At 71.3% G+C, this 56,493-nt stretch carries 45 protein-coding genes and 6 pseudogenes (1 of these 51 running past the window's edge); 26 read left to right on the forward strand and 25 right to left on the reverse strand.

Annotated elements, in window-relative coordinates; all coding sequences use genetic code 11:
* Positions 1–111: 111 nt before the first annotated feature.
* Positions 112–1,249: pseudogene (locus tag ACFW6P_RS10050) on the forward strand (SGNH/GDSL hydrolase family protein); the annotation flags it as partial.
* A gap of 34 nt (positions 1,250–1,283) precedes the next feature.
* Here the strand turns inward: ACFW6P_RS10050 and ACFW6P_RS10055 are convergent.
* The 5 genes from ACFW6P_RS10055 to ACFW6P_RS10075 form a co-directional block, all read right to left on the reverse strand.
* A complete protein-coding gene (locus ACFW6P_RS10055) occupies positions 1,284–2,063 on the reverse strand; it encodes an exodeoxyribonuclease III (protein ID WP_386354704.1) in 780 nt (259 codons plus the stop codon).
* 45 nt (positions 2,064–2,108) lie between these two features.
* On the reverse strand, positions 2,109–2,744 hold the full coding sequence (locus ACFW6P_RS10060; RefSeq protein WP_386354701.1) for an MBL fold metallo-hydrolase: 636 nt from the start codon (positions 2,742–2,744) through the stop codon (positions 2,109–2,111).
* Positions 2,745–2,778: 34 nt separating this feature from the next.
* Complete coding sequence (pcaC, locus tag ACFW6P_RS10065) at positions 2,779–4,089, reverse strand: 4-carboxymuconolactone decarboxylase (RefSeq protein WP_386354698.1); 1,311 nt, start codon at positions 4,087–4,089, stop codon at positions 2,779–2,781.
* Between the two features lie 32 nt (positions 4,090–4,121).
* Positions 4,122–5,413, reverse strand: a protein-coding gene (locus tag ACFW6P_RS10070) for an IS3 family transposase (RefSeq protein WP_386423366.1) whose coding sequence is annotated in 2 segments (ribosomal slippage) — positions 4,122–5,131 and positions 5,131–5,413 — 1,293 coding nt in all. Because the reading frame shifts where the segments join, the coding sequence is not laid out codon by codon here.
* Between the two features lie 69 nt (positions 5,414–5,482).
* A complete protein-coding gene (locus ACFW6P_RS10075) occupies positions 5,483–6,028 on the reverse strand; it encodes a hypothetical protein (protein ID WP_386423368.1) in 546 nt (181 codons plus the stop codon).
* Between ACFW6P_RS10075 and ACFW6P_RS10080 the strand changes: the two genes are divergently transcribed.
* On the forward strand, positions 6,027–6,758 hold the full coding sequence (locus ACFW6P_RS10080; RefSeq protein ID WP_386423414.1) for a hemerythrin domain-containing protein: 732 nt from the start codon (positions 6,027–6,029) through the stop codon (positions 6,756–6,758). The genes ACFW6P_RS10075 and ACFW6P_RS10080 overlap by 2 nt on opposite strands.
* A gap of 431 nt (positions 6,759–7,189) precedes the next feature.
* On the opposite strand, the gene ACFW6P_RS10085 is transcribed toward ACFW6P_RS10080, so the two are convergent.
* From ACFW6P_RS10085 to ACFW6P_RS10100, 4 genes and pseudogenes are all read right to left on the reverse strand, one after another.
* Positions 7,190–7,855 carry a DUF3618 domain-containing protein gene (locus ACFW6P_RS10085; RefSeq protein ID WP_386423370.1) on the reverse strand — a complete coding sequence of 222 codons (666 nt, stop codon included), beginning with the start codon at positions 7,853–7,855 and terminating at the stop codon, positions 7,190–7,192.
* The gene (locus ACFW6P_RS10090; protein WP_386423371.1) at positions 7,831–8,196 is read right to left on the reverse strand and encodes a phage holin family protein; all 366 of its coding nucleotides are present in this window, start codon (positions 8,194–8,196) and stop codon (positions 7,831–7,833) included. The genes ACFW6P_RS10085 and ACFW6P_RS10090 overlap by 25 nt, the downstream gene beginning before the upstream one ends.
* Positions 8,197–8,248: 52 nt before the next feature.
* The gene (locus tag ACFW6P_RS10095) at positions 8,249–8,956 is read right to left on the reverse strand and encodes a hypothetical protein (protein WP_386423372.1); all 708 of its coding nucleotides are present in this window, start codon (positions 8,954–8,956) and stop codon (positions 8,249–8,251) included.
* Positions 8,957–9,782: 826 nt separating this feature from the next.
* Positions 9,783–9,880, reverse strand: a pseudogene (locus tag ACFW6P_RS10100) (3-oxoadipate enol-lactone hydrolase); the annotation flags it as partial.
* Between the two features lie 271 nt (positions 9,881–10,151).
* Between ACFW6P_RS10100 and ACFW6P_RS10105 the strand changes: the two are divergent.
* From ACFW6P_RS10105 to ACFW6P_RS10125, 5 genes are all read left to right on the forward strand, one after another.
* On the forward strand, positions 10,152–10,856 hold the full coding sequence (locus ACFW6P_RS10105; protein ID WP_386423374.1) for a LysR substrate-binding domain-containing protein: 705 nt from the start codon (positions 10,152–10,154) through the stop codon (positions 10,854–10,856).
* 643 nt (positions 10,857–11,499) lie between these two features.
* Entirely contained in the window at positions 11,500–11,703 is a 204-nt protein-coding gene (locus tag ACFW6P_RS10110; RefSeq protein WP_023586116.1) for a cold-shock protein, read from the forward strand.
* A gap of 337 nt (positions 11,704–12,040) precedes the next feature.
* Positions 12,041–13,534: a DEAD/DEAH box helicase gene (locus ACFW6P_RS10115; RefSeq protein WP_386357905.1), complete on the forward strand. Its 1,494-nt coding sequence runs from the start codon at positions 12,041–12,043 to the stop codon at positions 13,532–13,534.
* A gap of 45 nt (positions 13,535–13,579) precedes the next feature.
* Positions 13,580–13,984, forward strand: a complete 405-nt coding sequence (locus ACFW6P_RS10120) for a CBS domain-containing protein (RefSeq protein ID WP_386357903.1) — start codon at positions 13,580–13,582, stop codon at positions 13,982–13,984.
* Positions 13,985–14,039: 55 nt separating this feature from the next.
* Positions 14,040–14,348: an SCO5918 family protein gene (locus tag ACFW6P_RS10125; RefSeq protein WP_386357901.1), complete on the forward strand. Its 309-nt coding sequence runs from the start codon at positions 14,040–14,042 to the stop codon at positions 14,346–14,348.
* 104 nt (positions 14,349–14,452) lie between these two features.
* Here ACFW6P_RS10125 and ACFW6P_RS10130 read toward each other — a convergent pair.
* Both ACFW6P_RS10130 and ACFW6P_RS10135 read right to left on the reverse strand, forming a co-directional pair.
* A pseudogene (locus tag ACFW6P_RS10130) lies at positions 14,453–14,813 on the reverse strand (hypothetical protein); the annotation flags it as partial.
* 37 nt (positions 14,814–14,850) lie between these two features.
* Positions 14,851–15,227: pseudogene (locus ACFW6P_RS10135) on the reverse strand (ATP-binding protein); the annotation flags it as partial.
* Positions 15,228–16,478: 1,251 nt separating this feature from the next.
* Here ACFW6P_RS10135 and ACFW6P_RS10140 point away from each other — a divergent pair.
* Positions 16,479–16,817, forward strand: a complete 339-nt coding sequence (locus ACFW6P_RS10140) for a MerR family transcriptional regulator (protein WP_386357899.1) — start codon at positions 16,479–16,481, stop codon at positions 16,815–16,817.
* A gap of 244 nt (positions 16,818–17,061) precedes the next feature.
* On the forward strand, positions 17,062–17,265 hold the full coding sequence (locus tag ACFW6P_RS10145) for a cold-shock protein (RefSeq protein ID WP_055495910.1): 204 nt from the start codon (positions 17,062–17,064) through the stop codon (positions 17,263–17,265).
* 274 nt (positions 17,266–17,539) lie between these two features.
* Here the strand turns inward: ACFW6P_RS10145 and ACFW6P_RS10150 are convergent, their stop codons facing one another.
* Both ACFW6P_RS10150 and ACFW6P_RS10155 read right to left on the reverse strand, forming a co-directional pair.
* Positions 17,540–18,100 (reverse strand): hypothetical protein, encoded by a 561-nt coding sequence (locus tag ACFW6P_RS10150; protein WP_386357897.1) that lies wholly within the window; start codon positions 18,098–18,100, stop codon positions 17,540–17,542.
* A 515-nt stretch (positions 18,101–18,615) separates the two neighbouring features.
* Positions 18,616–19,323 carry a DsbA family protein gene (locus ACFW6P_RS10155; protein ID WP_386357895.1) on the reverse strand — a complete coding sequence of 236 codons (708 nt, stop codon included), beginning with the start codon at positions 19,321–19,323 and terminating at the stop codon, positions 18,616–18,618.
* 400 nt (positions 19,324–19,723) lie between these two features.
* Here ACFW6P_RS10155 and ACFW6P_RS10160 point away from each other — a divergent pair, with 400 nt between their 5' ends.
* The gene (locus ACFW6P_RS10160; protein WP_386357893.1) at positions 19,724–20,893 is read left to right on the forward strand and encodes an IS701 family transposase; all 1,170 of its coding nucleotides are present in this window, start codon (positions 19,724–19,726) and stop codon (positions 20,891–20,893) included.
* Here the strand turns inward: ACFW6P_RS10160 and ACFW6P_RS10165 are convergent.
* The 3 genes from ACFW6P_RS10165 to ACFW6P_RS10175 all read right to left on the reverse strand — a co-directional run bounded on the left by ACFW6P_RS10165 (position 20,881) and on the right by ACFW6P_RS10175 (position 25,663).
* Positions 20,881–22,806, reverse strand: a complete 1,926-nt coding sequence (locus ACFW6P_RS10165; protein WP_386357891.1) for a helix-turn-helix domain-containing protein — start codon at positions 22,804–22,806, stop codon at positions 20,881–20,883. The genes ACFW6P_RS10160 and ACFW6P_RS10165 overlap by 13 nt on opposite strands.
* A gap of 357 nt (positions 22,807–23,163) precedes the next feature.
* Positions 23,164–24,414 carry an MFS transporter gene (locus tag ACFW6P_RS10170; protein ID WP_386357889.1) on the reverse strand — a complete coding sequence of 417 codons (1,251 nt, stop codon included), beginning with the start codon at positions 24,412–24,414 and terminating at the stop codon, positions 23,164–23,166.
* 175 nt (positions 24,415–24,589) lie between these two features.
* A complete protein-coding gene (locus ACFW6P_RS10175) occupies positions 24,590–25,663 on the reverse strand; it encodes an alkene reductase (protein WP_386357888.1) in 1,074 nt (357 codons plus the stop codon).
* 113 nt (positions 25,664–25,776) lie between these two features.
* Here ACFW6P_RS10175 and ACFW6P_RS10180 point away from each other — a divergent pair, with 113 nt between their 5' ends.
* From ACFW6P_RS10180 to ACFW6P_RS10230, 11 genes are all read left to right on the forward strand, one after another.
* Complete coding sequence (locus tag ACFW6P_RS10180; RefSeq protein ID WP_386423376.1) at positions 25,777–28,443, forward strand: AAA family ATPase; 2,667 nt, start codon at positions 25,777–25,779, stop codon at positions 28,441–28,443.
* 105 nt (positions 28,444–28,548) lie between these two features.
* Entirely contained in the window at positions 28,549–29,532 is a 984-nt protein-coding gene (locus tag ACFW6P_RS10185) for an NADPH:quinone reductase (protein WP_386357920.1), read from the forward strand.
* Positions 29,533–29,632: 100 nt separating this feature from the next.
* Complete coding sequence (locus ACFW6P_RS10190) at positions 29,633–30,175, forward strand: SRPBCC family protein (RefSeq protein WP_386357884.1); 543 nt, start codon at positions 29,633–29,635, stop codon at positions 30,173–30,175.
* A gap of 89 nt (positions 30,176–30,264) precedes the next feature.
* Positions 30,265–31,833, forward strand: coding sequence for a class I adenylate-forming enzyme family protein (locus ACFW6P_RS10195; protein ID WP_386357882.1), 1,569 nt, complete (start codon positions 30,265–30,267; stop codon positions 31,831–31,833).
* Between the two features lie 133 nt (positions 31,834–31,966).
* Positions 31,967–33,370, forward strand: coding sequence for a nitrate/nitrite transporter (locus ACFW6P_RS10200; protein ID WP_386357881.1), 1,404 nt, complete (start codon positions 31,967–31,969; stop codon positions 33,368–33,370).
* Complete coding sequence (locus ACFW6P_RS10205) at positions 33,363–35,456, forward strand: molybdopterin oxidoreductase family protein (protein WP_386423378.1); 2,094 nt, start codon at positions 33,363–33,365, stop codon at positions 35,454–35,456. The genes ACFW6P_RS10200 and ACFW6P_RS10205 overlap by 8 nt, the downstream gene beginning before the upstream one ends.
* Before the next feature lie 8 nt (positions 35,457–35,464).
* On the forward strand, positions 35,465–36,856 hold the full coding sequence (locus ACFW6P_RS10210) for an FAD-dependent oxidoreductase (RefSeq protein ID WP_386423380.1): 1,392 nt from the start codon (positions 35,465–35,467) through the stop codon (positions 36,854–36,856).
* Positions 36,853–38,115, forward strand: a complete 1,263-nt coding sequence (locus ACFW6P_RS10215; RefSeq protein ID WP_386357875.1) for an FAD-dependent oxidoreductase — start codon at positions 36,853–36,855, stop codon at positions 38,113–38,115. The genes ACFW6P_RS10210 and ACFW6P_RS10215 overlap by 4 nt, the downstream gene beginning before the upstream one ends.
* 120 nt (positions 38,116–38,235) lie before the next feature.
* On the forward strand, positions 38,236–39,801 hold the full coding sequence (locus ACFW6P_RS10220) for a carboxylesterase/lipase family protein (RefSeq protein ID WP_386357873.1): 1,566 nt from the start codon (positions 38,236–38,238) through the stop codon (positions 39,799–39,801).
* Positions 39,802–39,858: 57 nt separating this feature from the next.
* Entirely contained in the window at positions 39,859–41,712 is a 1,854-nt protein-coding gene (gene asnB / locus ACFW6P_RS10225; protein ID WP_386357871.1) for an asparagine synthase (glutamine-hydrolyzing), read from the forward strand.
* Between the two features lie 100 nt (positions 41,713–41,812).
* Entirely contained in the window at positions 41,813–42,685 is an 873-nt protein-coding gene (locus tag ACFW6P_RS10230; RefSeq protein WP_386357869.1) for an arylamine N-acetyltransferase, read from the forward strand.
* A gap of 72 nt (positions 42,686–42,757) precedes the next feature.
* Here ACFW6P_RS10230 and ACFW6P_RS10235 read toward each other — a convergent pair whose 3' ends face one another.
* The 6 genes from ACFW6P_RS10235 to ACFW6P_RS10260 all read right to left on the reverse strand — a co-directional run bounded on the left by ACFW6P_RS10235 (position 42,758) and on the right by ACFW6P_RS10260 (position 49,061).
* Positions 42,758–43,264, reverse strand: coding sequence for a shikimate kinase (locus tag ACFW6P_RS10235; RefSeq protein ID WP_386357867.1), 507 nt, complete (start codon positions 43,262–43,264; stop codon positions 42,758–42,760).
* Positions 43,261–44,445: a chorismate synthase gene (aroC, locus tag ACFW6P_RS10240; RefSeq protein ID WP_386423382.1), complete on the reverse strand. Its 1,185-nt coding sequence runs from the start codon at positions 44,443–44,445 to the stop codon at positions 43,261–43,263. Before aroC ends, ACFW6P_RS10235 begins: the two co-directional genes overlap by 4 nt.
* A complete protein-coding gene (locus tag ACFW6P_RS10245) occupies positions 44,414–46,378 on the reverse strand; it encodes an anthranilate synthase family protein (protein WP_386357864.1) in 1,965 nt (654 codons plus the stop codon). The genes aroC and ACFW6P_RS10245 overlap by 32 nt, the downstream gene beginning before the upstream one ends.
* A complete protein-coding gene (locus ACFW6P_RS10250; RefSeq protein WP_386357862.1) occupies positions 46,375–46,998 on the reverse strand; it encodes an isochorismatase family protein in 624 nt (207 codons plus the stop codon). The genes ACFW6P_RS10245 and ACFW6P_RS10250 overlap by 4 nt, the downstream gene beginning before the upstream one ends.
* 48 nt (positions 46,999–47,046) lie before the next feature.
* Positions 47,047–47,817 (reverse strand): 2,3-dihydro-2,3-dihydroxybenzoate dehydrogenase, encoded by a 771-nt coding sequence (locus ACFW6P_RS10255; protein WP_386357861.1) that lies wholly within the window; start codon positions 47,815–47,817, stop codon positions 47,047–47,049.
* Positions 47,818–47,891: 74 nt separating this feature from the next.
* Positions 47,892–49,061: a 3-deoxy-7-phosphoheptulonate synthase gene (locus ACFW6P_RS10260; RefSeq protein WP_386357859.1), complete on the reverse strand. Its 1,170-nt coding sequence runs from the start codon at positions 49,059–49,061 to the stop codon at positions 47,892–47,894.
* Between the two features lie 862 nt (positions 49,062–49,923).
* Between ACFW6P_RS10260 and ACFW6P_RS10265 the strand changes: the two genes are divergently transcribed.
* The 3 genes from ACFW6P_RS10265 (at position 49,924) to ACFW6P_RS10275 (ending at position 52,566) form a co-directional block, all read left to right on the forward strand.
* Positions 49,924–51,060, forward strand: a complete 1,137-nt coding sequence (locus ACFW6P_RS10265; protein ID WP_386357857.1) for a transaldolase family protein — start codon at positions 49,924–49,926, stop codon at positions 51,058–51,060.
* Positions 51,061–51,812: 752 nt separating this feature from the next.
* The gene (locus ACFW6P_RS10270; RefSeq protein WP_386357856.1) at positions 51,813–52,241 is read left to right on the forward strand and encodes a hypothetical protein; all 429 of its coding nucleotides are present in this window, start codon (positions 51,813–51,815) and stop codon (positions 52,239–52,241) included.
* A gap of 160 nt (positions 52,242–52,401) precedes the next feature.
* The gene (locus ACFW6P_RS10275; protein ID WP_386357922.1) at positions 52,402–52,566 is read left to right on the forward strand and encodes a hypothetical protein; all 165 of its coding nucleotides are present in this window, start codon (positions 52,402–52,404) and stop codon (positions 52,564–52,566) included.
* A 45-nt stretch (positions 52,567–52,611) separates the two neighbouring features.
* On the opposite strand, the gene ACFW6P_RS10280 is transcribed toward ACFW6P_RS10275, so the two are convergent.
* Together ACFW6P_RS10280 and ACFW6P_RS10285 are read right to left on the reverse strand one after the other, a co-directional pair.
* Positions 52,612–53,589: a CPBP family intramembrane glutamic endopeptidase gene (locus ACFW6P_RS10280; RefSeq protein WP_386423384.1), complete on the reverse strand. Its 978-nt coding sequence runs from the start codon at positions 53,587–53,589 to the stop codon at positions 52,612–52,614.
* A gap of 1,019 nt (positions 53,590–54,608) precedes the next feature.
* A complete protein-coding gene (locus ACFW6P_RS10285; protein ID WP_386423386.1) occupies positions 54,609–55,364 on the reverse strand; it encodes an SPASM domain-containing protein in 756 nt (251 codons plus the stop codon).
* On the opposite strand from ACFW6P_RS10285, the pseudogene ACFW6P_RS10290 reads away from it, so the two are divergent.
* Together ACFW6P_RS10290 and ACFW6P_RS10295 are read left to right on the forward strand one after the other, a co-directional pair.
* Positions 55,290–55,532, forward strand: a pseudogene (locus ACFW6P_RS10290) (SHOCT domain-containing protein); the annotation flags it as partial. The gene ACFW6P_RS10285 and the pseudogene ACFW6P_RS10290 sit on opposite strands and share 75 nt — an antisense overlap.
* A 16-nt stretch (positions 55,533–55,548) precedes the next feature.
* Positions 55,549–55,825, forward strand: a pseudogene (locus ACFW6P_RS10295) (pyridoxamine 5'-phosphate oxidase family protein); the annotation flags it as partial.
* 44 nt (positions 55,826–55,869) lie between these two features.
* On the opposite strand, the gene narI reads toward ACFW6P_RS10295, so the two are convergent.
* Positions 55,870–56,493, reverse strand: partial view of a respiratory nitrate reductase subunit gamma gene (gene narI / locus ACFW6P_RS10300; RefSeq protein WP_386357852.1) — the 3' portion only. 144 nt of this gene lie beyond the right edge of the window; only the last 624 of its 768 coding nucleotides appear in the window; the start codon falls outside the window, past its right edge — the gene reads right to left on this strand; it ends in the stop codon at positions 55,870–55,872.

The raw sequence follows: 56,493 nt of genomic DNA on the forward strand, positions 1-56,493 counted from the left end.
CCGGTGCGCACCGCCACGCGGGGCGCGTTGACGGGCCCGGTGCGCACCGCCACGCGGGGCGCGTTGACGGGCCCGGTGCGCACCGCCACGCGGGGCGCGTTGACGGGCCCGGTGCGCACCGCCACGCGGGGCTGGACGGGCAGCTGGGCGACGTCCACGGGCGGCTACGGCGGTGGGGCCCTGGACGGACCGCACACTGCGGCTGGTCGCGCACACCTCGGCCGGCGGGCCCCGGGTGCGGGTGCGGTTCGACAACACCTTCGCGGCGGCGCCGGCGCGGATCGGCCGCGCGACGGTGGCGGTGCGGGCCTCGGGCGCCGCCTCCCGGGGCGCACCGGTGCCGCTGTCGTTCGGCGGCGAGGCGGGCGTGGTGATCCCGGCCGGGGCACAGGCCCACAGCGATCCCCTCGGCTTCACCGTGCCCGCCGACGCCGATCTGCTGCTGAGCTTCCATCTGCCCGGCACGGTGACGGCGGCGCCTCCGCACCGGCTGGCTCAGCAGCGGTCGTACGTCAGCGAGCCGGGTGACCATACGGCCGACGCCTCCGCGGCGCCCTATACCTCGGTGATCACCGCATGGCCGCTGCTCGCCGGGGTCGACGTGGGCGGCGGGCCCGGGTCGGTGGTGCTGCTGGGGGACTCGATCACCGACGGCGACCGGTCCACGGTGGACGCCAACCGGCGCTGGCCGGACGTCCTGGCCGGCCGGCTGCTGCGGCAGGACGACGTCCCGCGCTACGGCGTGCCGAACCAGGGGACCTCGGGCAACCGCGTGGTCACCGACCGCTACCCGGGCGACGGGGTCTCCGCGGACGCGGCCGGGGTGAGCGCTCTGCACCGCTTCGACCGGGACGTCCTCGCACAGCCGTCGACGCGTACGGCGGTCGTGTTCGAGGGCGTCAACGACCTGCGCTGGGGCGCCTCGGCGCAGCAGGTGATCGCCGGGCTGCGGGAGATCGCCGCGCGCGGGCACGCCCGGGGCGTGCGGATGCTCGCCGTGACGATCCTGCCCTGCGAGGGCGAGGCCCGCTGCACGGCCGCGGTCGACGCCGAGCGCGTCGCGGTGAACGAGTGGGTCAGGGAAGGCGGCGTCTTCGACGGGGTCCTGGACTTCGACGCCGTGGTACGCGACCCGGACCGTCCGGCCCGCATGCTGCCCGCGTACGACAGCGGGGACCATCTGCATCCGGGCGACGCGGGTCTGGCGGCGCTGGCCGGGGCGGTGGACCTGCGGCTGCTGCGGCCCTAGCCGGGGCGCCGGGGCCGCCGCGCGGGCGGGAAGGTCAGACGTCGAGGTCCACCACGACCGGCGCGTGGTCCGACGCGCCCTTGCCCTTGCGCTCCTCGCGGTCGACGTAGGCGTCGCTGACCGCCTTGGCGAACGGCGCGTTGCCGTACACCAGGTCGATGCGCATGCCGCGGTTCTTCGGGAAGCAGAGCTGGCGGTAGTCCCAGTACGTGAAGGGGTGGTCGTACTTCAGGGGCCGCGGGACCACGTCGGACAGGCCCGCCTCGCGCAGGGAGGCCAGGGCCGCGCGCTCGGCGGCCGTGACGTGGGTGGAGCCCTCGAAGGCGGCGGGGTCGAAGACGTCGTCGTCCGTCGGCGCCACGTTGTAGTCCCCCATCACCGCGAACGGGCGGCTGCCGGCCGCGTCACCGGCGACGGCGGCCCTGAGGGCGTCGAACCACTGGAGCTTGTAGGCGTAGTGCGGGTGGTCGACCTCGCGGCCGTTCGGCACGTAGACCGACCAGACGCGGATCGGGCCGCAGGTCGCGGAGATGGCGCGGGGCTCCACGGAGCCGTCGAAGCCGGGGTCGCCCGGCAGGCCCTTGACGACGTCCTCGACACCGACGCGGGAGAGCACCGCCACGCCGTTCCACCGGCCGGTGGCGTGGACCGCCGCCTCGTAGCCCAGCTCGCGCAGCTGCTCCGACGGGAACTGCGCCTCGGAGACCTTGGCCTCCTGGAGGCACAGCACGTCCGTGCCGCTGCTCTCCAGCCAGGCCAGGAGCCGGGGCAGGCGGGCGGTGATCGAGTTCACGTTCCAGGTGGCGATGCGCATGTCCCACAACCTACCCGGAGGGTCTGACAAGCCCGCCCGGCCCCGTCAGACCTCGGCGGAGTCCCCGGGCGTCAGCCGCAGGTGCTCGGAGCCGCCGAGCTGCCCGATCTGGCGGTCGTAGATCGGCCGGGCAAGGTCGGTGAGCAGGGCGTCGTGGATGTCGTAGGCCCGCTGCGGCCGCACTTCGCGGACGTAGTCGATGACCTCGCTGATCTTGTTCCAGGGAGCCATGACGGGGAGCATCAGCGTCTCGACCCGCCGGTCGGGGACGGTGAGGGCGTCGCCGGGGTGGAAGACCCGGCCGCCGTCGATCAGATAGCCGACGTTGGTGATGCGCGGGATGTCCGGGTGGATCACCGCGTGCAGCTCGCCGTGGACCTGGACGTCGAATCCGGCGGCGGTGAAGGTGTCGCCGTGGCCGACGGTGTGGACACGGCCCGGGAAGGCCGGGGAGATCTTCTCCGCGACCGCCTTCAGGGTCCAGATCTCAGCCGCCGGGTTGGCCTCCATCCCGGCGCGCAGCCGGGACTCGTCGAAGTGGTCGGGGTGCTCGTGGGTCACCAGGATCGCGTCCGCGCCGAGCGCCGCGTCCTCCTCGGTGAATCCGCCGGGGTCGAGGACGAGGGTCCGGCCGTCCTTCTCCAGACGGACGCAGGAGTGCGACTTCTTCGTGAGCTTCATGCCTCCATCCTGCCCCGCGCTCCCGCGCCCGGGCTCACTCCTGGGGCGTGGTCTCCTCCAGGACGACCTGCTGCGCCACCTTGAACGCGCTGTTGGCCGCCGGTACGCCGCAGTAGACGGCCGTCTGCAGCAGCACTTCCCTGATCTCGTCCGGGGTGAGGCCGTTACGCAGGGCGGCCCGGGTGTGGAAGGCCAGCTCGTCGAGGTGGCCGCCGGCGACCAGTGCGGTGAGGGTGATGCAGCTGCGGGTGCGGCGGTCGAGCCCGGGGCGGTCCCAGATCTCGCCCCAGGCGTAGCGGGTGAGGAACTCCTGGAACTCCCCGGAGAAGTCGCCGGCCTGCTCCAGCGCCCGGTCGACGTGGGCGTCGCCGAGTACCTCGCGGCGGACCTTGATGCCGGCGTCGTAGGGGTCGGGCCGGCCCTCGGGTTGCGGCGGCACGGCGGCGGGGGCGATCTCGGCGACCGGCCCGGTCTGCGAGGGCTGCGCCGACACCGGTGACGGGGCCGGCTTGAGGGCGGCGGCCGTGGGAAGGGCGATCTGGCCGGTGGAGGTCTCGAAGGCGGGCTGCCAGGCGGTGGAGAAGTGCCGCACGAGCAGGTCCGTGACCGCCGCGGGCTGCTCCACGGGTACCAGGTGGGAGGCGCCGGGTACGACGGCGAGGCGGGCGTCGGGGATGCCGGCGACCAGGGTACGGGCCTCGGCGGGGCCGGTGACCTGGTCGTCCGAGCCGACGAGCACCAGGGTGGGCACGCCGATGCGCCCGAGCTCGGTCCGGATGTCGAAGGAGGCGAGCGCCTCGCAGGCGGCGATGTAGCAGCCGGGGTCGGTGGTGCGCACCATCTGCACGGCCCACTCGGTGATCGCGGGCTGCGCGGCGGCGAACCCGCCGGTGAACCAGCGCTCGGGGGCGGTGCGGGCGATGGGGTCGAGGCCGTTGGTGCGGACGATCACGCCGCGCTGCCGGAACTCGTCGGCCGTGCCGAAGCGCGGCGAGGCCGCGATCAGGGCGAGGGAGGCGAGGCGCTCGGGGTGGCGCAGGGCCAGCTCGATGCCGACCGCGCCGCCCAGCGCGCAGCCCGCGTAGCCGAAGCGCTGCACGCCGAGCCCTTCCAGGGTGACCAGCAGCCGGGTCGTGAGGTCGGAGACGGAGCCCGCCGGGTACGCGGGCGCGCCGCCGTGCCCCGGCAGATCGAACCGGAAGACGCGCCACTGCCTGACCAGTTCGGGGATCTGGCGGTCCCACATGTGCCAGGTGGTACCCAGTGAGGGACCCAGGATCAGGACCGGAGCGTCTTCCGGCCCGTCAAAGCGGTATTGCAGGGTGTTCGGTGGTGTCTCACTCACGCCCCAGACCCTCTCACGTCTCACGACTGTCCCTATAACGAGGGTTGCGACTGCGCAGGTTGAACCGCTCCGGGATGGGTGGAGGCTTTATGCGTTGACTCCAGCCGCCGGCTGGGGCTTGTGTTGTGGTTGGTCTCGTGCTCGTGGGGCGGGATGTCCCCGATCGCGGTGTGGAGGCGCTGGTTGCTGAACCAGTCGATCCATTCCGCGGTGCCGAGTTCGACGTCGGCGAGGCCGTGCCAGGGCCTGCGGGGCTTGATCAGCTCGGTCTTGTAGAGACCGATCTGGGATTCCATGAGCGCGTTGTCCAGGGCGTCGCCGACGGTGCCGATCGAGGCGTCGATACCCGCTTCGATCAGGTGCGCGGTGAACGCGAACGACGTGTATTGGCTGCCGGCATCCGAATGATGAACGAGCCTCGGTCCAGCGGGAGTTCCGGCGCGCTCTCGACACCACGAGGCCATGTCGAGGACGTCGAGGACGAGCTTGGCCCGCTTGCTGGTGGCGGCGGACCAGCCCACGATCGCCCGGGAGAAGACGTCCACGACGAACGCGACGTAGACAATCCCGGACCAGGTGGCGACATAGGTGAAGTCCGCGACCCATCTCTCGTTCGGCCGGGACGCCGTGAAGTCGCGTTGCAGCAGGTCAGCTGCCCGATCATGGCCGTCGTCCCGGACGGTGGTGCGAATCTTCTTCCCTCGCCGGGCGCCCTCCAGGCCCAGATCGCGCATCAGCCGGGCGACGGTGCAGCGGGCCACCGGTATGCCCTCGCGATGCAGCTGCCGCCAGACCTTCCTGACCCCGTAGACCCCGAAGTTGTCCGTGTGGACGCGGCTGATCTGCGTCTTCAGCTCCGCGTCGCGGACTGTTCGGGTGTTGGATGTGCGGTTCCTCGCCGCGTAATAGGTGCTCGTCGCGATCTTCAGACCGTGGCTGGTCAGGACCCGGCAGATCGGCTCGACTCCGAACACCTTGTTGAACTCGTCGATGAACGCTACGAGCGCTTCGACGGCCGGTCGAGCTCGGCCGCGAAGAAAGCCGAAGCCGCCTTGAGGATCTCGTTCGCCCGCCGCAGTTCGGCGTTCTCCGCCTTCAGGCGCTTGATCTCCGCAGCCTCGTCCGAAGTCACGCCCGGGCGCCGGCCGGCATCGACTTCGGCTTTGCGGACCCAGGTCCGCACCGTCTCAGCAGCACCGATCCCGAGCTTCGCGGCGACCGCCTTCATCGCGGCCCACTCGGTCGGGTAATTCGGGCGGACCTCCGCGACCATGCGCACCGCACGCTCACGCAGCTCAGCAGGAGAGGGGGACGGACGTGCCATGGCTCGATCCTCTCAGGGAATCGAGCCTCCATCAGACCCGGAGCGGTTCAGGGACCACTCGACGCCCACTCACTTTCCGCCGTCTGCTCCGTAGGCGTCTCCGCGGGGCAGGGGGCCGAAGCCGGCGTGGCGGCCGGGGCGGGCGGCAGCGTGGCGCTGCCCGGGGCCGGGCCCACTGCGGGCGGCGAGGGCGTCGGCGACGGGGCCGGTGGTGAAGGCGTAGACGGCCTTGTGGAGAAGGTCCACGGCGAGCTCCTGGCGGGGCCAGGTGGCCGGTGGGGCGCCGACGCCGGTCGCGTTTTCCAGGATCTGGTCGTTGGTGATGCGGACGACGGTGAACTTGGCGGAGGCGATCGGTCCGCGCAGTCCGGTCTGCGCCATGACCGACCGCAGCACTCCGAGAAGGGCCGCCTGGCCGTAGTGCATGGCCCAGTTGACCGGCAGCGGCTGTCTGCCGGAACGTTCAGGCAGGCCGGTCAGCCGCTGGAGAACCCGTGCGGGCACATGGGAGTCGGGGCGGCCGGTGACGGCCTGCTCGATCTTCTCACCGAAGGTCATCACGACTCCCCCGGCGGTGCCGGCGAGCAGTCCCTGCCACAGTGCGCGCTTGAGCATGTCCCGGCGAGTACCCGCTACGACCGCCTTCACCCGGGTGGTCGGTGCCCCGCACCAAGCGGACGCCCGGAGAAGCCGATCGGCCTCGGTCGCAGACCGCCTCTGCCCGGGGGATTCCGCCCACGCTCCGATCACCAAGGACCAGACCGTCGAGGAGCTGGGGGGAGGCAACAGCGTCCTGGTGCGGCAACGCCGTGAGCACCAGGAGATGGACCGGCTGATGGACCAGTACCTGACCCTCGACGACCTCCACCAGCGCGAACGGGTCCTGAAGCAGGTCGTCCAACTGGTCTTCAGCCACGCCTTCGCAGAGGAGACGGTGCTGTGGCCCGCCGTACGGGCCTCGGTCCCGGACGGCGAGGAACTGACGGCCCGGGTCGAGGAAGAACATCAGCAGATCAACGATCTCGTCGCGGACATCGAGCGCCTTCCCGCCGGCGATCCAGAACGTGAGGACAAGGTGCGGCGGGCCTTCGCCCTGATACGGCAGGACATCAGGGACGAGGAAGACCTTCTCCTCCCCCGGTTGCAGGACGCGGTGGACACCGCCCGGCTGCGCAAACTCGGCATGACCTGGGCGGCGGTACGACAGACCGCCCCGACACATCCGCACCCCGTCATCCCCCGCCGGCCTCCCGGGAAGGCCCTGCCGGGTGTACCGCTGAGCGTCTACGACCGGGTGCGAGACGCTCTGGGCATCGGCAGCTCCGGGTTACGACGAGGAAGGTGATCGCGCCCACGCCGGACTGCTCGCTGTCGCCCACGTGGGCGTCGCCGCACAGCAGCCGACACTCGGCTCCGGCACTCGGCTGTCGGCTGTCGGCTGTCGGCTCCATGAGCCCCTCGGAAGATCGGTCCGGCAGAAACGAGCCCCGGACTCGATCACTCGGCCGCGCGATGGCCGGAGTCCCGGTGGCAAGTTGTTTGTCGCCGCCCGCGGAAGTGACCCGGTCGCTGTCAGGCCGCGCGCAGCGGCCAGGGCTGGTGCTCGACGGACGTCTCCCACCTCGCGGCACTAGGAGGATCTGCCGGGTCCCCCGGCACCAGGACCGCCTCGCGCCCGGCCTGTTCCAGCCAGTGCGGCCACGCAGTCGCCGGCCACCGCTGTTACTGGTGGATTGCTGAAAGGGAGCTGTAGCCGTCGTGTCGGTGCGCGAGCACTCACTGTTGCCGGCTCTGGTCGGTGATGTGGTGGGCGGAGTCGCGGGCCTGATCGGCGACGGTGCCGGCCTGATCGCGCGCTTCTTCCTGGGTGGCGCGGACGGCCTGGCCAGCGGTGTCCTTCACTTCCTCCGCCGCGCTCTTTGCTGCCTCTTGGGTGCCTTCCTTCAGGTTCTGCGCGGACTCGAGCGCGGCCTGCTTCACCGGTTCGAGGACTTCTTGACCTTGTCCCATCAGGCCGGAGGCTGCCTGCTGTTCGCTCTGCGAAGTCGGCAGCAGGGAAGAGGCCAGCACCCCGGTGCCGAAGGCGATCAGACCGGCGGCCAGTGGATGCCCTAGTGTCTGTCGCATGGCCTGTTCGGGCGCCTGCCTGACCGCTTCACCGGCCTGCTGGGCCGCGTCGCGGGCAGCGCCGGTGGCCTGCCCGGCGCTTTCCTGCAGGGAACCGGTTGCCGACTGAGCGTTGCCGGCGAGGCTTTGTGCGGTGTCGGAGGCGGAGCCCATGACCCGCTCCCGCAGGCCGGTGACCCTGTCTCGTACCCGGTCAGTGCGGCGGCGGACGATCTGGCGGGGGCTGGCCCGGTCGGCGAGCCGGTTCACATCGGTGGACAGGCGGTCGCGGGTGGCGTCGATGTCCGCTCTCAGCTGGTCGGGTGACGTGCCCATTGCGCGTTCTCCTTCATCGTTTCGACGGTCTTCTCGGGCGTGGGGGAGACGGTGCGCATCCTGGCGCGGCCCCGCGCATAGAGCACGGCTGCCACCACGGCCCATACGGCGGTGACGATCAGTGCGGCCCAGCCGGCGTCCATCACGTTGGCCAGTCCGAGGACGGCGGCCAGAGACAGAAAAAGCAGGGTCATGTAGCCGGCGAACCCGGCACCGCCGTACATGCCTGCCGCCTTGCCGGCCTTGGTCGCTTCCTGCCGGACCTCGGTCTTGGCCAGCTCGACCTCCTGACGGAAGAGGGTCTGGACGTCCGAGGTCACCTGAGACAGCAGCTCACCCACGGAACGGTCCCCACCGTAGGAGCCGCCGCGGTTCGGCTGGATCGAGGACATCTCACACCCCCGGATGCGGAGGCGCCGGCATGTCACCAGCAGCCGGACTCGTGGGCGGCACGGGCGGCGGCGTGTACGGCGCGGCCGGCGGCGACACCGGTTGCGGTGGTGTCCACTGACCGGCCCCCGGCGGTGGCGTCGGCATGTCAGGCTCGGCCGAGTATTCCGTCGGCACCCCTCCCGCGGACTGCTCCTGCCCGCCGTCGCCGGACTGCGCGGCCTTGCCTGCCACCTTCCCCAGACGCCCCACGGCCAGCCCGGCCAGCAACGCCCCGCCCAAGAACAATCCAGGGCGCCGACGGGCGAATCTCTGAAGGTCGCCGACGATGCCTTCGACCCCTTGCTTGTCCACGTAGTCGGCCGCCCGATGTCCGCGGTCGGCAACCTGTGACACGACGCTGCGGGCGGGCGAGTCGCCCGGAGCGTTCTCCGCGAGCTCAGCAAGGTCCTGTGCCCACTCCCGCAACGCTCCCGCGGCCCGCCTGGTCTGTGCTTCACCTTCGTTCATGACACGGCTGCGCAGGTCCTGCACGACTGAGCCGGCCTGCTGCCGTGCCTCGTCCGCGACCTCCTTCGCGTGCTGGACGGCGGTAGATGCCACCTGGCCCGTGGCCTGTCTGGCTTGATCGGCGGTCGCCGACGTCTCGGCCATGGCTGTCTGCCCGGCCTGCTGCAGCCTTTCGCCCCCGTCATGTACCGACTCACTCATCAGCAACTCTCCTCAACGCGCCAGCCCCATGGCTCTCACGGGGTGCTTCCCCCCGAGTGACTGCTTAGAGAGCATTCACACTTATTTGCGAGAAACGCGTGAATCGGCGGATGGTCGCCGGCAGCGCAGACCGAGTCGCACCCGCAACTACACCAGGACTGCCAGAGCCGGGCCGTCGCAGCGCAGCAGCAGGCCAAGCAGGCCGAAGTTGACGAACGCGAGCGCCAGGAGCAGGAGTGCGGCCTCCAGGAGCAGGAAGCCGAGCAGGCCACGCAGAAGGCCGGGGCCAGCTCTCCCGCTTCCGCACCGGACCCGGGTAAGCGAGCGTGACGTAGTCCTGCGCAAGCCCGCGCTGTTGGTGGCGACTGGCGATCTGCGCCGGGAGTCGTCCGGGCGCCGGGCCACGCTCCCGCTCCGCCTCCGCGGAACCGGTCTGCTTCGGTCACGCTCCCGCTCCCTCACTCGACCCGATCGCGCTGGGAGGGGCACGTACCCCTCGTACGGACGGATGAGCGGGTGCGATCGCAAATCAGACACCCGAAAGAGTGACAGGCACGCACCGCGCGAGTTGCCAACCGCGTCGTGCGCGCCAGCGCGTTCGATCTTCCAGAGAAGCCGCACCGGAGTGCTCCGGTGCGGCCTCACCGTCTCACGGATCCGCGCAGAGATCCCGCCAGGACGGCCTCGGGCGGAGCCTCGCCGTATCACCCGCGTATCACACAACCATCACCAACTGCGCAGACGCTCCCGGACCACGTAGCTCTGACCTGCAATTCCATGCCCGCACTGGAGTGGCGTAGACGCCCCTGGACGGTCTCTACAACCTGTGCCAGGTGGTACCCAGGGAGGGACCCAGGATCAGGACGGGAGCCTCTCTGGCCCGTCAAAGCGGTATTGCAGGGTGTTCGACGGTGTCTCACTCACGCCTCAGACCCTCTCACGTCTCACGAAATCTCACACGGCCAGGTGAACCCGGCGGCTCGTGGCCCTCGCGGCGCGGCACGCCCGGCACCGCCGAGACCCTCATGGGTCCACGTACGGGTTCTTCGATGTGCACGCCCGACCGTGGGGACAGCGCGTCCTCCCGGCTCGCGCACCCTCCCAATCCCTGCGCCGCACAGCTTCCCACCCTCGGCACGGCTTCCAGACGGTCTGGTTTGCAGCAAAGCGTGTAGTGCCGTCACCAAGGATCGGCATGACGCACCTGAAAACCTCCGCGACTTCACCACCGGGTTCGAGATCGCCGGGCCGGTTCGCGATGCACCGGCTCGTTCCGCAGGCCCTGATCTCGTTCCTCCGCGCACACCCGGACATCGATGTCAGGGTGTCCGAGAGCCGCACCCCACAGACCGTGCGGATGCTGGCCGACGGCGAGGCGGACCTGGGGGTCGTCCTGGACGACGAGGCCCGCGACTGCGGTCTGCGCATGGAGCCCCTCGGCGATGACTCCCTCGTCGTGATCGGCCAGACTGGAGGAATCCTTGCCGGACGGGCCGCGCTGACCTACAGCGAGGCCGCCGAGCACCCTCTCGTCGGGCTCAACGACGACTCCTCGCTGCGCCGCTGGATCGAAAAGCACCTGGGGCCCCACGCTCCGGTGGTGCGCCACCGCACCACCGTCGCCAACCTGAGCGTCCTCGTCGCCCTCGCCGCCGCCGGCGTCGGGCTCGCCGTCGTACCACGTCGTGCCATCGACCCTCACCTGCCCCTCGACGTGTGCGAACTGCAGGACCCGTGGGCTCGCCGCCACCATCTACTGGCCTGGGGCGTCAAGGACAGCACCGCGTCGAAGGCGACGCGGTCACTCGCCGAACACCTGCGCCAGGCGGCCCTGTCTGAACTTTCCTCCCGCAACACCCCCGCACAGCCCGTCAGCCTGCGCCCTTTCCACGGCGACTGACATGATCTCAGTCACACGGTCGTGCAGGAAAAGGGACACGATGGATCGCCGCAACGCGGCACGCACGAATGGCTCCGGCCTTGTGCAGCGCGACACGATCTGCGTGGGCCACGGTGTCTGCCGATACAAGGCGCAGCGAACGCGGTCCGGCCATCAGGGACTTCGTCCGCTTGTCCGACGCCTGGCACGGCCGACCGGACCTGCACGAGGCCCTGATGACCGGCTACGGCCGCCCCCTGACCCCCGCGCATAGCCGTCCCACAGTCTCGCAGCTGTGTTTCCTGCGCGGCAGCGGCTTTTCCCAAGCCGTCGCGTTGCGTGCCGGTCGGCAACTCTTCCTGAGACGTCAAACTCCGCGTGAATCAATATCTGTTCCCGAGGGATCAGATTTTGGGGGGCCGTGCGGCGGGAGTTCTTGGCGCGAGCAGCAGCGCGGAATTGTCCAACGCACAAGGGTCGTTCCGGCGTGCTACTGTCGTTCTCAGTTGCAGTTGTGGTTCCCAAAGCTTCAAGTGCCCCCACCAGGCTTCTGCCGGTCGGAGCGCTTCTGTTTTTCCGGTCATTTCCGGGCGGGGTAATCATCGCGGCGACACGGCGTCCGCGTGGTGCGGATGCCAATGCACTGCCCCAAAGGAGATATGACATGGCTGCTGGTACCGTGAAGTGGTTCAACGCGGAAAAGGGCTTCGGCTTCATCGAGCAGGACGGTGGGGGCGCCGACGTGTTCGCCCACTACTCGAACATTGCCGCGCAGGGCTTCCGTGAGCTGCTCGAGGGCCAGAAGGTGACCTTCGACATCGCGCAGGGCCAGAAGGGCCCGACGGCCGAGAACATCGTTCCGGCCTGACGGTCACGCACAGACTGCAGCTGGGGCCCGCATCCTTCGGGGTGCGGGCCCCAGCTGCACGCGTATCCCGCAGCGGTTTCACCCGCGGGACGACCCGGAGGAATCCGCAGTACCACCGTAAGCGGCTCCTCCCTCAGGACGCAGGCGCATCCTGAAGCGCTGCACCGCAGCCGGCCCCCGGATCGCAAGGTCCCGATCGCGTCACCCATTTCAGCACCCGTGCCCACGGGCGTTTTCGCCGGCAGATCTGCATACTTTTGCCACCGGTCCATACTTGTAATTCTCCGTGCCGTTCATGGGAATTCCTTGATATGTGCCACATCGAGGAAGGTTCCGCATGAACCGCACGTACACGAACGACCGCCCCGCCCGCACCCGTGACGGCCGTGCCGACGCCGGAAGGGGCGGCAGCGGCTACGGCTCGCAGGCACCGCGCCGTACCGGCGCCCCCGTCCGCTCCGGCGGCTACGGCCGTCGGCCCGCCGCAGCCCAGGGTGAGTTCGCGCTGCCCATGACGATCACCCCCGCGCTGCCCGCCGTCGAGGGCTTCGCCGATCTCGACATGCCCGAGCAGCTCCTGGCCGAACTCGGACGGCAGGGTGTGACCGTACCGTTCCCGATCCAGGGAGCGACGCTGCCGAACTCCCTGGCGGGCCGTGACGTGCTGGGCCGCGGGCGCACCGGTTCCGGCAAGACCCTGGCCTTCGGCCTCGCCCTGCTCGCCCGCACCGCTGGACAGCGTGCCGAGCCCCGTCAGCCACTGGGGCTGATCCTCGTACCCACGCGTGAGCTGGCGCAGCAGGTGACCGACGCGCTGACCCCGTACGCCCGCTCCCTGCGGCTGCGGCTGGCCACGGTGGTGGGCGGCATGTCGATCGGCAGGCAAGCCAGTGCGCTGCGCGGCGGAGCCGAGGTCGTCGTCGCGACACCCGGACGGCTCAAGGACCTCATCGACCGTGGCGACTGCCGACTCAACCACGTGGGCATCACGGTGCTGGACGAGGCCGACCAGATGGCCGACATGGGTTTCATGCCGCAGGTCACCGCGCTGCTCGACCAGGTGCGTCCGGAGGGGCAGCGGATGCTGTTCTCGGCCACCTTGGACCGTAACGTCGACCTGCTGGTTCGCCGCTATCTGACCGACCCCGTCGTGCATTCGGTCGACCCTTCGGCCGGTGCGGTCACGACGATGGAGCACCACGTCCTGCACGTCCACGGCGCCGACAAGCACGCCGCCACGACCGAGATCGCCGCCCGCGACGGCCGCGTGATCATGTTCCTGGACACCAAGCACGCTGTCGACCGGCTGACCCAGGACCTGCTCAACAGCGGGGTGCGTGCCGCCGCGCTGCACGGTGGCAAGTCGCAGCCGCAGCGCACCCGCACGCTGGCGCAGTTCAAGACGGGGCACGTCACCGTGCTGGTGGCGACCAACGTCGCGGCGCGCGGCATCCACGTCGACAACCTCGACCTCGTCGTCAACGTCGATCCGCCGACCGACCACAAGGACTACCTCCACCGCGGCGGTCGTACCGCCCGCGCCGGCGAGTCCGGCAGCGTCGTCACCCTGGTCACACCGAACCAGCGCCGAGGCATGGTCCGTCTGATGTCGGACGCCGGAATCCGGCCGCAGACCACCCAGATCCGCTCGGGCGACGAGGCGCTGAGCCGGATCACCGGCGCCCAGGCCCCGTCCGGCATCCCGGTCGTCATCACCGCACCGGTGGTCGAACGTCCCAAGCGCAGCACCACCTCCCGAGGCCGGCGCCGCCCCGCCTCGGCGACCAGGCGCACCCCCGTACGTCAGCCCGGCTTCGGTGCGGCGGCCTAGAACTCTCTGGCCGGGAAGCCCGCCCATCTCTGCAGGAGGCACCTTGTGACGCTGGTTCAGACACGGCACCGCCCGGCGGACGCCGACTCCGTGCACGGGCCGGCGGTGGAGGTCATGGACGCGGCCGGACCGCACGCCTGTGACGACATGAGCGTCGAGGTGGCGCTGGCCGTCATGGCCGCCGCCCGCACGGTCCGACTGGTCGTCTGCGACCAGGACGGCCAGTGCACCGGCCTGGTCATCCGGACCGGACTCGCCGCCGTCCGCGACAGCTCCGACTACACGGACCGTGTCCGCCTGCGCGACATCCTCGGCGACCACGGCTCGTTCGCCTCACCCGTGACCACGATGGCCGAAGCCCACCACGCGATGCGCACCCGTCGGCTCGGTGTCCTGCCGGTGGTCGACGCGCCAGGCAGTGCCCTGGGCATCCTCGCCCTCTCCCGCTGAAACACCTCCCCCCTGGTCGGACCGTTCCTTCCCTCCCTTCTCTCTGTGAGGCCACATGCGCTGCGTCATCGCCCGCTTCCCCTTCGAGCTCACCAAGGGCGGCGTGCTGGAATCGATGAAGGGCATCAAGCCCGAACCGGTCACCGGCGAATCGGTGATCATCGGCCGCCGCCACTACCCCGTCAAGCAGGTCGGCCAGGTCATCACCCGCCAGGACCGCCGTGACTTCAGCGCCGCCGAAGTCCTGCGGGCCATGACTCAGCTCGGCTTCACCTGCCGCGCCGTCCCCGTGGCAGCGCCCCTGGACATGCTCAGCCCGATGCAGCGCGCCTCCGCGATGCTCGGCACCCCTCTCACGGTCTGACCCGGTAGACAGACACGAGCCGAGACCTGACCAGCAGTGTGGGCCCGACCGGTACACCCGTCGGGCCCACACTGCGTGCAGCCGGCTCCCGTCGCCGTCGCCCAGTGGTCGGAACAGCCGGAGGCGCCCACGGTCCAGGCGCCGGCGTCCTCGATAGCAACCCGGTACATCCCGCCCGTCTCCGGGATTCCCGCCGTGCTGCCCTGGAGGATCCGGGCGACATGAAGGTGCAGATGCGCCGGCTGCTCGTCGTCCTTCGCGAGGGCGTCGAAGACGGCGGCGAACTCGCCCAAGCGGGCGGATTCCCTCAGTACATCCGACACCCTCTGCCTCCACACCGCTTCGGCAGCCAACCGACCGGTGATGTCAGCGCCACCGGTGGCCACGCATCTGGTTGCTCTGGGCTGACTTCACCAGGGCGGCAACGTCAACCGGCAACTCGTCAGACGGCGTGAGGCGGACCATATTCGCCGGCCATGCGGCTGCTTGAGCGGTGACGCCACCGAGCAAGGAAGGCGCTCACGGTCTTGCCGCCGGAGGCCCGGGCGGGTGACCGCCGTGGCGTGGGCGAGGCGGGTGACCATAGGCCAGCCGAAGCCCACGGTGCCGCCGTTCAGGTCAGGGGTGCGCATGCGCGGCACATGCCGACTGGGATCGTGAACGGCGACCTCGATGGTGTGGGGTGCGCAGTCAGTTCCAGTGTGCAGCGGCCCCCACCGTAGCGCAGGGCCTTGGTGACCGGCTCGGACACGACCAGGCTGTCCCCGCGTCAGGGGCAACGGCCGGCTGCTGCAAACCTTCGAGGAAGGCTCGTATCCGTGCGCCGGCGATGGCTGTCGTGGAACGGACGGCTGCGGCGCTGGCACTCACCGTGATCATCAGGGTCACCCCGGTCTCCGCATAGTCCATGCCTCTGCCCGTGCCTACCCAGCCCCTGTGCACCGCCCCTCCACCCGCCAACCCCGCAGAGCCACAGTGCTCGCCTGAAGGGGACGGAGGACCACAGTCGATGCATGGCGGCACCTGCTGCCGTGAGCCCGTGTCTCAGCAGCCCGCGGTCTGCTCGCGTCAGGGGCCGTGCCGGTTCGCCGCGAGTTGCTCGATCATCCCGGGATCGCCGAGGGCGGCGCGGGGCCTCCTGCCACGCTCGTCAGCGGCCGTCCTGCGGGGGCGCCACGGGCGGAGACTCCGTCCCGGCCGGTGGAGTGCCCCACGAGACGCAGCGTTGGCCGGTGCCCGCCGACGGTAGCCGCGGCGCAGTCGGCGACGTCACGATCAGCCCGACGTGCTGCGCGGCGAGGGTCCCTGCGCGCCGGACTGAACCCCGAAGCGGCCTGAACCATCCATCGACTGGTCGAGGCAGACTGGTCGGGACGGACTACCTCATCTTCGAGCACGTGGAAATCTATGCCAGCCGGAGTAGACTTTCGTCGGCAGTGTGGTTATGGTTTCTCTCGTAGCCGAGATCGAGCAAGGCCCGGAGAGATGAACTGCCGGGCAGTGGTACGCAGTTGCAGTTCGCAGGACGGTGCGGTGGTGGAGTTCCGAAGCCAGAGCGGTTGCAGGACGGCGACGGGACTGACGACCGGACCGGGCGGCCCGCAGTGATCAGGGGCCGCCATGAGCAGTACCGCAGTGGCATTACCAGTAAGTGAAGGTTCGCAGTACACAGCAGTGAAGTCAGTGAGCAGTGCCTCGGTGAAGGCGTCGGCTGCTGGCGCGCGCACCGGGAGGTTCGGCAGTGGGGTTCTAAGCCCGAGCAGACGCAGGACGGGCGACGGGGCTGGCTGTCGAAGGGTGGCGCTGTTCGAGGCCACCAGCAGTTTGCGGTACCAGTAGTTCCTGGTTTCCGTTAGTGAGTAGTTGCTCAAGAGGGAAGAACGGAGGAGCTGAGCGCCATCAGGATCGCCCGGGTGGAAGTCATGGACCCGGGTACCGCAGGACATCGATAGTGAGGTGGTCTCCGGTCAGGCAAGAGCGATCCCCGCGCCCCCGACAGCTTCTGGGTCGGGTCCGCGGAAACAGAGGGCCGGTGCAGTATCGGGGCCGGCAGATGGTGTAGTAGTTCCTTCGGGGCCCTGGTGCCAGTACGGCGTCAGGGCCCCTCCACGCGTTCCGCAGAGAGGTGCAATGACAGCAGACGACACGTTCGGCCGTCTCGATGACGACGATTACCCCGCCTACACCATGGGCCGGGCCGCTGAACTGCTCGGTACCACACAGGGCTTCCTCCGTGCCATCGGCGAAGCCCGCCTCATCACCCCCCTCCGCTCCGCAGGCGGCCACCGCCGCTACTCCCGCTACCAGCTGCGCATCGCTGCCCGCGCCCGGGAACTCGTCGATCACGGGACCCCCATCGAGGCCGCCTGCCGGATCATCGTCCTCGAAGACCAGCTCGAGGAAGCCCAGCGCATCAACGCCGAATATCGCCGCGCCGCCGAGTCAGCGACCCCGACGGCAGCCGCGTGAGATGAGCGTGCCCGTCAGCGTCGGCGGGCACCGCGCGCACGGTCCCGTGTGCGGCTGTGATCATTTCCTGTGGTCACGCGGTGTGTGGGCGTGTAACGTCTGCGTCAGCTGTCGTGGTTCGGAATTCCCTCCTGCCCACGCCTATGGTGTGGGTGTTTTGCTGTGGTGTGCCGCAGGGACCAGGGCGATCACCTCCGTCTGCCACAGGGAGTGGGAGACGTTCATCGGCTGGAAGGCATGAGACATGGCAACGGGAACTGTGAAGTGGTTCAACGCGGAGAAGGGCTTCGGCTTCATCGCCCAGGACGGCGGCGGCCCGGACGTCTTCGCGCACTACTCCGCGATCAACTCCACAGGCTTTCGTGAGCTCCAGGAGGGCCAGGCCGTGACGTTCGACGTCACCCAGGGCCAGAAGGGTCCGCAGGCCGAGAACATCAACCTGGTCTGACCTCAGGACCTACCCGAGAGATCACGCACGCCGCGTCCAGGTGGCCGCCGCCCTGCGGGCCCTGCCACCCACCCGGACGAAGCCGCCTGCTCTCGTACCGGGCCGGCAGGATCAGGGGCCGCGCAGCAATGGCTGCGCGGCCCCTGATCTGTCCAGGCCCCCGGGCCGGTGCGACTTCGGCGCGGAACCTCCCGACCTCAGTCGCTGCAAGCGTCGTCGGGCACGGGATCCGCATGTCCTGCGCGGCTGCCGTGCAGCGTGGAGGAGCCGCCGCTCAGACGCTCGTCCAGGCGTCCAGGAAGGCTTTCCGTCCAGCCGGATCGTCCGACCTGCGGTCTGCGTGCAGGACGCGCCAGGCGGTGAGCTCGATATCCCGGAGCCACAGTTCTCCGATGACCTGTGTCTTGAGGTCGGGCAGATGGTCGGACTCGACGAGGGCCTGACCGATCACCTCCCCGGCCGCGACGCGCTGGGGCGGGGTCATCTCGTCGACGGCCGAGAGGACCTGCCGGGCCAGGGCGGTTCCTTCTCCTGCCAGCGAACGCAGCACCGGAGCCTTGATGTTGACGGGCAGCAGGTACGCGGTGCCCGACGACCTCCACAGGTCCGACCAGAAGCGTTCTCCTGCCTTGGTGGGGGCAGGCAGCGCGGCCAGCAGCCCGAGGAGACGGCCGATGGCCGCATAGCCATCGGAGTGGGCGGCCGCGACCACGGCAATCCCGGCGACGCGCTCCACGCTGAGCTGGCCGGCTTCGAGATGCGGAGCCAGGTCCAGTTGGTGATCCAACTGGTCTCCGAGGGCGGTGGATAGGTGGGAGCGGACCTCAGGAAGCATCGGCGATCCTTGCGCGTAGGTGAGCGGAGATGCCCGTTCGGAAGCCCAGATCGTTCCCATGACCAGCCGTTCTACTCGGCTTCGGCAGGCCCAATCGGCGGTAGCGTCAACAGGACTGGAGTTCACACGGTGGCGAACCGGCCCGGGCCCTGGCGACGTGAGCGACCGGCCGGCCCGTGCTGCGGACCTCACGGACGGCCCGCTCGCGAAGGTCGTCCGGCTATGTGCGTGGCGCCGGCACTTCGTGGTTCTCCTTCGGGCCAGGATCACAAGCCTGACTTCAGGGGCTCCACGCATCCGGGGTCGACTCAGTGATGGGTCGGGCCCGGCGGTGTCGATCCCCGGTGACGCCAGCCCCGGGTCCGCTTCCGGCCCGGCCGCACGAGAACGGCGTCCGGGCACCTGCGCGATCCGTGCCGCCAGCTCCTCCGGACACGCCCGCACCGTCACCGCCTCGGCCGCGACTGCCGCCGCCAGACGGTCACAGGCGGCGGACGAGATGCGAAAGGTCCCTCTCAGGCATCGGTGGGCCGCCTTCCCTCCGCCAGCAGATCCAGCAGTTCCTCGGCCCACGACGGGTCGTAGCGGTCGAGGCGGGGCACACCCCCCTTGTCGGGGTCGCCCGTCCACTGGACGTGTGCGCCCGGGTTGTGGGCCGCGTATCCTCCGGGCGCGAACAGGTGAGGGCTGCCCTGGACGTCAGGGCCCTGGGCGACGCGGAACTGCTCGTAGACGTCCGCGCGGCCGGCACCGCGCTCGAGCGCACGGGCCAAGGCCCGTTCGTCTATGTGCTCACACCCTGCGGCGACGTCCAGGATCTCGGAGGGGATGCTGACGCAGCGGCTTTCGACGTAGAAAGCGTGACGCAGTCCGGCGTCCAGCTCGTCGCTGCCGCGCAGGCCACCGACGGACGGGTCCTTCGCGGCCTGGACTGCTTCCATCGCGGGGAGCATCGTCGAAGGATAGTCGTACTCCCGGCCGGCCCACAGGCGCCAGCCGAGGTCGGGTCGGTGTGCGGAGATCACCACGATCTCGGGTTCCACGATGAACTTGGGCGTGGGCTGGTGGTTGAACAACTCCAGCGGGAAGGACCGGTGGTCGATCAGGAGGTCCTGCTCCCGGGCACGGGCCGCCGTGCGCAGCGTGTGCAGTGCGAGGGTGGCCCAGGGGCACCCCAGGTCCGACCAGACGGTGACGGGGCGTGGTTCCGGGGCAGCGCTCATGTGTCCTCCTCGGTAGCGGCACACACACCGAGGTCCCCGATGTGTGTGCCGCGTCGTAAGTCCCATGGTGACGCGCGCGCGGTACCCGACGCCCGGTGCCGGAGCTACTTCGTCAAGTCACCCTGCCTGAGGCTCCCAGGGGTTGCCCCGAGGACCGGGGCGGTGGTCCGCACACCGTCCGAACCATGCTCTCCGGATGGGGCTTCCGGCGGAGAGGAGGGCGATGGTGGCCCGGCCACCGCTGTCCGTCACAAGTTGTGTGCTCTGCGTACCTGGGATGGGAAACCCGCCTGCCGCACATTGGACGGGCAGCCCTTCGGATCGTCTTCGTCTACTCCCGATGGAGGGTCCGTCCATGAGTGTGGTCGCGCTGAGCCCTGACCAAGAGCAGAGTCCGACCATGCAGGAGCAGTCGTACGCGCCTCCGTGCAACGTGTCGCTGCCGGAGATGTGTTCACTGCTGTTCGCCTCCCTGCCCCGCAGTGACCAACGCCGCAGGGGTATGGAGTACATACGTGGTTTGCTGGAGGTGAGGGGACGCAAATCGATACGCAACATCGCCGCGCTCGCCGGTGGACAGGCGACGGAGCAGAGCCTGCACCACTTCATCAGCGACTCGAGTTGGGGATGGGGTCCGGTGCGCCGGGCACTGGCCCGGTACACGGACAGTGTGGTCCCACCACAGGCGTGGGTGGTGCGGCCGATGATCATCCCCAAGGCCGGGCGGCACTCAGTCGGAGTGGAGCGGCGTTTCTTCCCGGAGCACGGCCAGATGCTCAACGCCCAGCAGGCCGTGGGTGTCTGGGCGGTCGGTGAGGAAGCGAGCGTGCCGGTCAACTGGCGGCTGCAGCTCTCCCCGGCCTGGTGCGCGGAGGACCGTCGGCGCCGCGCGTCCATCCCGGACGACGCCTCGGCGGAAACCCTCGGTGAATGCGCGCTCCGGGCCTACCTGGAGACGGTGGCATGGCGACTGCCGTCCCGTCCCCTGGTGATGGACGCCCGTGGCGGTGACGTCATCCCGACGGTGACGCACCTCCTCAAACGGGGCTTGCCGATGATGCTCAGGGTGGACGACTCCCTGCGGATGTCGGTGACGGACCCCGCGCTGAAGGGGCTGGACACCACCCCCAGGCCGGTGCGCCAGATCATGGGCGCGAGCCGGGGCCTGCAGCGGCCGGTGGTGTGGCCGAGTGACGGCGGGGGGACGGCCAGGTGTTCCGGGCTGGTCACAGCCGTACGGGTGGCGCTCCCCACCGCCGCGGGCCGGCGGGCCGGACGCGGGCACGGTGACCTGCTCCTGCTGGGGCTGGGGAACAACGACGGGCGCCGGCCACGGGAGATGTGGCTGACCGACCTGATGTCGGTTCCCCCCGCGTCCCTGATGCGGCTGCGGGGGATGATCCAGCAGGTCGACCAGGATCTCGCCCGCGGTGCCGACCAGGTGGGGATCCGCGATTTCGCCGGACGCTCCTACCGCGGCTGGCACCGGCACGTCACCCTCGCGTCCGCCGCGCACGCCCTGGCGACCCTGGGTGACACGGACGACGCAGAACTCGGCTATGCGTCCTGATCCCCGGCCGACTCGTCGCGCTCGCGCAGTACACGCCGTATCCGGGACATCCGGAGCGCGAGCTGGATCTCCAGGGCGCGGTCGGATCTCTGCCAGTCGGAGCCGATCAGCTCGCTGATGCGCTCCAGCCGGCGGGTCACGGTGTTGGGGTGCACGTGGAGCTGCTCGGCCGCGTACGTGGGACTGCCTGCGGTGTCGAAGTAGGCGTCCAGGGTGCGGATAAGTTCCGTCAACCGCTGCTCGTCGTAGTCGAGCACCGCTCCTATGGTGCTCTGGATGAAGTGGTCGGCGTCCACCTGGTCCGACAGCAGCAGCCCCAGGAACCCGAGCTGGTGAGTCGAGGCGGAGGTTCCTGCGGCGCCCAGGGCGGTCATCGCGTCGAGACAGCGTGCCGCTTCCCGGTATCCGTGGAGGACCGCACCAGGGTCCGACACGGGTCCGGCGCCGCTGACCGTGGGCGGACGGCCGGGCAGGGACGACAACTCGTCGTGCACCGTCCGGGCGGCGGCGCCCGGGTCGGTGCCCGGCAGAAGCAGCACGATGTCGCCCTCGTGCGTCGTCTGGAGCCCGTTCAGGCGGCGTGCGCAGGTCGACGCCCGGGTCACCGCGTGTGCGTGCACGCCGTCTTCGAGGCGGGCGATCACGACGACTTGCGGCTCATCGAGGCTGATACCCAGCCGGCGGGCGCGCCGCTCCAGCAGGGCGCGGGGGCGGGGGACACTGATCAGCAGGTCCTCGAGCAGTTCGTCGCGGCACTGCCCGTCCATCGCCGTACCACCGCCCTCCTGCAGGGACAGCAGCACCGCGACCACGCGCGCCGCGTACCGCAGCAGCTGCGCGGTGCCGCCGGTCAGGGCCGGACCGGCCTGGACGCACAGGGCGCCCAGGTGGTGACCGCCGGCGAGGACCGGCACGCACCAGATGCCGTCCTGCAGAGGGGTGGGCGAGGGATCCAGCAGCACACCGGCGTCCTTGGTGGCGCGGGCGAACTCCTCGCACCTCTCGGACAGGTCGCCGGCCGCGGCGATCGTGGTGCCGTGCGGGCCGCACAGCAGCACCGGAGCACCCAGTCTGCGGTGGCACTCCTCCACCAGCAGCTGCGGGTCACAGCCGTCGAGCACCAGGTCGAGCAGTGCCCCCTGGGTCTCCGTGAGCCCGCGTGTTTCGGCCAGCTCCGCCTCGGCGCGCGACAGCCGTTCCCGCAGGGCCGACGTCTCCGTGAGTGTCTCCTCCAGGAACACGGCCCGCGACAGCGCCACACCGCCCATCTCCGCGAGCATGTTCGTCAGTGCTATCTCGTCGGCGGAGAAGTGGCGCACGCTGCGGTCCGCCACGTGCAGCGATCCGACGGAGACGGCGCCGCGGCTCAACGGCACGGCGAGCACGGCGTGCAGTCCCTCGGCGCCGATCCACTGATCGAGCTCGGCCGCGTGCCGGAAGCTGTCGTCCGCCAGGTAGTCGGAGGTCCACAGCGGCGCGCGGTGTGCCAGCACGGCGGCCGCGAGCCCGGCTCCCTCCGGTAATCGCAGCCGCGTGTTGAGCATCGTGACGTGACCGTCGAGCGAGTGCAGCCGGAGCGCCCCGGCGTCGTCGGTGGCGGGCAGGGTGACCCAGGAGACGTCGACCCCGAGCAGCAGCCGCGCCCGGCGGGTGATGATCTTGAGGGTGTCCTCGACCGTGTGCGGACTCGCCAGATCGGAGGCCGTGTCGACGAGCGTGGCGAGGGCGGCGCTCCACTGCTGGCGACGCTCGAGCCGGGCCTGGATGCCGAGGGCCAGCCGTTTGATCCGTTCCACCGTGCGCAGGTCGACGCCGGTCACGCCCTGTCTTCGCGCCTCCTCGACCACGGCTTCGAAGCGGTTCGCCGACGCTTCACCGGCCAGCAGGTCCAGCAGGTCCAGCACAGCCGCCACCGCTTCGTCCTTCGTCCGCGACACGAGGCCCTCCGGTGTTTCGTTTCCCAACCGACGGCAGTGACGGTGCACGACGGCTGAGTCGCACGGGCCACAGTTCCACCGGTGCAACGGGAGGACGCCCGCGTGCATTCCGCAGGCCGCGCCCGCGAACCGAGAGCCCAGGCCTCTCCCCATGTCACCTGGTGGCCCGCGGACCGCCCCGGTGGCGGCCGATCAGGCGCACGGCTCGCTTTTCCTCACGAACCTCCTTACGGATTATGCCAGTTGACGCATGCAGTGAGGCTCAGGGAAACAGGGTGTGCGCCGTCACACCTGTGTGGTGTGACGGCACACTCGGGCGGAGGCCGCCGGCGGTCAGAGCGCCAGGAGAGCGACGATGGCAGGGCCGAAGGCCGCGCCGAGGAGGTAGGCGAGGTTGAACAGGCCGATGGCCGGAGGACGCTGGTCATCGGAGACGGCCGAGGTGGCGTGCACCGCGAACGCACCCTGGCCCGATGCCGCCGCGATCGACGTCAGGGCCTGGGCCGCCAGCAGAACCGCGGCCGAGGTGCCGGCGATCGCCAGCGCCACTCCCGCCAGGGCGAGACCGACCAGCGCGACGATCACGACCCGCCGTCCCGTCCGCGCCGAGACCGCCACCACGAACCAGGACAGGGCACCACCCAGCAGCAACGGCCAGACCATGGCGACACCGATCTCACTGGTGGACCACGACGTGTGATCCTCCAGCCGCTCCGGAATCGCGTACATCATGCCGAAGTTGACCACCGCCAGGCACAACGCGAGACCCGCCGAGACCAGGAAGCCAGGGGTGCGGACCAGGCCGGCGGGGACGAAGCCCCGAGGCCGTGCGCGCACGTGGGCGGCCAGCAGTCCCGCGGCGAGGACGGAGCAGACACCGGCCACCAGCGGCTTGTGCGGCACGAACACCAGCGCGGTGACCAGCGCGGTCAGCAGCACCGCGCCCAAGGGGTCGAACGGTTCCCGCCCTGCTGGAGCGCCGTGCCCACAGCGGGCCGCGGCGAAGGGCACGGCCACCACACTCAGCACCGGCAGCGCCAGGGTGGCCTGCCAGGACAGGACGTCGTTGACGAGGGAACCGGCCAGCGGGGCCGTCGAACCCACCACGGCGAGCGAGGCGGTGACCAGCCCCATGGCGCGGGGCGAGCCGGCGAGGCTCATAGCCGCGGCCGTGAGGCCGGCCGTGCCGAGCCCCATCAGAGCGGTGCCCAGGACGAGGACCGGGAGGACGGGTATGCCGGCCACCAGGCCCGCTCCCAGCAGGACGAGCAGACCGCACACGGTGAGTGCGCTGCGCGCCCCGCGGCGGTCCAGCAGCCCCGCCAGCAAGGGCGTTCCGACCGCTATGCCCCAGCCGAACGCGGTCACCGTCCAGGTGGCGGACCCGGTCGAGACGCCCAGATCCTTCGCGGCATCGTCCAGCACCAGGGCCGGGCCCGCGATGCCGAAGGACAGCGGGCCGGCCATGAGGGCGAGCCAGAGGGCCGAGGGCCCGTGGAAGGGGCCGCGGGTATCGGTTGTCCGAGGTTCTCTGCCCGGCTCGGCGGGACCCGGGGCGCCGGACTCGGCGAGTGAGTTGCTCATCTGTGCTCCCTGAGCGGTCGGTTGTCGCTGGACCACCCTGGCCCGGTCCGGCGTGCAGCCCTTCGGGGGAGAAGGCGCCGGCCGGGCCAGGGAGCCGGGATGGGGCGGGAGGCAGGGGCGGGGCGGGGCGGGCCGGGCGCCCGCCCCGTGGCCCCACGGCCACCCGCCCGGTCGGTCAGCCGTCCAGCGTCGGGTAGTCGGTGTAGCCCCGGCTGTCGCCTCCGTAGAAGGTCTCCGGGTCGGGCGTGTTGAACGGGCCGCCGGCCTTGATCCGTTCGGGGAGGTCGGGATTGGCGAGCCACAGCGAGCCGATGCTCACGGCGTCGCAGAGGCCCTCTTCGAGAACCGCCTCGGCGGCCTCGGGCGTCACCGCGGCCTCTTCGCCCGTGGCGTGCGGGTTGAGGATCAGCACACCCGGCCACTCCCGCCGGATCAGCTTCGTGATGTCACGGCCGCCGAACTCCATGAGGTGGACGTAGGCCAGGTTGAGCGGCGCCAGGGCGCGGATGAGGGCTTCGTACAGCGCGGCCGGGTCGCTCTCCGCGATGCCGTTGGTCGTGTTGGCCGGGGAGAGGCGGATGCCGACCCGCTCGGGACCGATCGCGTCACCGACCGCCTGGGCGACCTCGACGGCGAACCGGATGCGGTTGTCGATGCTGCCGCCGTAGGCGTCGGTGCGCAGGTTGGTGTTGTCGGCGAGGAACTGGTGGATCAGGTAGCCGTTGGCGCCGTGCAGCTCCACACCGTCGAATCCGGCGTCGATCGCGCACTTGGCGGCCGCGATGTGGTCCTCGACCGCCCGGGCGATGTCCTCCAGGTCCATGGCCCGGGGCGTCGGGTGGTCGAGCATGCCCTCCGGCGTGTACATCCGGCCGCCCGAGGCCACCGCCGACGGCGCCACGGGCAGCGAGCCGTCCGGGTAGAGGCTCGGGTGCCCGATGCGGCCGGAGTGCATGATCTGCACGAAGATCCGGCCCTGCTTGTCATGCACCGCGTCGGTGACCCGGCGCCATGCCTCCACCTGCTCGGGCGTGTGGACGCCCGGTGTGTCGATGTATCCCTGCCCGATCACGCAGGGCTGCGTGCCCTCGGTGATGATGAGACCCGCTGCCGCGCGCTGTGCGTAGTACTCGGCTGCCAGCGGGGTCTGTACGCCGTCCCTGGCCCGACTGCGCGTCATCGGCGCCATGACGAGCCGGTTGGGCAGCGTCAGCTTTACCAGGGGCAGCGGTTCGAAAAGGTGGCTCACAATCTCCTCCATCGGGGAACCGGCTTGTTCCACAGGGTAGGAACGGGGACGGGCGGTCCGAATCAGTAAGATTTCTTAAACCGGATACGTATGTCGGCACGGCTTGCCTACCGGTGGGCCGCATCACGGGGAGTGGGGGCAGCTACGTGCTGTACGGCAGGTCCACCGAGCTCGCGGCGCTTGAGGAACTGGCCGCCCGGGCCCGAGAAGGACGCAGCGGTGCCCTGGTCCTGCGGGGCGAGGCGGGCATCGGGAAGACGGCTCTGCTCGACCGGGCGGCGCAGTCGGCGTCGGCGTCCGGCATGCGGGTCCTGCGGGTCACCGGGATCGAGCCAGAGGCTGACCTCGCCTTCGGTGGACTGCTGCAGCTGCTGTGGCCGGTGCAGGAACGGCTGAACGAGTTACCCGAGCCGCAGGCGGAAGCCCTGCGGGCGGTCCTCGGGACCGGGCGCACCCGGACGCAGGACCGGTTCCTGACCGGGCTGGCCGTGCTCACGCTCCTCGCGGACCTGGCCGAACAGGGACCCTTGCTCTGCCTGGTGGACGACGCCCAGTGGCTGGATCAGGCCACCTCCGACGCGCTGCTCTTCGCCGCCCGCCGGCTCGCCGCCGAGCAGGTGGCCATGGTGTTCGCGACCCGGGAGGAGGGTTTCACCGCCCCCGGCCTCACCGAGCTGCGGCCCTCCCGGCTGGACACGGGCGACGCGGTGAGCCTCCTCGCCGGACTCGGTCTGGCACCCACCCTGCGGGACCAGGTCATCGCAGAGTCCGCCGGGAACCCGCTGGCGCTCATCGAGTTCGGGGCCGCCCGCCGCGACGACCCCGGCAGGTTCACCCCCGTGACGGTCGCCGACCGGGTGCTGTCGTCGTACCGCACCCAGATCGCCGGACTCCCCGAGAGGACGCGGCTGGCGCTGCTGTTCGCGGCGGCCGAGGGGCGGGGCGACCTGCCGCTGCAGATGAAGGCCGCCCGCACACTGGGCGTGGGCCTGGAAGACCTGGAGGACGCGGAGCGCGCGGGCCTGATCCAGGTGACCGAGAGCACCGTCGTGTTCCGCCACCCGCTGATAGGAACCGCCGCCTACCAGGGCGCCATGCTGGCCCGGCGGATCGCCGTCCACCAGGCGCTGGCCGACGCAGCGGAGGACCCCGACTGCCGGGCCCGGCACCTGCCGCTCGCCACGACCTCCCCCGACGACGGTGTCGCGGCCGAACTGGTCGCCGCCGCCGAGCGGGCCGCCGACCGCAGCGCCTACGCCGCCGCCTCGCTCCTGCACCAGCAGGCCGCCCGGCTCACCCCCGACCGGCGCGCACAGGTCCACCGGCTCGCCGACGCGGCCACCTGCGCACTGAACGCCGGACACGTCGGCCAGGCCCGGGACCTCACCGAGCAGGCCGAGAAGTCGACCGCCGGGCCGGAGGATCTGGCCCGGCTGGCCCCCGTGCGGGCCGCCGTGATGTTCGAATCCGGACACCAGCGGGAGGCCGCCCGCCTGCTGCTGCGGCGGACCGACGCCGCCGGATCCGAGCTGGGCCCGGCCATGCTCCGCACCGGCGCCACGTACGGCTGGTTCGCCGGCGACGCGGACTCGGTACGCGAGGCCGCCCGGCGACTGGCGTCCCTCGGGGAAGGCGACCCGATGGTGGAGGGCATGGCCTTACTCGTCGACGACGACTACGGCCGCGGACTGCCCCTGCTGAAGGACGCCGTCGCCGCCGGCCAGGACGGCTCGGACGCGACACGCACGCGCGCCCTGCACAGCGCCGTCCTGCTCGGGGACGACGCCGCGGCGATGGAACTGGCCGCTACGGAGGTGGCTCGCTGCCGCGCGCACGGCCTCATCGGTGCCCTGCCCCGGACCCTGCACCTGCTCGCGGAACGCCAGGTGCTGGCCGGGGCGCACCGGGACGCCGAGGCGTCGGTGGCCGAGGCCATGGAGATCGCCCGCGACACCGGGCTGCGCGAGCGCATCGCCTGGCTCAACGGCGTTCCCGCCCGGATCGCGGCGATCGAGGGCGACGAGCAGCGCTGCCGCGACCTCATGCGGGACGTTCCCGACGTCGGCCGGGTGGCCGGCGAGAGCGCCCTGAGCCTGCTGGAACTGGCGTACGGCGACTACGAGGGGGCCCTCGGCCGACTGGAGACCGCCGTCGGCCCGGGACCGCAGCGCCACATGGCGATGGCCATGGCCACCGTCGCCGATCAGGTGGAGGCCGCGGTACGGCTCGGGCAGTCCGAGCGGGCCGAACGGCCGATGCGTGCCTTCGAGGGCTGGGCGCGGGCCGGCCGGCAGCCGTGGGCGCTGGCGGTGGCCCACCGGTGCCGGGCGCTGGTCGACGGGCGCGAGGAGGACTACCGGGAGGCGGTCCGGCTGCACGGACAGGGCCGGCGGCCCTTCGAGCGGGCCCGCACCGCGCTGCTGTACGGGGAATGGCTGCGCAGGGACAGGCGGCGCAGCGAGGCCCGTGCCTCGCTCCGGTCGGCCCTGGAGCACTTCGAGCGACTGCGTGCCACGCCCTGGGTGGAGCGGGCTCGGGCGGAGTTGCGGGCGGCGGGTGACACGACGACGGGTGCCAAGGCGACCGCGGAGAACGTCCTCGACCGGCTGACCCCGCAGGAACTGCAGGTGGTCCGGCTGGCAGCCGACGGCAACAGCAGCCGGGAGATCGCCGCGCAGCTGTTCCTCAGCCGCAGGACCGTCGAGCACCACCTGTACAAGGCCTATCCCAAGCTCGGCGTCGGCTCCCGGCGCGAGCTGGCCCGGCTCAACCTGGTGTGAGCGGAGCGGATCTGACAGATCCGCTCCCGATCTGACAGATCCGCGACGGCGTCTGGGGCGTTCGCGGACGAGGCCCGGGCGGTTTTGGAAGAATCCGTGACCATGATGCGTGCTGCGTACATTGAACAGCTCGGCTCTCCGGACGTCATTCGTTACGGTGATCAGCCCACGCCGGAACCCGGGCCGACCGACGTCTTGGTGGACGTCACGGCCGTCTCCGTCAACCACGTCGACACGTTCGTACGCTCGGGCGCCTGGCGAACCCCCCTCACCTTCCCCTTCGTCATAGGGCGGGACCTCGCGGGCACCGTCGCCGCGGTCGGCGCCGGTGTCCACCGGTTCCGGCCCGGAGACCGGGTGTGGTGCAACAGCCTCGGCCACGACGGCCGTCAAGGGGCCGCCGCCGAGCACGTGGTGGTGCCCGTCGACCGGCTGTACCGACTGCCGGACGGGGCCGACCCCTATGAGAGCGTGGCGCTGGCCCATCCGGCCGCGACCGCCTACCTCGGACTGTTCACCCACGGGCGGCTCCGCTCGGGTGAGACCGTCGTCGTGGTCGGCGCGGGCGGAAACGTGGGGAGCGCGCTGGTGGTGATGGCAGCCGCCGCGGGTGCCCGGGTCGTCGCCGTCGCCTCCGCGCGGGACGCCGGGTACTGCCGCGGACTCGGCGCCGACCACGTCGTCGACTACCGGGATTCCGACGTGCTCGGGCGCATCCGCGCCGCTGCCCCGGCGGGCGCCGACCTCTACCTCGACGCCTCCGGCACCAACGACCTGGAGACCGCGGTGGACCTCCTCGCGGGCCGGGGCCGGATCGTGCTGCTCGCCGGACTGCACACCAAGCCCGTGCTGCCGGTGGGACCGCTGTACCTGAGGGACCGTTCGATCCACGGCTTCGCCATCTCGCACGCCACCGCCGGGGAGCTCGCCGAGGCCGCCAGCGCCATCAACCGTCTCGTCGCCGACGGGAGTCTGCGGCCCCGGGCGATCGAGCGGCTGCACCTGAGCGAGGCCGCCGAGGCCCACCGCCGGCTGGAGGAGGGCAAGGTGCGCGGAAAACTCGTGCTGAGCGTGACCGCCGAGGACTGAGCCGGCCGCGGTGAACGGCGCCAAATGCAAGAATTCGGACCTGACAAATGAGAAAGCCGGTCTTTGACCGGCGCCGGACGCCCTCGACAGAATTCTGCACATGACTCAGTCAATCATCGACACCTCGCCGCTGTTCGATCTCAGGGCCGACGTTCATGTTTCCGCGACCCCGCTGGCGGTCTACTCCGTCGTCAGCGATCTGCCGCGCAGCGCCGAATGGAGCCCCGAATGCCGGGGCGGCACCTGGACCTCCGGCGAACCCTCCACCGTCGGCGCCGTCTTCCGGGGCGAGAACCTCCGCAGCGAGGACGTCGTCTCCTGGGCCCCCCTGGTGCGCGGCGTCTGGCACACCGAGTGCCGCATCACCGCCGCCGAGCCCGGCCGCACCTTCCGGTGGATGATGCTCAGCCACGCCAGCGAGGACCAGGAGAGCATCTGGGGCTTCGACATGGCGCCCGCGGAGGACGGCTGCGTGCTCACCCACCACTTCCGCATGGGCCGGGCGACCGCCGGCATCCACAAGATCGTCGCCGACCTGGACGAGGACGACCGCAAGCGATTCATCGCCGACTGGACCGCCAAGCTCGAGCAGGACCTCGACGCCACACTGAAGCGCATCAAGGACGTCATCGAAAAGCGGTGACAATTCCCCGGTGATCCGTACGGGAGCCTGAATTCAAACGGCCCGCCGCACGGCTGAGGAACAGTCACGGCGGATGAGAGGGTGGGCAGATGTTCCTCCAGCGCATCGGAAACAAGGGAATTCGGCTGGGCACGCTCTTCGACCGGGCCGCGGCCCGGCACCCGGCGAATCCCGTGATTCTCGACCATGATCTCGACGTAGCTCCGGAGCGCGGGCGCCGCATGACGCTCACGGAGGTCGCCGACCTCGTCGACGACCTGGCCTCCCGGCTGTGGGCGGCCGGCGTCCGGCCCGGGGAGCGCGTGGTCGTCCACAAAACCAACGGGTTCGACATCACACTCCTGGCCTGCTCCACGGCCCGGATCGGCGCCGTCCCGGTCCTGCTGTCCCCCAAGCTCGACGGCGCCACCGTGTGCGAGCTGGTGCGCCGCGTGGACCGGCCCTACCTGGTGACCGACCAGGACAAGCTGGACCACCACCTACCCGCCGAGATCTTCGGCCTCTCCCGGCAGGTGCTCCTGGCCTCCGGTGGCCACGACGAGGCCGTCACGCTCGCCTCGCTGGCCGGCTCCACCCGGGTCGCGCCGGTGACCATGCCCCCGGACCACCCGACGCTGGTCACCCACACCTCCGGCACCACCGGAACGCCCAAGCTGGCGGTGCACACCGGGCGCACCTTCCAGGCCCGTTACCGCCCTCAGGGCACGGTGGCCTCCCTGGTGGGCCGCAGCGAACCGGTGGCCATCCACGTGTCGTTCGTGCACTCGCGGATGTTCACCGCCATGCCCATCACGATCCTCCAGGGACACCCGCTGATCATCCTCCGGGACGACGACCCGGAGGTCGTGGCCGAGGTGTTCCGCCAGGCCCCGCCCGGCCTGATCGAGGCGCACCCCAACACGTTCCTGCGCTGGGAGGTGCTGGTCGACGACCCGCGCCGGCCGCTGGCGAACGTGAAGTACTTCAGCAGCACCTTCGACGCCATCCACCCGCGCACCGTGCACCTGATGCTGACCGCGTCCCGCCGCGAGTCGCCGCAGTTCGTCCAGATGTACGGGCAGAGCGAGGTGGGCCCGATCGCCGGGCGCACCTACTCCAAGAAGCGCGGCGCGGACGCCGACGGCCGCTGCGTGGGCTCCCCGTTCCCCGGCATGACGGGCGTCCGCGTGGTCAGCCGGGACGGCAGGCGGCCCACCAAGTCCAACCCGGGCTACATCGAGGCCCGTTCCGACGGGCGGATCGTCACCTACCTCGGTGAGCACGAGCGCTGGGAGAAGCAGGCCGACAGCGAGTGGTGGCGCATGGGCGACCTGGGCTACCGCACCAAGTGGGGCTGCCTGCACCTGCTGGACCGGGAGGTCGACGAGATCGAGGGCATCGACAGCACCCTGGAGATCGAGGACACCCTCTTCGCCCGGATACCGGAGCTCGTCGAGGTCATCATCGTCCCGGACGAGGACGGCAGGCCCCTGCCCGTCGTGTGCACCCGCGACGACAAGCCGCTCGACCTGGCGGCCTGGAAGTCCGGGGTGGCCGGTCTGCCCGCGATGGCGGATCCCGTGCAGTGGAAGCTCGACGACCTGCCGCAGACCGCCACCACCAAGATCAAGCGGCTGGAGCTGGCCCGGCTGCTGAAGTCGGAGCGGACGGACGTGTAGGTCCCGGATCCCGCACCGCCGCCTCTTCGGGGCGCGGGCCCATCCCCACGTGGGCCCGCCCCCCCGTCACCCCACGCACGGCGGCCCCGCGCCACGCGCCGGGCCGCCGTCCCCAGCCGAGGAGTTGCACCCGATGACGGCACTGCGCGCCTCCCGACGCCGGATCGAGCACTGGGACCCGGAGGACGAGGAGTTCTGGGAGCGCACCGGCAAGCACGTCGCCCGACGCAACCTCGTCCTGTCCGTCCTCTCCGAGCACATCGGGTTCTCGATATGGAGCATGTGGTCGGTCCTGGTGCTGTTCATGTCACCGGCCATCGGCCTGGGCTTCGCCCCGAGCGAGAAGTTCCTGCTGGTGGTCACCCCCACCCTGGTGGGCGCGCTGCTGCGCATGCCCTACAGCCACGCCGTGACCCGCTTCGGCGGGCGCGACTGGACCGTCTTCAGCTCGGCCCTGCTGTTCGTACCGGCCCTGCTGGCGCTGTACTTCGTCCAGCAGCCCGGCACACCCCTGTGGGTGTTCCTGCTCATCGCCGCCACCGCGGGCGTCGGCGGCGGCAACTTCGCCTCCTCGACCACCAACATCGCCCACTTCTTCCCGCGGCGGCACCAGGGCTGGGCGCTCGGCCTCAACGCCGGCGGCGGCAACCTGGGCGTCGCCGTCATCCAGCTCGTCGGCCTGCTGGTCATCGCCACCGCGGGCGACACCCATCCCGCCTACGTGATCGCCGCCTACCTGCCGCTGATCGCGCTGGCCGCCCTGCTCGCGGCGCTCGGCATGGACAACGTCGACACCGGCCCGGCCGCGTCCGGCGTCCTGCGCGAGGCGGTGGGCGAACGGCACACCTGGTGGATCTCGCTGCTGTACCTCGGCACGTTCGGCTCGTTCATCGGCTACGGCTTCGCCTTCGGGCTCGTCCTGCAGAACCAGTTCGGCTCCACACCGCTTCAGGCCGTCGGCTACACCTTCCTGGGGCCGCTGCTCGGCTCCCTGTCCCGGCCGCTCGGCGGCCTGCTCGCCGACCGCTTCGGCGGAGCGCGGGTCACCTACTGGAACTTCCTCGCCATGGGAGCCGGCACCCTGCTGCTGCTGATGGCCTCGGCGCGCGACTCCCTCGCGCTGTTCGTAGCCGTGTTCACGGTGCTGTTCGTGCTGAGCGGCCTGGGCAACGGGTCCACATACAAGCTGATCCCGGTGGTCTTCGCCGGGCAGGGGGAGGCCGCCGTCACCGCCGGCCAGGACGCGACCGAGGCCTTCGCCCGTGCCCGGCGCCTGACCGGCGCGGTCATCGGCATCGCCGGTGCCGTCGGCGCCCTCGGCGGCGTCGTCGTCAACCTGGCCTTCCGGGCGTCCTACGGCAGCCAGGGCACGGGCGAGCCGGCCTTCTGGTTCTTCCTCGTCTTCTACGCGGTGTGCGTGACCGTCACCCGCCAGGTCTACCTGCGTTCCCCGCACGGCACTTCGCCAGGCGGCGGGCGGAAGGCGCGGCGGGCCGGGCACGGGGCCGCCGAGCAGTCGGAGGTCAGCCGTGCCTGACACCGCGCCGCGCGGCAGCGTGGCCACGCACTGCCCGTACTGCGCCCTGCAGTGCGGCACCCTCCTCGGCCACGACGCCCGGGGCACCGTGGTGGAGCCCTCCGACTTCCCCGTCAACGACGGCAGCCTGTGCCAGAAGGGCTGGACCGCGCCCGCCCTGCTCGACGTCCCGGACCGGCTGCGCCGGCCCCTGGTGCGGGGCGCGGACGGCCGTCTCGCCCCGGCCGACTGGGACACCGCGCTGGACACGGTCGCCGCGCGGCTGCGCCGGATCCGCGACCGGCACGGGCCGGACGCCCTCGCGGTGTTCGGCGGGGGCGGCCTGACCAACGAGAAGGCCTACCTGCTGGGCAAGTTCGCCCGGCTCGCCCTCGGCACCAGCCAGATCGACTACAACGGCCGGTTCTGCATGTCCTCGGCCGCCGCGGCCGGGAACGCCGCGTTCGGGCTGGACCGTGGGCTGCCGTTCCCCGTCGCCGACCTCGACGCGGCGGCCACGATCCTGCTCGCCGGCGCCAACCCCGCCGAGACCATGCCGCCGTTGATGCGGCATCTGCGCGGGGCGGACCTGATCGTCGTCGACCCGCGCCGCACGAAGACCGCCGAACGGGCGGCCCTGCACCTGCAGCCGGTGCCCGGCACCGACCTCGCGCTGGCACTGGGACTGCTGCACATCGCCGTGAGCGACGGCTGGTGCGACAAGGGCTACGTCCAGGAGCGCACCACCGGCTTCGACGCGGCCTGGCGGCGCGCCGTCCTCTGGTGGCCCGAGCGCGTCGAACAGGTCACCGGCGTCCCCGTCGCCGAACAACGCGCCGCCGTGGAGCTGCTGGGCGAGGCACGCCGGGCCTACGTGCTGACCGGGCGGGGCGCCGAGCAGCACAGCAAGGGCGCCGACACCGCCGCGGCCTTCATCAACCTCGCCCTCGCCCTGGGCCTGCCAGGCGTCGCCGGCAGCGGCTACGGCTGCCTGACCGGACAGGGCAACGGCCAGGGCGGCCGCGAGCACGGGCAGAAGGCCGACCAGCTCCCCGGCTACCGCATGATCACCGACCCGCAGGCACGGGCCCACGTCGCCCGGGTCTGGGGCACCACACCGGACGCCCTGCCCGGCCCCGGCCGCAGCGCCTACGAACTGCTCGACGCGCTCGGCACCGAGGGCGGCCCGCGCGCCCTGCTGGTGTTCGGCTCCAACCCGCTCGTGTCCGCGCCCCGTTCCGCCCACGTCGCCGACCGGCTGGCCGCCCTGGACCTGCTGGTGGTGGCCGACTTCGTGCCCTCGGAGACCGCACGCACGGCCGACGTGGTCCTCCCCGTCGCCCAGTGGGCCGAGGAGGAGGGCACCCTGACCAATCTGGAGGGCAGGGTGCTGCGCCGTCGCCGGCTGCTGTCCCCGCCTCAGGGCGTGCGCACCGACCTGGAGGTCCTGCACGGCCTCGCGGTCCGGCTCGGCGAGCCGGCCCACCGCTACCCGACCTCGCCGCGCCGGGTCTTCGAGGAGCTGCGACGCGCCTCGCGGGGCGGCAAGGCCGACTACTCCGGCATCAGCTACGAGCGCCTGGACGCGGGGGAAGCTCTGCACTGGCCCTGCCCCGAACGTCTGGACGGACAACCGCATCCCGGGACGCCCCGCCTCTTCCTCGACGGCTTCGCGACCCCCGACGGGCGCGCCCGGTTCGCCGAGGTCGACCACCGCGACCCCGCCGAGACCCCCGACGCCGAACACCCCCTGTACGCCACCACCGGCCGCGTCCTCGCCCATTACCAGTCCGGCGCGCAGACCCGCCGCGTACCCGAACTCAACGACGCCGAGCCCGAACCGTTCGTGGAAGTCCACCCCGACACCGCCGAACGCGCCGGGCTGCGCGAGGGCGGCACGGCCCGTGTCACCTCGGCCCGCGGCACCACGATCGCCCGGGTGCGACTGGTCGGCAGCATGCGCACCGACACGGTGTTCCTGCCGTTCCACCACCCCGGGGCCGGCCGGGCCAACCTGATCACCAGCACCGCCCTCGACCCCCGCAGCGGGATGCCCGAGTTCAAGGTCTGCGCCGTGCGGATCGAACCCGGCACCGAGGCTTCGTGAGGCCCGCCATGCCCGACACGCACCACGTCCTCGTCGTCGGCCACGGCCCCGCGGCCCACCAGTTCGTCGAACGGCTGTCCCGGCTCGGCCACCCGGGCCCGGTCACGGTCCTCGGCGCCGAGCCGCGGCCCGCCTACCACCGGGTCCTGCTCACCTCCGTCCTCGACGGCACCCTCACCGCCCAGGACCTGACCCTGCCCCACCCGCCCGACGGCGTGCGCGTCACGCCCGGCGTCACCGCCACCGCCGTCGACCGCGCCCGCCGCCTGGTCCATACCGACACCGGCCGGACGTTCCCCTACGACCGGCTGGTGCTGGCCACCGGCGCCCGGCCCCGCGTCCCGCACCTGCCCGGCCTGCTCACCGCCGATGGCCGGTGCGCCGAGGGCGCCACCACCCTGCGCACCACCGACGACGCCGAACGGCTCGCGGAGGGGTCCGTGGTGGTACTCGGCGGCGGTGTCCTCGGCACGGAGACCACCCTCGCGCTGCGGCGCGCCGGCCGCGACGTCACGCTCGTGCACCGCGGGCCGCACCCCATGGACGACCGGCTCGACGACGCGGCGGGCGCCCTGCTCGCCTCTCACCTCCGCTCCGCCGGGGCCCGCCTGCTCCTGGGACGCGCCGCCGCCGAGTACCGGCCCGGCAAGCTGCTCCTCGACGACGGCGAGATCCTGCGGGCCGACGTGCTCGCGCTGTGCACCGGCGCCGCACCCGAGACCGCGCTCGCCCGGCGGGCCGGACTGGCCGTTCGCACGGGGGTGGTCGTCGACCGGCACCTGCGCACCAGCGATCCGTACATCCACGCCATCGGGGACTGTGCGGAGTTCGGCGGCGAGGTCCCCGGACTCGTCACGACCGCCTGGGAACAGGCCGAGACCCTCGCCCGGATCCTCACCGGACACGACACGCACCACCGCCCCGCCCGGCCAGTGCTGCGCCTGAAGGCGCCCGGCCTCGACCTGGCCTGCCTCGGCCCGCCCCGACCGCCGCACGCCGACCGGCACATCACCCTGTCCGACCCCGCCTGTGGCCGCTACGCCGCTCTCACCCTGTCCGGGGAGCGCGTCGCGGGAGCGGTCCTCGTCGGACTGCCGCGCGCCACCGCCGCGCTCGCCCAGCTGTACACCCGCGGCCTGCCGGTGCCCTCCGACCGGTTCGGGCTCCTGCTGGGCATCGCGTCCGGGCAAGGGTCCGCCCGTGTCGAACTGCCGGACGCTGCCGTGCTCTGCCACTGCAACCACGTCACCAAGGCCGACCTGCTCCGCGCCTGGCACGACGGTGCCCGCGACCTGGCGGGGATAGCCGCCGCGACCCGGGCCACCACCGGCTGCGGCGGCTGCGCGGACGACGTGCGCCTGGTCCTCGCGTCCACGACCGGAGGGAACAGCGCCCCATGACCCCCACCCCGCGCACCCTGGTGGTCGTCGGGCACGGCATGACCGGCCACCGCCTGATCGAGCACCTGCGCGCCCACGACCGGCAGGGCACCTGGCAGGTCGTCGTCCTGGCCGAGGAACCCCGCCCCGCCTACAACCGGGTCGCGCTGTCGTCCTACCTGGAGGGCAGGAGCGCCGCCGACCTCACTCTCGCGGACCGCGCCTTCCTCACCGATCCCCTGGTGGAGCTGCGCACGGCTGCCCCGGTGACCGGCATCGACCGGCGGGCCCGCACGGTCACCACCGCCGCCGGCACCGTCATCCGCTACGACGCACTCGTCGTGGCCACCGGGTCGCGGCCGTTCGTACCCCCCGTCCCGGGGCGCGACCTGCCCGGCTGCTTCGTCTACCGCACCTTCGACGACCTCGACGCCCTCCGTGAGGCGGCACGCGAGGGCCTCTCCGGTGTCGTGGTCGGCGGAGGCCTGCTCGGCCTGGAGGCCGCAAACGCGCTGCGGCTGCTCGGGCTTCGCCCCCACGTCGTGGAACTCGCGCCGCGCCTGATGCCGGTGCAGCTCGACGACGGGGGCGCACGCGTGCTCACCCGGCTCGTCACCGGTCTCGGACTGCGGGTGCACTGCGGTACGGCCGTCCGCGAGATCCGCCCGGCCGCCGACGGCCGGGTCGGCGGGGTCACCCTCACCGACGGCACCGCGCTCGACGCCCGGCTGGTGGTGTTCTCCGCGGGCGTGCGCCCCCGCGACGAACTGGCCGGACCCGCCGGACTCGCCACGGGCGAACGCGGCGGCTTCCTCGTCGACGACCTGTGCCGCACCGAGGACCCGCACATCTGGGCCGTCGGCGAGTGCGCGGCTGTCCGGGGCCGCACCTACGGGCTGGTCGCCCCCGGCTACCGGATGGCCGAACTCGTCGCCGACCAGCTGCTCGACCGCCCCGCGACCCCCTTCGCCGACCCGGACACGGCCGCCAAGCTCAAACTCCTCGGCGTCGACGTGGCCAGCTTCGGTGACGCCCACGCCGTGACCGAGGGCGCCGTGGAGTACGTCCTGCGCGACGACACGGCCGGCACCTACGCCAAGCTCGTCCTCGGCCCCGAGGGGCGGGTCCTGCGCGGTGGTGTGCTCGCCGGCGACGCCACCGCCTACCGCACGCTGCGCGCCCTGACCGGCCGCGAACTGAACGCCCCGCCGGACCGGCTGCTGTCCGCGCCGGGCCCCGGCGGCCCGCCGCCCCCGCACCGCGCGGCGGACGCGGCCTGACTTGACGGAGTAGTGACCGGCGGTTGGCGGCCGGCCCGGCACCGGGGCGACGATCACTGTGCCCCGTGATGCGCCGCGTCGCCCCCGACCACCACCGAGGCGGGAAATGAGGTTCACCAGATGCCCAGTCGCACAGTGGTCGTCCGGACGACGGCGGGACGAGTGGCCGGAGAGCGGGCCGACGGACTGACCGTCTTCCGGGGCGTGCCCTACGCGGCCCCGCCGGTGGGCCCGCTGCGGTTCTCGTCGCCCCGGCCGCCCGAGCCGTGGCAGAACGTACGGGACGCCACCGCCTTCGCGGCCCCCTCCCTGCAGGGCGACTACCTGCCCGACAGCAGCGAGGACAGCCTCTACGCCAACGTGTGGACCCCGGACGTGGCGGGCCGCCTGCCGGTCCTCGTCTACATCCACGGCGGCGGCTGGATGCTCGGCGCGGGCAGCGAGCCCGACTACGACGGTGCCCGCACCGCCGTCCACGGCCGCATGGTCGTCGTCAACTTCAACTACCGCCTCGGCGTGTTCGGCTGGGGCCTGCACGAGGACCTCACCGACCCGCGTTCGGGCGCCTGCGCGAACTGGGGCCTGCAGGACCAGGCCGCGCTGGTGCGCTGGGTCCGCGACAACGCCGCCGCGTTCGGCGGCGACCCGGACAACATCACCGTCTCCGGCACCTCGGCGGGCGGCTCCAGCACCTGGCAGCTCGCCCTGCTGCCCGAACTGCGCCGCGTCATCAAGAGGATCATCCCGATCAGTGTCAAGCACGTGTGGGAGCCCGCCAGTTCCACCACGCCCAGGGAGTCCCGCGAGGTCTACCGTCACCTGGCGCGCCACTTCGGCACCACCGTGCCGGGCCTGCGCGCCGTACCGGCCACCGAACTGCGGGACGCCTTCGACGAGGTGTACGCGGGCAGCCCCACCGAGCGGTCCGTGCAGGGTGGACGCGAGTACCGCGGGCCGATCGTCGACGGGCGGTGGATGCGCGGCTACGACCACGCCCTGCCCACCCCGCGCATCCCGATGATGCCCATCTACTGCCGCACCGAGGGCTCCTTCTTCACCACCGGACCCGGATACCCCTACCCCGGCCCGCACCCGGCCGACGACTCCGGACTGCGCGCCGCCGTCCGCGAGGTCCTCGAAAAGGGTGCCGTCAAGGTCACCGACGCGCAGGTGGACGACTGCGTCGCCCACTACAGGCGGGCGTCCGAGGCGGAGGGCCTGCCCCGGGACCCGGTGTCGGTGTGGACACAGGTGTGGGGCGACGGGCTGTTCCGCTACCAGATCGTGCGGCTGGCCGAACGGCACGCCCGCGAAAGCGACCCCGCCGCCTCGCCGCAGTACCTGATGGAGTTCGCCCACCCGCTCAAGCCGCCGTACGCCGGCACCACCCCGCACGAGGCCGTCGCGAAGTTCCTCTTCGGCACGTTCGCGCTGCCGGTCAACGCACCCGCCTACGGGGACGGACCACTGGAGCGGCGGATCTCGGACACGCTGATCGACCTCGTGGCGGCCTTCGCCCGCAGCGGGACACCGAGCAGCGAACACGCGCCCGCCTGGCCGGTGTTCAGCCCGGACCGGCCCACCGTGATGGTCCTCGGCGGCGAGCGGGTGGCGCGGGTCGGCACGGTGTCGGCCCAGCCCCACCTGACGTACTGGGACCGCGCCGGCTGGGTGCCGCGGCCCTGAGCACCACTCCATCCCCCCCGCCCTGCACCACTACAGGAACGAAAGGACTGGGACTTCATGTGCGGACTCGCAGGCTGGGTCGCCTACGACCACGATCTGTCGGTACACGGCAGCACGGCGTCGGCCATGACGGAGACGCTGGCGTGCCGGGGCCCCGACGACCGCGGTGTGTGGATCTCACCGCACGCCGTCCTCGGGCATCGCCGGCTCTCCATCATCGACCTGGAGGGCGGCCGCCAGCCCATGCACGTCACCGGTGAGGGCGACGGCCTCCCCGTCCTCGTGTACACCGGCGAGGTGTACAACTACCGCGAACTGAAGGAGGAACTCGCCGGTCTCGGCCACACCTTCCGCACCTCCAGCGACACGGAGGTGGTGCTGCACGCCTACCTGGAGTGGGGCGAGCACTTCGCCGAACGCCTCAACGGCATGTACGCCCTCGCCCTGTGGGACCCGCGCACCGAGGAACTCCTCCTCGTCCGCGATCGCATGGGCGTCAAGCCCCTGTTCTACTACCCGACGCCCGACGGTGTGCTGTTCGGTTCCGAGGCCAAGGCCATCCTGGCGCACCCCGACGCCGAGGCGGTCGTCGGCCGCGAGGGCCTGGCGGAGATCTTCGCCATCATCAACACCCCTGGCCACGCCGTCTTCAAGGGCATGCACGAGGTGGTGCCCGGCACGGTCGTGCGCTTCCACCGCGGCGGCCACACCACCCGCACCTACTGGGAGCTGGAGGCCCGTCCGCACACCGACGACCTCGACAGCACCGTCACCCGCGTCCGTGAGCTCCTCGAGGACATCATCGAACGCCAGCTCATCGCGGACGTCAAGGTGGGCACCCTGCTCTCCGGCGGCCTCGACTCCAGCGCCATCACCGCGCTCGCCGCCAGGGTCTTCCGCGACCAGGGCAAGCAGGAGCGCATCAAGGCCTTCTCCATCGACTTCAAGAACAACGAGGAGAGCTTCCGCGGGAACGGCATCTGGATGGACCCGGACACGCCGTACGCCGTCGACGTCGCCCGCCGTTCCGGCGCCGAGCACGTCATCGTCGAGCTGGAGAACCACCACGTCCTCGACGAGGACGTGCGCGCGCGGGTGCTGCGCGCCCAGGATCTGCCCATCTCCACCGGCGACATGGAACACTCCCTCTACCACCTGTGCAAGGCCCTCAAGGAGCAGGTGACCGTCGCCCTGTCCGGCGAGACCGCGGACGAACTCTTCGGCGGCTACAACTGGTTCTTCGACAAGGAGGCCGTGGAGGGCGACACCTTCCCCTGGTACGACGCCTGGCGCCGGCTCGGCGGCCTGGACACCATGAAGGAGATCGGCCTGTGGGACCGGCTCGGCCTGGACGAGTACGTCGCCAAGCGGTACGCCGAGGCCCTCGCCGAAGTGCCCCGCCTGGAGGGTGAGTCCGCCCAGGAGGCACGGATGCGGGAGCTGTCCTACCTCAACATCAGCCGCTGGGAGAACTTCCTGCTCGACCGCAAGGACCGCATCAGCATGGCCGCCAGCCTGGAGGTGCGGGTGCCGTTCACGGACCACCGGCTGGTGGAGTACGTCTTCAACGTGCCGTGGGCGATGAAGACCTTCGACGGCCGCGAGAAGAGCCTGCTGCGCGCCGCCGCGAGCCACGTCCTGCCCAAGTCGGTGCTGGAGCGCAAGAAGAGCCCCTACCCGTCCACCCAGGACGTGGAGTACGTGAGGGCTCTGCGCGCCAAGGTCGAAGCCCTGCTCGACGGCTCCCCCGTGCTCGACCTCGTGCCGGCCGAGGGCATCCGCAAGCTGCTGGACAAGCCCGTCGAGTCCTACGCCAGTCTGGGCGGCCTGTGGGGCATGCGGGCCGTGATGGAGCGCCTGGTCGAGTTCGACGCGTGGGTGAAGGAGTACGACGTCCGCCTGGAGTGGTGACACACCCACCGGAGCGGCGTGCGGCGCGCGGCACCCGGACGGGCCGCGCGCCGCACCGTCGTGCGCACCGACCCCCTCTCGCACCGGCGGAAGGACGCTCATGGACACCACGCTCATGGACACCTCTGGCCTGCCCCTCCTGGTCGACGACTCCCCGGAGTGGGGCAGCAAGCACCTCGACCTCGACGCCTACCTCGCGCGCGTCGGCTACCGGGGGCCGCGCGAGGCCTCGCTCGCGGCGCTGCGCGCCCTCCACCGCGCCCACCGGGACTCCGTCTGCTTCGAGAACGTCGACATCGCCCTGGGACGCACGGTCTCCCTCGACATCGACGCCGTCCAGCGCAAGATCGTCCAGGCGGGCCGCGGCGGCTACTGCTACGAGACGAACCTGCTGTTCGCTGCCGCGCTGGACCGCTTCGGCTTCCCGGTCACCCGGCTCCTGGTCCGCATCCGCGAGGGCAGCGCCAAACGCCGGTTCCGCTCCCACACGGCCCTGCTGGTGCGGGCGGACGACACGGTGTGGCTGGCCGACCCCGGCTACGGCTACGCCGCACTCATCGAACCCCTCGCTCTGCGGCCGGGCGCGGAGGACACCGTCGCCGGCTGGTCGTGGCGGCTGGCGACCAAGGACGGCCACTGGCTCCTGCAGTACCGGCGGCCCGAAGGCTGGTTCGACATCTACGCCTTCCGCACCGAACCCCAGTACGCCGTCGACTTCGAGGCCGCCCATTACGTCAGTTCCACTCGCCCCGGCTCGCCCTTCGTCGGGCAGCTCGTGGTCCAGCGGGCCACCGACGAGGAGCGGTACCGGCTGAAGAACACCGAGTTCATGACCGAGTACCGCAACGGTGAACAGCGCCTGCATGTCCTCGACCCGCACGAGGCCGTGGACGTCGTGCGGACCACGTTCCGGCTCCCGCTCACGGCAGAGGAGGAGCGGATGCTGCGCGACTTCCTGGCCTCCCGGCGGTGACGGCGCCTCCCATACGAGAACTCCCCGCCTGAGGGCGGGGAGTTCTCGCATGGGGCTGCGGGCTCGCGCCTCTCACGGGGCCAGCGCAGCGAGCACGGCCTCCGCGACACCGTCCGGGGTGCACCTGCTGGTGTCGACCACAGCCCGGGCGACCTCCGTGTACAGCGGACGGCGTGCCAGGGCCAGCGCACGCCACCGCCGCTGCGGATCACCGGCCAGCAGCGGCCGCCCCGGGTCCCGGCCGATCCGCCGGACCGCCTCGTCGGCGTCCACGTCGAGGAACACCACCGGCCGACCGGCCAGCAGCGCGCGGGTCCGCGGACCGAGGACCGCGCCGCCGCCCAGCGCGAGCACGCCGTCGTGCTCGGCGAGGGCGCGGGCCACCGCCCGCGCCTCGACGGCCCGGAAGGCGGCCTCGCCCTCGTTCGCGAAGATCTCGGCGATGGTCCGGCCCTGCTCGGCGACGATGTCGTCGTCGGTGTCCCGGTAGGCGACCCCGAGCCGCTCGGCCAGCAGCTGCCCGACGGTGGACTTGCCCACGCCCATCGGGCCGACCAGCACGACCAGCGGCCCGCTCATCGGATGGCGAGATGCTCGAGGTACGAGGTGACGTTACGGCGGGTCTCGGGCACCGAGTCACCACCGAACTTCTCCGCCACCGCGTCCGCGAGCACCAGCGCCACCATCGCCTCGGCGACGATCCCCGCCGCCGGAACCGCGCACACGTCGGAACGCTGGTGGTGGGCCTGGGCGGCCTCACCGGTGGAGACGTCGACCGTTCGCAAGGCCCGCGGCACGGTCGCGATGGGCTTCATCGCCGCCCGCACGCGCAGCAGTTCGCCGGTGCTGAGACCACCCTCGGTGCCGCCCGAGCGGCCCGAGGCCCGTCTGACGCCTTCCTCGGTGGCGAGGATCTCGTCGTGCGCCTCGGAGCCCGGCACGCGGGCCAGTTCGAAGCCGTCACCGATCTCGACGCCCTTGATCGCCTGGATGCCCATGAGCGCGCCGGCGAGCCGGGCATCGAGCCTGCGGTCCCAGTGCACGTGCGAACCCAGTCCCACGGGCACGCCGTAGGCCAGGATCTCCACCACACCGCCGAGGGTGTCCCCGTCCTTGTGGGCCTGGTCGATCTCGGCGACCATCGCCTTCGACGCGTCCGCGTCCAGACAGCGCACCGGATCCGCGTCCAGCCGCTCCACCTCCGCGGGCGTCGGGTACACCCCCTTCGGAGCCTTCGCGGACGCCAGCTCCACCACATGGGAGACGATCTCGACGCCGGTGGTCTCCTTGAGGTACGAGCGGGCCACCGCACCCAGCGCCACGCGGGCGGCGGTCTCCCGCGCCGAGGCACGCTCCAGGATCGGCCGGGCCTCGTCGAAACCGTACTTCTGCATCCCCGCCAGATCCGCGTGCCCGGGGCGCGGACGGGTCAGCGGCGCGTTGCGCGCCAGGCCCTCCAGGATGGCCGGGTCGACCGGATCGGCCGCCATGACCTGTTCCCACTTGGGCCACTCGGTGTTGCCCACCATGATCACCACCGGGGAACCGAGCGTGAGACCGTGCCGCACACCTCCCGGGAAGGTGACCTCGTCCCGCTCGAACTTCATCCGCGCACCGCGCCCATAGCCCAGGCGCCGCCTCGCGAGATGATCCGCCACCATGTCCGTGGTGATCGGCACGCCGGCGGGAAGACCCTCCAGCGTCGCGACGAGTGCGGGACCGTGGGACTCACCCGCGGTCAGCCAGCGCAACCTGCTCAACGGTGCCGCGCTCCTTTCTGCTGGCGCCGGGGAGGACCCCGTCCGTGCCGCGCAGGACCTCCTTGATCAGGTCGCCGATGATGCGCACGCCGTCCTGGGTGAGCACCGACTCGGCGTGGAACTGCATGGACGCGAAGTGCGGGCCGCGCAGCGCGTGCACCTCGCCGGTGTCGGGATCGCGGCTGACCTCCACCACGCCCACCCCCTCGCACTCGGTCTTGTCCTCCTCGGCGCGGGCGGCGAAGGTGTTGTAGAAGCCGACCCGTTCCGGGGTGCCGAACAGGTCGATCTCACGCTGCACGCCCTGGTTGGGGACCACCCGGGGCACCAGCGGGAAGCCGAGCAGCGTGCACAGCGTCTGGTGGCTGAGGCAGACGGCCAGGAACGGGTACCGCTCGTCCAGCAGGGTGCACGTCTTGGCCCGCAGATGGGCGATCTTGGGGTGTCCGACGTCGCGCGGGTCGCCCGGGCCGGGCCCCATCACGACGAGGTCGTATCCGTCGAGCGAGTACGGCTCGTCGAAGCGGCGGACCGTCACCCGCAGCCCCAGCGACCGCAGTTGGTGGTCGAGCATCGAGGTGAAGGTGTCCTCGGCGTCGACGACCAGGACCCGGCGGCCGTTCAGCGCCGGATCCGGTTGCTCCGCCGCGCCGTCGCCGGCCAGCCAGAAGCCGGCGAGGGCGGCGTTGCGCTGCTCCAGTGCCGACCGCACCCGCGGGTGGTCCGCGAAGCGGGAGGGCCCGTCGCCCTCGATGGCCGAGAGCAGGCCCGCCGCCTTCGCCGCGGTCTCGGCGACCTCGCTCGCGGGGTCGGAATGCCGCACGAGCGTCGCGCCGACCCCGATCCGCAGCCGTCCGGTTCCGTCGATGTCGGCGGTACGGATCAGGATGGAGGAGTCCAGGGCCTGGTCCCCGTGCTCGTCGCGGCCGATCAGGGCGAGGACGCCGCTGTAGTAGCCCCGGCCCTCGGGCTCGTACCGGCTGATGACCCGGCAGGCGTTCTCCAGCGGGCTGCCGGTGACGGTCGGGGCGAAGAGCGTCTCGCGAAGGATGTCGCGGGGGTCGCGCGTGCTGTGCCCCTCGATGAAGTACTCGGTGTGAGCGAGGTGGGCCATCTCCTTGAGGTAGGGCCCCACCACCCGGCCGCCCGACTCGCAGATCCGGGCCATCATCTTCAGTTCCTCGTCCACGACCATGTACAGCTCGTCGGCCTCCTTGCGGTCGGCGAGGAAGTCGAGCACCTGCGGCAAGGTCGGGCCCGTGGAGGGGTAGCGGTAGGTGCCGCTGATCGGGTTCATCACCGCAGTGCCCGCCTGCAGGCTGATGTGGCGCTCGGGGGAGGCGCCGACGAGCGTGCGGGAGCCGGTGTGCACCAGGAACGTCCAGTGTGCGCCGCTCTCGCGTTGCAGCAGCCGCCGGAAGACCGCCAGGGCGTGCCGGACGGTGTAGCCGGTGATGTCGGCGGTGTAAGTGCGCTTGATGACGAAGTTGGACCCCTCGCCGGTGCCGATCTCGTCCCGGACGACCCGGCGGACGGTCTCGGCGTATGCGTCGTCCGGGGTGTCGAAGGAGCCGCCGGACAGTTCCACGGGCAGGTCGGGGATCCTGGTCAGCACCTCGGCGACGGGCACGGTGGCCTGGCCGGTGACGGTCATCGCGACGAGCGGGGTGCCGTCGTCGGGGCAGTCGTACCCGCGCTCGGCGATCTGCTGGTAGGGCACGAGGGCCAGGACCTCGTGGCGGGGGCCGCCGGCCGGACGGGGGGCGTCGGGCAGGGGGAGTTCGGCCAGGGTGCGCGGCTCACTGGTCTCGCCCACGACGACGTCCAGCACGCCCGGGCCCGTCGCCCCGGGGCGGTGCAGCAGGGCGTAGGCGGCCGGGGGCCGGTCACCCAGGATCCGGCCGAGCAGGTCGCCGCTCGCGGTGCCGGTCATGCCAGGACCTCCTTGGTGGTGATGACGACGGCGCAGCGCTGCGCCGCGTACTCCAGGGCCATCCGGTGGTGGTACTCGGAGAAGTCGGCCGTCGCGTCGGCCACCAGGAACGGCTGGATGTCGTGGGTGAACGCCTCGATGGCGGTCATCAGCACGCCGACGTGCGCGTACACGCCGCACAGCACCAGCTGGTCCCGGCCGGCGGCGCGCATCCGCTCCAGCAGGTCGGAGCGGAAGAAGGCGCTGTAGCGCCACTTGGTGAGCTGCCAGTCGCCGGGGGCCGGGGCCAGTTCGTCGACCACCTGCCGGTCAGCGGGGGCGGTGCGCATGCCCGGGCCCCAGAAGTCCTTCAGCAGGCCCCTCTGTTCGTCGGTCATGCCGCCGGGCTGGGCCGTGTACGCCACCGGCATGCCGAGCCCGGCGCAGTGGTCGCGCACCAGGCGGGCGTTGCCGACCAGTTCCTCGCGCAGCCCCTCGGGGAGGGGCCGCAGGAAGAAGCGCTGCATGTCGTGGACCAGCAGCACGGCGCGGTCCGGGTCGACGGACCACCGGGCGACGTTGCCGGGCAGGTCGCCGGCCGTCGGCATCGGGTAGGGGGTGATCTCGGGTATGCCTGCCATGGGCTGTTTCTCCTGGGTCGCCTCGGGATCGCTCACTGGGGTCGGGGCTCAGGCGCCGAGCGCGGCACCGCCGTCGACGGTGAGTTCGTGCAGGGTGATGTGGGAGGCCTCGTCGGACAGCAAGAAGGCGACGGCGCCGGCCACGTCCGAGGGGCGGGCCAGTCTGCCCAGCGGGATGCCCACCCGGAAGGCGTCCAGTCGTCCCTCCACCGTGTGCTTCGGGCCGGACTCGTCGTGCCACATGGACGTGAGCATCGGAGTGGTGGTCGAGCCCGGTGCCACGACGTTGCAGCGGATGCCGTCCCGGGCGACCTCCAGGCCCAGGCTCTTGGTGAACATGGTCGCCGCCGCCTTGGACGCGGCGTAGGCGGCCATCTGCACACGCGGGGTGGCGGCGGCGTTGGACGCCACGGTGACGATCGCGCCGCGCCGGCGCGGCAGCATGCGGTTGACGACGGCCCGCGACATCAGGAACACGCCCGTGGCGTTGACGGCGAACGTCGCCGCCCAGTCCTCGTCGGTGAGGTTGCGCACCGTGCCCAGCCGCAGCACGCCGGCCCCGTTGACCAGGTACTCCAGCGGGCCGAGACGCTGTTCGGCCTCCTGCACCACGGCGTCCACCTCTGTGGCGCTGGTGACGTCGGCGGGCAGGGCCAGCGCCTCCAGGCCGTCCGCGCGCAACTTGTCCACCACCTGCCGCAACCCGTCGGCGTGCCGGTCCACGGCCGCGACCACCGCGCCGCGTTCGCCGAGGGCGCGGGCCACCGCCTCGCCGATGCCGCCCGCCGCCCCGGTGACCAGTGCGACCTTTCCGTTCATCTTCAGGACCTCCTCGTCTGCGTGTCTGCCTGACGGCTTCCCCCGTGCCGTGCGGGGTGGGGGTGCCCGTGCTGTCAGCCGAGCCAGGCCGAGGCCACGGCGACGGCCTGACTGGGGTTGAGGCGCGGATCGCAGTAGGACGTGTACTTGTCCGCGACGTGATCGACGCAGGTGTCGTTCGGGACGCACTCGGTGACGTCGTCCGGGGTGGTCTCCAGGTGCAGCCCGCCGGTGATCCCGCCCTCGGAGCGCACGGCCTCCTGGAACTCCTGGATCTCCTGCTCGATGGTCTCCAGGAAGCGGGTCTTGATGCCGCCCGGCAGGGAGACGGTGTTGCCGTGCATGGCGTCGGTCAGCCAGATCACCGGGTGCCCGGCCTCTCGGGCCGCGGCGACGAGCTTCGGCAGCCGCTCGGCGACCTTGGACGCCCCCATGCGGGCGATCAGGGTCAGGCGGCCCTTCTCCCGGTCCGGGTCGAGTCGTTCGCACAACGCGAGCAGTTCGTCCGTGGTCACCGTCGGCCCGATCTTGCAGGCGACCGGGTTGACGACCCGGGACAGCAGGGCGACGTGGGCGCCGTCGAGCTGACGGGTGCGCTCGCCGATCCAGGGCCAGTGCGTGGAGGTGAGGAGGAGCCGCCCCTGCTCGTCGCGGCGGACCATGGGCAGTTCGTAGTCCAGGATCAGCGCCTCGTGGCTGGTCCACACCGGAGGCTCGACGGCGCGCCGCCAGGTGTCCCGCCAGCCGAGGTGGTTCATGATCTCGCCCGCGGCCCAGTAACAGGCCAGGATGCGCCCGGGCTCCGGGCGCCGGCTCTCCGGGTCGGGCTCCGGGCCGTTGACCATGTGGCCCCGGTAGGAAGGCAGTTGCACACCGCCGACCAGCTCGGTGGGGCTGGAACGCGGCTTGCCGAACTGCCCCGCGATGCGGCCCACGCGGATCACGGGCTTGTGCGTGATCATCTTGAGCGCCCCGGCCAGCAGGTCCAGCACGGCGGTCTTGCGGGCGACGTAGCCGGGCGTGCACTCGGCCGGATCCTCGGCGCAGTCGCCGGACTGGACGACCAGGGCCTCCCCGGAGGCGACCCGTGCCAGCAGCGCACGCAGCGAGTCGACCTCCCGCGCATCGACCAGGGCAGGCCGGCGGGCCAGCGTGTCGGCGACCTGCCGCACCTTCGACGCATCACCCCACTCGGGCTGCTGCCTGGCCGGTTTGTCCTTGATGTCGAGCAGAGCGTCGTCCATGGTGTCTCCTTGACGAGGGTCATGACTTCGTCGGGCTGTCGCCGGGGCAGGGGAAACCCGTTGACCGCGCGGCCGTGGGCGTCCCGGACACGGCCGGCCGGGGCGGGCACACCTCCGTCGGCCGGACCGTCGGTCGCCGGACGGGCGCACGAGCGGCGCCGCCGGGATCGGCGCGGATGTGGCCCGTCCGTGTGCGGGAGAGCGGGGCCCGCCACCGTTGCCCGGGGCGGAATAGTTCCGGTGCCGGCTCGGGTGACGGGATAGGGCATGAGAACGCCACAGGCGTAATTGATCGTTCTGCGTCGGCACGCACAGGCGGAGAAGAGCGCCCGCACCGCAAATGCGTCACTGGCTGAAGTGTGATGATTTCCTGTTCATCCGGTGCCGACCGAGTGCCGGGAATGCGGAACGGCCGTCACGGACCTGCCGGCGTCCCGGCCCGACAGGAGGCGGAGGAGCCGTGCCTGCCGGAGCCGCACGCCCGGCAGGGCGCGGCGTCGAGAAACAGGACGTTCGCCCAGGTGACGAGCTTCCCGACGCCATCGGCGAACGGGGCGCGGACAGGTCCCGTGCAGGGGCCGTCGAGGACGGCGATGTGGGTCACGCACGCGATGCTCCCTCGGCAGACGGAGTGGCCGTGCCGGACCTCGGGCCGGCTGTTCGCTCCGATCCTGTATCGAAAGCGAGGACCGGCCCAATGCCGGTGGACGCACTTCGTCAAATAGCCGGTACTTCATCAAGTCGATGTCGGAACCACTTTGCGCCATGTGTCACGTCACCCGTAGTTCACCTCGGGTGCATGCGAATAAACTGACGGTGACGCTGGACCCGCGACTCATGCATCAAGGAGTGACGACCCGCCATGTCGGACCGGCCGAGGCAACCGGGCGTACTGGAGCTGGATGAACTGGTCGCGGAGGGTGTCTCGCCCTGGCTCGACGGACTGCATCGCGGCCACCTGGCCTCGGGATGCCTGACCCGTCTCGTCGCGCGCACGGGAGTCCGGGGCGCCACGTCGGACCCGGCCGCGCTGGCCGCGGCGGTCGAGACCCACGACGCCTACCGTGATCAACTCGCGGGTCTTGCCTCCGGTGACATCTGCGCCGCCGACGCCGTACGGGCGGTGGCGGCGTACGACGCCCGCTGGGCCTGCGACGAACTCCGGGCGGTGCACGAGGCCACGCGAGGGCTGGACGGCATGGTGTCGATGGACCTGAACCCGCGCCTCGCGAGCGACACCGAGTCGGCCGTGGCGGAGGCGGCCCAGGTGCTGCGCGCGGTGAACCGGCCGAACGCGATGGTCAAGCTGCCGGCCACCGCAGAGGGGATCGCCGCGATCAGGGAGTGCGTCGGTGAGGGATTCCCCGTCCATGTCACCGACGTCTTCTCGGCTTCGCGCTATCGCCAGGCCCTGGACGCCTACGTGGAGGGCCTGCAGCGCGCGCTGGTCGACGGCCGGCGGCTCTCGGCGCTGACCTCGGTCGTCTCCTTGCCCGTGGGTCTCCTGGACGCCGAGGTGGACGCGCGGCTGGAGGAACTGCGCACTCCGGAGGCCCTGGCGCTGCGCGGCGAGGCGGCCGTGGCGCGGGCCCGCCACTTATACCGGATGTACGACGACAGGTTCGGGGGCGCCGACTGGCGGCCTCTGGCCGCCGCCGGAGGACATCCGCAGCGACTGATGTGGTCGGCCACGACCGTGACCGACCCCTCGTCATCCCCGACGCGCTATGTGGAGCAGATCGTCACCTGGGGCTCGATCACCTCCATGACCCTGCCCACCCTGGAGACGGCCGCCCGTCGACTCGCCTTGCGCGGGGACACGTTGATGGGCCGCCACGGGGCTGGTCTGGAGGTGTGGAGACGGCTGGAGGGCGTCGGCGTCGACGGCGAGGAGATCGCCCGGAAACTGGAGACCGAGAGCGCCGAACGGCTGGCGGCCGCGTGGCGTGACCTGTACGCGGCGGTGGACGCGGGACGCCACACGGCCCACCGGACGTGAGCCGACGGGTCATCGACCGCGCCGCGTCACCACGCGAGATGTGCCTCGGAGCGCGCCCGCTCCCACATGTCCGGCCGGACGCTGGCCCTCGCAGGCGCCTGAGCCACGCACAAGCCGCGTCAGCCGTTCGGCGTCCCGCTCGAAAGCCCTCCGTATCGTGATCGGCCGACTGATCGGGAAGTCGCCGAACTCATCGGGAGAGCATCTCGCACCCGGCCGTGCCGTCGTTCGACAGATCGGCTCCCCGGGCAGGACTCTTGCACCGCTCCCGGGGAACGCCTGCCCAGGCACCCGATCGACCAGTTCACCGCCGCCGCGTCGGCCGCACGCCGGCCGCGGTCCAAACGCCCGAACCGCTGCGGAGGAGCCGGAGAACGGGGTGGCCAACCGCTGCTTCCGAGTGGCCTGCCGCAGCGAGATCCCGTCTGTACAGGACCACTTCACACTGGCCTCGTGAAGCACATCAGGAGACGCCATGCTTCGCTTCAGCAAACGTACGCGCCTTGGTTGATCGCCCCGCGTCCCTGGGGCGTGTGTTGCGCATGGGCTGTGAGCGTGTGCCGTCGCTGCGCCCTTGCCCGGGACCCTCAAGATGTCTTTGTGCATGTTCACCCACAGCGTTTGTCGATGAGTTGCGGAGGCACTCGGGGACCGCGGAGCCAGGAGATCGCCGTCAGTTCTGAAGGCAGCAGCCGGTTGCCGTGTCTGCCGGCGTCCGGCCGTTGTCAGTGTCTGCTGGCAGGATCGCCGGCATGACACCGTTGCTTCTCACCGACATCGAACGAGCCGTCCGCAGCAGTTGGAGTGCCGAGACGTGCACGCCTGAGTTCCGATCGCGCTGGACCGAGGACAACCCGGCCAGGGACCAGTGCGGAGTGACCGCCATGGTGCTCAATGACCTCCTGGGAGGCGAGTTGATCCGGGGGGAGGTCCACGTCAACGGAGAGCGTGTGGACTACCACTGGTGGAACCGCCTGGGCATGGGCATCGAGATCGACCTCACTCGCGAGCAGTTCGGGCCGGAGGAGATCGTCACCGGAGGCATTGTGATTCCTCGCCCTCCCGTGACTGAATGCCGCAGGCTCCGTGAGGAGTACGAGCTTCTCCGCGACCACGTCTTGGAGAAGCTCAATCGGCAGCAGGAAACGGCCTCGGCGGCCGTGTCTCGTCGGCCGGCTTGAACTCACGCGTCAGACCCTCTGACGTGTCACGAGATCTCACACGGCCGGGGGAACCCGGCGGCTCGTGACCTCGCGGCGCGGCACGCCCGGCGCTGTCGAGACCCTCATGGGTCCACGTCCACGTGGGGGTTCTTCGACGTGCACACCCGACTGTGGGACAGTGCGTCCTCCCGGCTCGCGCACGAGTTGGCGACTCGCCGGCCAGCTGGTGGCCGCCGGCATCGCCGCCTCCGCCGGATCGGTGGGCGACGCCTACGACAACACCCTCACGGAGAGCACGATCGGCCTGTTCAGGACCGAACTGATCAAGCCCCGGCGGCCATGAGGGACGCTGTCCGATGTCGAGCTCGCCACCCAACACTTGAGATCTCTACCGAACCAGGAACGGTTCACGGCGTGCTCCGGAGGGAGACTGCGGGCTCAGCACGGGCCCCGTTTTGCGCGTGGCCCACCAGACGATCGCGGTGATCACGATGACGGCGAGGGCCGGAACGAGCAGGGTGGGGGAACCGACTCCGGAAGACCGGTCGGAGAGTTGCCCGCCCAGGTCGATGCGCAGCAGCGACGCGCCGAGCAGGGCGCCCGTGTTGAGAATGGCGTGGAGGACGATCGCGATCTCCAGGCCGCCGGTGCGCCAGGTGATGATCGCCAGGCACGTCCACAGCACGAAGTACCAGATGTTGATGTAGAGGTCGGTGGAACCGTGCACAGCCGTGAACAGCACACTCGACACGAGTACCCCGGCGACGACTCCCGCTCGTGGGCTGCGGGTCCAGCTGCCGATGACGCGGAACATCAACCCGCGGACACCGTATTCCTCTCCCGCTGTCTGCAGTGGTGTGAGGAGGAGGGTGGCGACGAAGATGCCGACGAGGTCGGAGTGCGACCAGGCCACCTCGGTACTCGGGGCCAGCAGACCGATCAGGTTCACGACGGCCCAGACGGGGCCGAACACGAGAAGGGCCTTGCCGAACAGGTCGAACCGGAACCGGGAGGTCACCGAGTGCAGTGAGGCGCCGGGCACCCCGTAGAGCCAGCGCTGGATGAGCATGCTCCACGGGATGAGCAGGGCGAGTGAGATCATCGAGCCGGCATGGAAGAGCGGGGTGTAGTCGTCGCCGCCGATGATGGGCGGGGTGTCACCCATCCGCTGGTCGATGGGGGCGAGCGCCCTGCCGATGACGGTGGGGAATATGACGATTCCGGCCAGCAGCAGGACGATCGCCAGAATGCCGCGTCCGATGCGGCGCTTCTCGCCTGCGAGAACGCGGTGGTAGGCCACTCCGCCGGGTACGGCGCGCGCGTTGCGCGGCGGGGCGGGCGTGAGGAGCCAGTTGGGTGTGGTCATCGCTTTATGTGCCTTTCTCCTGGACGGATCAGCGGCCAGCGGCGTCGAGCAGGGAGGAGTACCGCAGCCGGAGGGCGCGCTCCATGCTTGCCGGGACGGCTCCGGCGGCCAGGGTGATGTTCGGTCACAGCGGCAGTTGGACGGGCGCTTCGAACGTCCCGCCCCTCTCCGCGACCTGTGGGATGTGTGAGAGGGGTTCGGCAGGGTGCAGCAGGTCGGTCCCACGCCGATCAGAAGCAGCAGCACCGAGACGATGCTGATCCCCCTGCTCAGCGTCGGATGGTCGGCGCCGCAGCGGGCTCGCCGTCCCTCGGCCGAGGCGGGACGGGAGCGAGTTGATGCGGTGGGCCGGCCTTAGGGCAGCAGTGGCAGCGCTTGATCCCGAAGTTGCTCGTCGCCACCTCGATGACGCCGCCTTCGACCGGGAAGACCGCAGGCAGCTTCGGCTCGGCCACATGTCCTGCGTCCGGGAACAGGCGTGCGCGGATCGTGCTGCCGTCCGGCCGCGCCCAGTGCCCCGTCGACGGCGTACGTCCGGGTGTGGCCGTCGGCGGTGTCCGGATGCAGCCAGAACAGCGAGCGCAAGGGGAGTTGCCACCAGCGGAACGGCCGCAGTCCCCTTCCGTCTCCTGCCATCAAGCAGTTCGACGTCATTCGTCGCTCCAATGACAATTGCCCGCACCTTTCGACCGTCGGCCGCGACGCCACTAGTACACCGTGCTAGTAAGACGCTAGCACACTGTACTAGCCGCCTTCCAGGGGTCGAGGAGCGGGAAGGGAGCGGGGCAAGGAACGCGCGAGAGGATCCTGCAGGCCGCAGCTGTGATGATCGCCCGAGACATGGCGGCGAAGCTGAGCGTTCGAGCGGTCGCGGCACGTTCGGAGGTCGGCGACGAAGCCCTGGAAGAACAGTGGCTCACCCAGCGGCGGATCCTCCGCGAGCAGCAGGAGGAGGAAGGCCGCCACCGGCCGCGCCCCCTGATCCGCGACGACCGACTGGAGCGGCCTGCCGCCGGATCTCAAGGCTTACTCGCCGCGTCCGCCGCCACGGGCTTGCCGTGGCGGCGGGCCCACTTGCGTCCGCCTCCGCAGGGGCAGGGGGCGTTGTGCGGCCGGCGGGTGTCGGCTTCCGCGTACTGGCGCATGATCAGCGCGGGGGGCCGTCCCCGTCGCAGCAGTCCGGCCATGGCGCGCATCGGGCGGTCGAGGTGGTGGAAGAAGGCCTTGTAGCCGGCGCACAGGTGGTTGAGGCCCGGCTCGCCGACCGGTGTGGTGGTGAAACGGTCCTTGGGGCAGCCGCCGTGGCAGGCGAAACGGACATCGCAGTCCAGGCAGTAACGGGGCAGGGTGTCGTGTTCGTCCTGACCGAACTTGCGCTGGCGCGGTGAGTCGACGAGGTCCAGCAGGTGCCGCTCGCCGATGTTGCCGAGCAGGTGCTCGGGCTCGACGAAGTGGTCGCAGGAGTACAGGTCCCCGTTGTGTTCCAGGGCGAGAGCACTGCCGCAGGACCTGGAGTGCACGCAGAGGGAGGGCTGTTCGCCGTACCAGTTGGCCAGCGCCGCGTCGAACATCTGGACGTAGACCCGGCCGACGGCGTGGCGTACCCAGTCCTCGAAGACGTCGATGAGGAACCGGCCGTACTGCTGCCCGGTCACCGACCGGCCGGTGACGCGGTCGCCCTCCTGCCGGTACAGGGGCCGCTCCTGCCCTTCCTCGGCGTGTTCGTCTCCGTCCTGGCCCGCGGCGAAGGCATGGGCGACCGCGAAGTGCGGCATGCCCGGGCACGCCAGGAGGCGTTCGAGGACTACATCCGCGAGACGGCCGGCAGCGGCGCGGCGCCGGGGAACGAGGCGGACCAACTCGCCAAACTCTCCGAGGTCCGCGCCAGGGGTGACATCACGGACGCCGAGTTCCGGCGGGCCAAGGAGAAGATCCTCCACTGAGCGCGGGACCCGGGCCGCGGCCGACGGTGTGGTGGTCGCCTTTCGAGGCGGACGAGTTCGACACGGCGGCCCGGTCCGGCTGGAGCGTGGTCGTCACCGGACGGGCCACCGTCGTGACCGACCCCGCCGGACACGAACGCCTGTCACAGGCCGGCACCGTGTCCTGGACGCCCCCGCGGGAAGCCGTCTTCGTGCGCATCGAGTCCGAGATGGTCACCGGACGCGAGCTCAGGGGGCCACCGTCCCGGGGTGAGGCCCATCCCCTCGCAGCGCGCCACGCCGCAGCCGGGTGACATGACCGACGCCCCGGACGTGCGCCCTGCCTCGACGGGCGCGCCTACCGGGTGCGTTCCCAGCCCCGGCGCGGGGCCCGGGCGCCGAGGCCCGCGTCTCGGCTGCGGTAGACGATGTAGGGCCGGGTGAGGTAGCCGACGGGCGCGGTCAGCATGTGCACCAGGCGGGTGAACGGCCAGGCGGTGAAGAGCAGCAGGGCGCTGACGGCGTGCAACTGGAACAGCACCGGGGCGCCGGTCATCAGGTCCGGGTCGGGCTGGAGGGAGAAGATCGAGCGGAACCAGGGCGAGATCGTCTCGCGGTAGTCGTAGCCGCCGCCGACCAGGTTGGCGGCGACCGTGGCGGCCAGGCCCAGGCAGACGGTGACCGTCAGCGAGAGGTACATCGCCTTGTCGTTGCGGGTGGTGGCCGAGAAGACCGGGCCGACCGTGCGGCGGCGGTAGATCAGGATGGCCAGCCCGCCGAGCGTGGCGACTCCGGCGATCGTGCCGAGGACGACCGCGCTCACGTGGTAGGTGTGCTCGCTGATCCCGGCCGCCTCGGTCCAGCTCTTCGGCACGAGCAGGCCGCCGATGTGCCCGAGCAGGACGACGAGGATGCCGAAGTGGAACAGCGGGCTGCCGATGCGCAGCAGCCGCCTCTCGTACAGCTGGGAGGAGCGGGTGGT

Source organism: Streptomyces sp. NPDC058741 (genome assembly GCF_042746715.1).
In the GTDB taxonomy this organism is placed as follows: Bacteria; Actinomycetota; Actinomycetes; order Streptomycetales; family Streptomycetaceae; genus Streptomyces.

What these genes read in the sequence shown, in the direction of transcription:
- ACFW6P_RS10055 (WP_386354704.1), bottom strand. Translation starts at nt 2,063, where the DNA reads ATGCGCATCGCCACCTGGAACGTGAACTCGATCACCGCCCGCCTGCCC.
- ACFW6P_RS10060 (WP_386354701.1), bottom strand. Translation starts at nt 2,744, where the DNA reads ATGAAGCTCACGAAGAAGTCGCACTCCTGCGTCCGTCTGGAGAAGGAC.
- ACFW6P_RS10080 (WP_386423414.1), top strand. Translation starts at nt 6,027, where the DNA reads ATGTCCCGGCGAGTACCCGCTACGACCGCCTTCACCCGGGTGGTCGGT.
- ACFW6P_RS10075 (WP_386423368.1), bottom strand. Translation starts at nt 6,028, where the DNA reads ATGCTCAAGCGCGCACTGTGGCAGGGACTGCTCGCCGGCACCGCCGGG.
- ACFW6P_RS10085 (WP_386423370.1), bottom strand. Translation starts at nt 7,855, where the DNA reads ATGGGCACGTCACCCGACCAGCTGAGAGCGGACATCGACGCCACCCGC.
- ACFW6P_RS10095 (WP_386423372.1), bottom strand. Translation starts at nt 8,956, where the DNA reads ATGAGTGAGTCGGTACATGACGGGGGCGAAAGGCTGCAGCAGGCCGGG.
- ACFW6P_RS10105 (WP_386423374.1), top strand. Translation starts at nt 10,152, where the DNA reads ATGACGCACCTGAAAACCTCCGCGACTTCACCACCGGGTTCGAGATCG.
- ACFW6P_RS10110 (WP_023586116.1), top strand. Translation starts at nt 11,500, where the DNA reads ATGGCTGCTGGTACCGTGAAGTGGTTCAACGCGGAAAAGGGCTTCGGC.
- ACFW6P_RS10115 (WP_386357905.1), top strand. Translation starts at nt 12,041, where the DNA reads ATGAACCGCACGTACACGAACGACCGCCCCGCCCGCACCCGTGACGGC.
- ACFW6P_RS10125 (WP_386357901.1), top strand. Translation starts at nt 14,040, where the DNA reads ATGCGCTGCGTCATCGCCCGCTTCCCCTTCGAGCTCACCAAGGGCGGC.
- ACFW6P_RS10140 (WP_386357899.1), top strand. Translation starts at nt 16,479, where the DNA reads ATGACAGCAGACGACACGTTCGGCCGTCTCGATGACGACGATTACCCC.
- ACFW6P_RS10145 (WP_055495910.1), top strand. Translation starts at nt 17,062, where the DNA reads ATGGCAACGGGAACTGTGAAGTGGTTCAACGCGGAGAAGGGCTTCGGC.
- ACFW6P_RS10150 (WP_386357897.1), bottom strand. Translation starts at nt 18,100, where the DNA reads ATGCTTCCTGAGGTCCGCTCCCACCTATCCACCGCCCTCGGAGACCAG.
- ACFW6P_RS10155 (WP_386357895.1), bottom strand. Translation starts at nt 19,323, where the DNA reads ATGAGCGCTGCCCCGGAACCACGCCCCGTCACCGTCTGGTCGGACCTG.
- ACFW6P_RS10160 (WP_386357893.1), top strand. Translation starts at nt 19,724, where the DNA reads ATGCAGGAGCAGTCGTACGCGCCTCCGTGCAACGTGTCGCTGCCGGAG.
- ACFW6P_RS10170 (WP_386357889.1), bottom strand. Translation starts at nt 24,414, where the DNA reads ATGAGCAACTCACTCGCCGAGTCCGGCGCCCCGGGTCCCGCCGAGCCG.
- ACFW6P_RS10185 (WP_386357920.1), top strand. Translation starts at nt 28,549, where the DNA reads ATGCGTGCTGCGTACATTGAACAGCTCGGCTCTCCGGACGTCATTCGT.
- ACFW6P_RS10190 (WP_386357884.1), top strand. Translation starts at nt 29,633, where the DNA reads ATGACTCAGTCAATCATCGACACCTCGCCGCTGTTCGATCTCAGGGCC.
- ACFW6P_RS10195 (WP_386357882.1), top strand. Translation starts at nt 30,265, where the DNA reads ATGTTCCTCCAGCGCATCGGAAACAAGGGAATTCGGCTGGGCACGCTC.
- ACFW6P_RS10200 (WP_386357881.1), top strand. Translation starts at nt 31,967, where the DNA reads ATGACGGCACTGCGCGCCTCCCGACGCCGGATCGAGCACTGGGACCCG.
- ACFW6P_RS10210 (WP_386423380.1), top strand. Translation starts at nt 35,465, where the DNA reads ATGCCCGACACGCACCACGTCCTCGTCGTCGGCCACGGCCCCGCGGCC.
- ACFW6P_RS10215 (WP_386357875.1), top strand. Translation starts at nt 36,853, where the DNA reads ATGACCCCCACCCCGCGCACCCTGGTGGTCGTCGGGCACGGCATGACC.
- ACFW6P_RS10220 (WP_386357873.1), top strand. Translation starts at nt 38,236, where the DNA reads ATGCCCAGTCGCACAGTGGTCGTCCGGACGACGGCGGGACGAGTGGCC.
- asnB (WP_386357871.1), top strand. Translation starts at nt 39,859, where the DNA reads ATGTGCGGACTCGCAGGCTGGGTCGCCTACGACCACGATCTGTCGGTA.
- ACFW6P_RS10230 (WP_386357869.1), top strand. Translation starts at nt 41,813, where the DNA reads ATGGACACCACGCTCATGGACACCTCTGGCCTGCCCCTCCTGGTCGAC.
- ACFW6P_RS10235 (WP_386357867.1), bottom strand. Translation starts at nt 43,264, where the DNA reads ATGAGCGGGCCGCTGGTCGTGCTGGTCGGCCCGATGGGCGTGGGCAAG.
- ACFW6P_RS10245 (WP_386357864.1), bottom strand. Translation starts at nt 46,378, where the DNA reads ATGACCGGCACCGCGAGCGGCGACCTGCTCGGCCGGATCCTGGGTGAC.
- ACFW6P_RS10250 (WP_386357862.1), bottom strand. Translation starts at nt 46,998, where the DNA reads ATGGCAGGCATACCCGAGATCACCCCCTACCCGATGCCGACGGCCGGC.
- ACFW6P_RS10255 (WP_386357861.1), bottom strand. Translation starts at nt 47,817, where the DNA reads ATGAACGGAAAGGTCGCACTGGTCACCGGGGCGGCGGGCGGCATCGGC.
- ACFW6P_RS10260 (WP_386357859.1), bottom strand. Translation starts at nt 49,061, where the DNA reads ATGGACGACGCTCTGCTCGACATCAAGGACAAACCGGCCAGGCAGCAG.
- ACFW6P_RS10265 (WP_386357857.1), top strand. Translation starts at nt 49,924, where the DNA reads ATGTCGGACCGGCCGAGGCAACCGGGCGTACTGGAGCTGGATGAACTG.
- ACFW6P_RS10270 (WP_386357856.1), top strand. Translation starts at nt 51,813, where the DNA reads ATGACACCGTTGCTTCTCACCGACATCGAACGAGCCGTCCGCAGCAGT.
- ACFW6P_RS10280 (WP_386423384.1), bottom strand. Translation starts at nt 53,589, where the DNA reads ATGACCACACCCAACTGGCTCCTCACGCCCGCCCCGCCGCGCAACGCG.
- ACFW6P_RS10285 (WP_386423386.1), bottom strand. Translation starts at nt 55,364, where the DNA reads ATGCCGCACTTCGCGGTCGCCCATGCCTTCGCCGCGGGCCAGGACGGA.